The sequence below is a fragment of the Nocardia anaemiae NBRC 100462 genome (assembly GCF_001612725.1).
Taxonomy (GTDB): domain Bacteria; phylum Actinomycetota; class Actinomycetes; order Mycobacteriales; family Mycobacteriaceae; genus Nocardia; species Nocardia anaemiae.
The window spans coordinates 1-54,066 of the sequence record NZ_BDAZ01000074.1; the positions used below are offsets into that span (position 1 = coordinate 1).

Sequence of the window (54,066 nt, forward strand, 5' to 3'; positions counted from 1 at the left end):
AAACGCGGCGGCAAACACTTGGACACGTGGATCGCCGCCGCCCAGGACAGCGGCATCAAACAACTCGCGAGTTTCGCCGATGGCCTGCTCAAAGACTATGATGCAGTTCGCAACGGCCTCACGCTGGAGTGGAGTAGCGGTGCTGTCGAAGGCAACGTGAACCGCGTGAAATGCTGAAGCGGCAAATGTTCGGCAGAGCCAACTTCGATCTTCTGCGCCGCCGCGTCCTCCTGGTCGAGTAGCACGCCACCATCGAAAGTGCGCCAGAGCCGAGAAAGTCCCCACTGGTGGCCATCTGTAGGTCCCCGCTGGCTGACAATCGTTTTCGGCCAAGTGCTGCGTAAGCAGACCCTAGTGATGTGACCCGTGGTACTCCTTTATCGGCATGGAGCGATAGCCGTCGAGCGGAATGAGTCGACACCTCAGCGTGGCAATGTGATGGTCTGCGGACCAGAAGTGTTGCTGTCGGACACTTTGTCGTTGACGGCTGCGAATATTCCGGCGAATACGACGAGGCCGAACGCGATCAATAGTGCCGCGACGCTGGCGCGCAGCTTACTGAGTGCATCACCCAAGTCGGCGAGTGCTTTGATCACGTTGTCAGCTCCCAGCAGACTTTGCGGACGCGTCGCTTCGGCGAGACCGCCCTCAGCTGGCGTCGCGGGTGGCACTACCTTGTCCGCAACCTTCTCAACCACGTTCTTCGCGGCTTCCTGGGCATCCATCTCGCGTCGCAATGCGTACGCCGAATAGCCGAACAGCGGATCCTGCTGCGCCAAGCCCCCAAGCCATCGACGAGGTCGCCACCGCGTTCCGGCTCTCCGAGGGCGAACAACAATTCCTGCTCTCCGCCGCACGCGGCAGCGGCCTACTCGCAGTCGGCGCCGACCGGGCCGTCTTCGCATCCCTGGCCTCACCCACCGAGAATGCTTTGATCACCACAAGTCCAATGTTCGACGAATCTTTCGACAATCCCGACGGGAACTTCGACGTGGTCGAGGTGGCGTGATGGTCACCGAACCTTGGATTTCCCGATACTCGGGGAGATGTGGTGGTATGTCTCACTGCTGCTTGATGCCGGGCGGCTGGGGTAGAGAGGTATGTCTGTCACCTCGGCCATGTCCGCCGGAGTCGATCAATCAGTTTCGCAGGGTTGAGTTCCTGGTCGATGCGGAACAGGTAGCCGACCGGGGATTCCTGGATGGTTGTGCGGCGGTGTCCGCGCCATTGGGCTGGTGCCGTGACCACACAGGCGGCCAGTGCGGCCGGTCCGGTGATCGCTGGAGACAGCCCGATGGTTTCGGCTGCCATCCCGACCAGCGGGGGCAGGGCGACCGATTTGACGTTGACCATGGCACGCGCCGATTCAAGACCGATGCTGCGCAGCTGTTCGCGCAGTTGCGCCAGTTGTGTGCTGACGGCGTGTTGAACCTCCGTGCGCAGGTATTCCTGGAAGACGGGCAGGTCGCGTATGTCGTGGAGTTCGCTGAGTCGTTGCGCCTGTTCGGTCACGTAGTTGCGGAAGGCGTCCAGTTCGGTGCCGAACCGCGATCGGACCTCAACGATCTTCTCGATCGGCACCGTGTCGAGGTGGGCGGGTACCACGGTCTCGAATGCCAAGAGCGCGAACGCGTCCGCCAGATCCTGCTGTGCGTGAGATTCGTCGGTGCTGTCGAGAGGCTCGTTCACCAGTGCCTGGGCCAAGCGGTCCATGGTCCATCCCGACAGCGCGGAATGCGGCAGCATCTGATCGGTTACCGGGTGCAGACGATCCCCAGCGGCAATCTGCTCGGTCAGCGCGCACGTATAGACGGACGCCAGTTCGGGGTGCATCCCCACCCAGGTGCCGTGGTCCAGAGTGGTCACCAGTCCGGCCTCGACTGCCGCTCGTACGAGGTTGTAGTCGACTTTGCTGATGTGGACATAGCTCAAGCGTTCGTCAAACGCCTGTCGAAGTTCCGACGGGCGGGGCGACCTGTAGTAGCGGTCCAGATCCTGGTAGATGCCGGGCGCCAACGGCTTCCAATCGTCGATCCGGTTGAGCCCGAACCGGTTCCGCAGTTCAGAGGCGTGGGTGAGGATCAGATCCAGAAACGGCCCTCCGACGACGCGCCCGGCCCAGGGCGGCGGCGGAACGTCGATCAACCAGCCGATCTCGTCGTGGAGCACGCGGGCTGTCCGCGAATCCCTGACTGGGAACCCCGGGGGGCACAGCCTGCCCATCTTCGGCCAGTACAACGCGGAATACTTCAGCCACGCATCGTCGCGGATGTGGATGTACGGGTAGTACAAGGCAATCGGGTCCACCAGGTGCCCCTCCTCGACGTGGTGTTCGGCCACTATAGCGGCGTCGGTCGGCGGTCGAGGTCACTCGGTATGGCTGCCGGTCGGGACTTACGTGTCGGTGGTGGCCGGGAGGTCGCCGATGGCGGGGTGGTCGACCATGGTGGTGTAGCGGTAGGCCCGGCGATCGACAGGCCGAACAGGTCGCAGAGTCGTCGCAGGTCGCCGCTGGTGGCGTGGGCTTCGTCGAGGATGCGGTCCATGCGGATCGACTGGGCGGTCATGCCGAGGCGGCGGCTGATCCACCATGGGGTGACGGGGGTGGTGGTTGTCGCGTTGCGGTAGTGGATGAACAGGTGCGGGTTGGCAGTGTCCGGCCACTGGCTGTTGCGGTAGTCGAGGTAGGCGCTGACGCGTTGGCGGACCGGTTCGGCGAGCGGGACAGCCCGATCGGGCAGATGTACTCGTCCGTCGTGAATGTCGGTGATACGCAATGTGATCAGCTGACGTACGCGCACGGCGTGGAAGGCCAGCAGTCCCGCGAGCGCTGCGCAGGTGGGGTCAGGCGAGGTCAGTGCTGCCCGCAGCCGGTCGAGATCGATCGGTGCGGGCGCGACCGGATGTGGTTTAGCGACACTGATGCGGGCGGTCGGGTTGACGAAAGCGAGCTTGCGCGCCTTAAGGATTCGGAATATCGATCGCAGGCCCTGCAGCGTGGTCGAACGAGCGCTGCCCTGCGCGGGCAGGGCAGCGAGGACGTCGTCGCGGCCGATCTCTCGCAGCGACGAGTGATCGACGGCCCAGCGACGCAGGGTCGGCAGGGCGAAGCTGAGTTGGTTTTTCACGGTGACCTCGGCGCGGGGAAGGAACCGGGGTGGAACGGTGCTGCCGTGGCGGGCGATGTCGAACCAGACGTTCAACTCGCTGCGCATCTGTTCGGGCAGCAGGCTGATCTGGGTATCGAACCAGCGCACGATCGGTGCGATGCGGTCATCGGCGAGCATGTCGGCGGCGGTGATCACGTCCAGTACCGGCCGCACCGGCAGCCCGATGCTGGACATCGCCAGCACGTCCGAGGCGCGGATCGCCGCGCCGGGGGTGTCCTGGGTGCCCAGCAGGATCCGCACGACGCGCTGAACTTGCTCGGTGACCGAGACGCTCCAGCCGTGGCGAGTGGCGTGGGAGCGGACGAACTCGTGCCAGGCCGCTTCCTGTGCTGGGTCCGGTGGTGGCACGAATCCCCGTGTGCGGCCTGTGGCGAGGTCGCGGGGCGGCTCGAACATTGTCAGCTGCTGATATGGCACCGGCCTCAGTAGCGACAGATCCGCCGCTACCGTGGTGCGGATATAGGTGCCGCGCCCGGAGCCTTTGCGTTGCCACAGCCCGGCGATAAACAGTTGCTGCCCAATTCGATTCGCTTCTACGAGGGTGAATTTACTTGCGCGGCAGTCGAGTTGGCGTGCGATCAGTCCGCGTTGCTTGTGACACAACCGGCACGACCCGTTCTCGGCGACGGCGACTCGTCGACCGCAGGACAGGCAGTCCGCGACCCGGGGGTGGTTCTCCCGCCAGGATCGGCATCCCGCACAGATCCAGCCGTTGGTGCGCAGCACGCCCCACGCGCAGCAGTCGGGACACGAATCCACCACCGGCGCAATCGGATACGGCAACAGTCGGGCCGGGGTGCGTTCTCCGGGGGCGTCGGGGTGGCAGCGGGCACACAGTCCACTGGTGTAGTAATCGCTGATCGAGCCGCATCGCCGACACGGCGGCGGGGTGACCGGCCCGCCGGGCCAGCAGTCGAAGCAGAACGGAACTTCCCGCATCGCCGGTGGGCGTACACCGCATCGGGTGCAGCGGTGCCGCTGTCTGCTCATGCCGGTGGCAGTGACCGATGCCGACCCAGCCGAGGCGTGACCAGCGGCTTCGCCTCGCCAGTGCCAGTGCCGGCGTGGCCGGGTTTGCGGGCGGCGACCTTGCCCGGTTCACAGATCAGCAGATCCGACGGTGTGCAGTCGAGCACCGCGCAGATCACGTCCAGATCGTCGAGACGGATCGTGGTCGGATCACCGATCCACAACGCCGACATCTTCCCGGCGCTGATCTCCAGTCCCGCCTCGGCCAGACGCCGCCGCATCTCGGTCGACTTCCAGATCCCCGCTTCGGCGGCCTTCATCCGCAGATTCCACCGCATCGGTTCACCTCGTCTCCGTCCGCGTCAGTCCCAACCGCGCCGATACCCGCTGGTTGGAGCGTTCCCATGCGCGTTCGACATGGTCGGCCTGGACATGGATATAGCGGGTCGTGGTCGAGAGCCATTCGTGTCCGAGGACCTCCTGGATCGCCTTCAAATCCAGCCCCCGCGCATACAGCGACGACGCACAGTAATGACGCAGCGTGTGCGGCGTCTGCCGGTCCTGCCATGTCGGCAGCCAGCGGCCCGTCGCCTAAGCCAGCCCACGCCGCAGGCAGTGATCACCGGCCCGGCCGCAGAAGCCGGTATGTGGATCGGGGCGTTCGCTGGGCAGCAACGGCGCGTCCGGATGCTGCCAGTCGTCGCCGAACTGGTGCCGCACCTCGCCCAGCCACCAATCCAGCAGCTCGCCGACCTGGTTGATCGCTGGCACCAGCCGAGTCTTCGGGCCGCGCCCGCGGCTGCCTTTGCCGTACCGCACATGCAGTTTGCCGTACGCGCCCAGGTCGCGTCGCTAATCGCGGATGTCGAGCATGTAGGTCTCCCGGATCCGCAACCCGCCCCGCCGCCACAGCGACGCAGTACCGACCCCAGCGAACTCGCCACCAGCGACAGCGTCGACACCGACATCGATCTCGACCGGGTCCGGCCACTGGCACCGCTCACCGAACCCGACCCCGGCGACACCGCCACGGCAACCGCAGACCTCGCTGACGACGACATCGATGACGACAGCGGACAAGAGGTATTCCTCGATGGGCGGGCAACATGAGCCCGGATTCGCCACATGCGCGGTGCTGTCGCCGATCGCGGGGACCGGATTCACGCACCCCGATGGAGGGGGCGACACCCACACCCGACGCCAAGACCAGATCAGCTGTCGCGCCGCCCGAATGCGCGGCTGTCGCCAGTTCGCGGCGCGGCCGGATTCCCATGTGCCCGACCCGGAATCAGCGGCACCACGTCCCGCACGAGTCGCGGCCGAACATCGCGCAGGAACCCGCACAGGTGGCGCGAGCAATCCGGGTTCGCTTGACACAGCCGGTTGTAGGGAGCGTTCATGGACCCGCATTCGGGGCACGAAGGAAACAACATCGACACAGGAAAGGAGATGAAATGACCCACACACCAAAAGAACTCGACTTCTCCAAGCTTTCACAGAAGTCGCCGTCGTCGCGCCGTAATGCGAGCGACATTTGTCCCTTGCTCGCGCGGGAACTGCCGAACGAAGCATGACAACCAAGAGTCCGTCCCGAAGGGCCAGCATGGATATTCCACCCGCACAAACAGATCCGACCGATGGTAAAGATGCAAGTGAGGAAATCCCAGCGGAATCGCCTGTGGAAAGGGAACTTACAGTCGCGGTACCAACCGACGCACCGGTACTGTCGCCGTTCGCCGCAGCCCGGCTACTACATCTCGTTCGAAATGTTGCGATCACCTCCGACTACTTCGCCGGTCTGGAAGCCGGAGGAGACGACTATGGGAGCCGAGCAGCCTGATGAAGCTTTTCGCATTTCTGGGCCGAGTGTCCACCGAAGATCAACAGGATCCGGAAACCTCACGCAACTGGCAGCTCGCCAGAGCCCGGGCGTTGACCGAGCGGCACGGCGATATAGTCGCCGAATTCTTCGACGTGGGGCAGTCGCGCTCAATTCCGTGGAAACGTCGCCCGAAAGCCTCCAAGCTGCTCGAGTTACTCAAGCAGCCTGACCGAGGATTCGACGCCGTCGTCATCGGAGAACCGCAACGTGCCTTCTACGGCAACCAGTTCGGATTGACCTTCCCGGTGTTCACCCACTACGGCGTCGAGCTGTGGGTGCCCGAAGTCGGCGGTCCGATCGATCCGGAGTCCGAGGCGCACGATCTGATCATGTCGGTCTTCGGCGGTATGTCGAAGGGGGAGCGCAGTCGGATCAAGATCCGAGTCCGAGCGGCGATGGCGGCCCAGGCTCAGGTTGAAGGACGTTATCTCGGCGGACGACCGCCCTACGGTTATCGTCTCGCTGACGCCGGTCCTCATCCCAACCCCGGCAAGGCCGCCGAGGGAAGACGACTGCGTCGCCTCGAAGCCGACCCGCAAACGGCTCCGGTCGTGCGACGCATCTACAGTGAGTTCCTTTCGGGGATAGGCATCTTCGCTATCGCGCAGCGCCTGACAGCCGACGAGATCTTGTGCCCCTCGGCTCACGACCGCAAGCGCAATTCGCATCGCTCCGGTGCTGCCTGGTCCAAGAGCGCTGTCCGGGCGATCCTCGCCAATCCCCGCTACACCGGTCACGAGGTGTGGAACAAGCAGCGCAAGCAGGAGTCGCTCATCGACGTGGACGACGTCGCCCTCGGCCACGACACCCGGCTGGCATGGAACCGGAAAACCGACTGGGTCTATTCCGATCACCCGGTGCACGACGTGATCATCACGAAAGACACCTTCGAGCAGGTACAAGCTCGATTCGCATCGCGAAGCCCACGATCACCCCGAGCAACCGTTCGCCGCACCCACCCCTATGCCTTCAAGGGCCTCGTGACACACCACGCCTGCGGACGCAAGATGCAGGGCAACTGGTTCCACGGCGCGGCCTTCTACCGATGCCGCTATCCACAGGAATACGCCATCGCCAACAGCCTCGAACACCCCACCAACGTCTTCTTGAAAGAAGACATGCTCATCGACCCCATCGACAACTGGCTCGCCGAGGTGTTCGAACCCGAAAGAGTCGAATACACACTGACTCAGATGGAGTCCGCTCAACCCGATACGACGGCGACATCGGACCCACTGCGCCGAGCGATCGCCGAATGCGACCGCAAACTCGCCCGACACCGCGCCGCTCTAGAAGCCGGTGCAGACCCCGCGATGGTCGCCGCGTGGAGCAGCGACATACACCGCGAACGGACGGTCCTGGCCGCTCAACTCACGGCAGCGACGAATCACGCCGTCCATTCTCAACGAATGAGCCGCGACGAAATCCGTCAACTGGTAGATGCACTAGGTGGAATCCTGGTGATACTGCGGGCCGCCGACCCCGGCGACAAGCTGGAGGTATACCGGGAACTAGGGCTGAAACTCACCTACAACCACGACCACGTGGTTACGGCCGAGACGAACCCACGGCCACGGGTTGGCGTACTGTCTGTGTCCGGAGGGGGACTTGAACCCCCACGCCCGATAAAGGGCACTAGCACCTCAAGCTAGCGCGTCTGCCATTCCGCCACCCGGACCGGTGTGCTCAGCAAGGTTATCGGATGTGGCGGCGTTGACCAAATCGCGGGTTTAGCTGGTAATTGTCCGTGTCGCGCGGCTGTCTTGCCGGAGCGGGCGACGAGTACCTACTATTCAGGACAGTACTTACCGATACGCATGTGGACGGGTAGCGATGGGCGCCAAAAGATCCGGACCGTACTTCTGCGGTATCGACGCGGCGATGGATGTGGTGGGCGGGAAGTGGAAGGCGCTGATCCTGTGGGAGTTGGCGAATCATGGCGTGCGTCGCTTCGGCGAATTGCGCCGCGGCCTGCCAGGTGTATCGGAAAAGATGCTGATCCAGCAGCTGCGGGAGCTCGAGGAGGACGGCATCGTGGATCGCGAGATCTACCGCGAGGTGCCGCCGAGGGTGGAGTACCGGCTGACCGAATTGGGCACCGCCTTGAACGCGGCGCTGGAACCGCTGGGTGCGTGGGGTCGCGATCGCATCGACCGGATCGGCGCCGAGCGCGTCCACCTCTCTACGTGAGGCTCAGCCCAGGATCGGCAGGGTGCGTTCCTCGGCCAGTTTCGACAAGGCCTCCTGCATGATCCCGGTGACGTACTCGTAGCCGCGGTCCACATCCAGTTCCGATCCCAACATCTCGTGCAGGTCGATCGGCGCCAGGAATTCGACGGTCACTTTCGTGGGCAGCGGAATGTGCCCGGCGAGGTCGCTGATGTTCAGTCCCCACGGCAGCGCCAGCGAAATCGGGAACACCTTCAATCGCAGTGTCCGATCGAGTCGCAGTAGCCGGGCAATCCGGTCACCGCGGGTGAGCATCAGGGCGTTCTGCTGGGCGCCGTAGTTCACGAACGGCACGATCGGTACGTGTTCCTCCCAGGCCAGTCGCAGGAATCCGGTGCGTCCTGCGAAATCGAGCCGGTCCTCCTCCCAGGTCGGGCGGTGCACCTCCCAGTCGCCGCCGGGGTACACCAGCACTGCCGCGCCACTGCGCAGCGCCGCCTTGGCGCTGTCGGGATCGGCCGCCACGGTACCGAAGCGCGACAGGAATGTGCCGAGCAGCGGTACGGCCATCACCAGATTGTGGGCGAGTTGATAGAAGGGGCGTTCGGGTCCGAAATAGTGCGCGAACGCGAGGGTGGTCACGAGCGCCTCGGGCGAGACATTGCCGCCGGAGTGGTTGCCGACCAACAGTATCGGCCCGTCCTCGGGGATCTGTTCGATCCCGCGCACCTCGGCGCGGAAGTACGCGCGAGCCAGCTGCCAGGACGGTCCGATGGTGTGGGCGATGAATCCGGGATCCCGATCGTTCATATCCGCCTTGGGAACCCTTGCTCGCACCTGCCGGGCGACCCAGTCGGTCGCGCTGTCGATGGGCGGCAAGGGCAGGTTCGGCAACTTCATGGGTTCGGCTTTCCGGTCAAGGCGTCGACCGAGACATACCCCGCAATGTCACGACCACACCGCGTTCGCGATTGCGATCAGCGTGAATCGACCCGAACCCGTGGGCGATCGCGCACCTCGTGACGGCGGCGGTGGCCGTGCCCGTACCGCTATGGCGTCATGCGGGCGGTGTCAGGTGGTAGGAAAGGGTACGTGTCTGCAACTGGCGAAGTATCCGGTCCGAACACCACATCTCGTGCCGTGTCCGAGGTCGTCGAATTGGTCAGTACGCTGATCCGGTTCGACACTTCCAACACCGGGGATCTGGCCACCACCAAGGGTGAGCGCGAATGTGCGCAGTGGGTGGCCGATCAGCTGCATCAGGCGGGGTACACCACCGAGTACGTGGAGTCGGGCGCACCGGGTCGCGGGAATGTGTTCGCGCGGTTGAAGGGGGCCGATTCGAGCCGCGGCGCACTGCTGATCCATGGGCATCTGGATGTGGTGCCCGCCGAGGCGGCGGACTGGAGTGTGCACCCGTTCTCGGGGGCGGTGCGCGACGGTTATGTGTGGGGGCGTGGCGCGATCGATATGAAAGATATGGTCGGCATGATGCTGGCCATCGCGCGCCAGTTCAAGATCGAGGGCACGGTGCCCCCGCGCGATATCGTCTTCGCCTTCCTCGCCGATGAGGAGAACGGCGGCAAGTGGGGTTCGCAGTGGCTGGTGCAGAATCGGCCCGACCTGTTCGACGGGGTCACCGAGGCGGTGGGAGAGGTCGGCGGTTTCTCGCTGACCGTACCGCGCCCGGACGGCACCGACCGCAGGTTGTATCTGGTGGAGACCGCCGAGAAGGGCCTGGGCTGGATGCGGTTGCGCGCCAAGGCCCGTGCCGGTCACGGCTCGTTCCTGCACGAGGACAATGCCGTCACGATTCTGGCCGCGGCGGTGGCGCGGCTGGGCAAACACACCTTCCCCCTGGTGCTTTCGGATTCGGTTGCCGAATTCCTGGCCGCGGTCGCCGAGGAGACCGGCCTGGAGTTCGATCCGTCGAGTCCCGATATCGAGGGTCAGCTCGCGAAGTTGGGCACGATCTCGCGCATCATCGGTGCGACGCTGCGCGATACCGCGAATCCGACCATGCTGCAGGCGGGTTACAAGGCCAATGTGATCCCACAGACCGCCGAGGCGGTCGTGGACTGTCGCGTGGTGCCGGGACGACAGGCCGCGTTCGAGCGTGAGGTGGACGAGCTGATCGGCCCGGATGTCGAGCGGGAATGGATCACCAAACTCGATTCCTACGAAACGACCTTCGACGGACATCTCGTCGACGCGATGAACGACGCCATCCTCGCCCACGACCCGCAGGGCCGCACCGTGCCCTATATGCTCTCCGGCGGTACCGACGCAAAGGCCTTCGCCCGCTTGGGTATTCGCTGCTTCGGTTTCGCACCGCTGCAGCTGCCGCCGGAATTGGACTTCACCGCACTGTTCCACGGCGTCGATGAGCGGGTTCCGGTGCGGGCACTCGAATTCGGCACCCGGGTGCTGGAACACTTCCTGTTGAACAGCTGACGATCGAAAGGACCCATCGTGCCCGACTACTCCTACAATCCGTACGACGCGCTACCCGAGGTGCCCGGCTTCACGGTGACCTCGGAGGATGTCGCCGATGGCGAGAGCTTCGGCAACGACCAGGTCAGCGGCGTCTTCGGCGCGGGCGGCAAGGATGTCTCGCCGCAGCTGTCCTGGTCCGGATTCCCAGCGGGGACAAAGAGTTTTGCGGTCACGGTCTACGATCCGGACGCACCGACAGCCGCCGGTTTCTGGCACTGGGCGGTAGCCAATATTCCGCTGGGCACCACCTCGCTGCCGCGCGGGGCGGGCAGCGAGGGTGGCGTGCTGCCCGAGGGTGCGGTCACATTGCGCAATGACGGAGGGTTCCCGGGATTCGTCGGTGCGGCGCCACCGGCCGGACACGGGTACCACCGCTACTTCATCGTCGTGCATGCGGTGGATGTGGAGCGGTTGGAGATCGACGAGAACGTCACCCCCGCCTTCCTCGGTTTCAACCTGTTCTCCCACACCCTGGCGCGCGCCACCATCGTCGCCAAGTACGAGGTCGCCTAGCACCTGCCGACAATGACTGTGGCCCTGAGCTTTTGCTCAGGGCCACCGGTCGTCAGGAGACGTTCACCACCGATTCGGGCAGCGGGGTGGTGTACAGGGAGGCGATCTCCTCGGCGTATTTCGCCGCGATCGGATTGCGCTTAAGCTTCATGGTGGGGGTCAGCTCGTCACCGCCGGGCTCCCATGGTTGGCCCACCACGGTGAACCGCTTGATCTGCTCGACTCGCGACAGCTTGCGGTTGCCCGCGACGACCGCGGCAAGCACCTCGTCGAGGATCTCCTTGCGGGTAGCCAGTGCGGCCAGATCGTCGGCGGGGGCGTCGATTTCCTTGGCACGGATGGCGGCGGTGTCGGGATCGAGCACGATCAGCGCGGAGATGAACGGTTTGCCCTCACCGATCGCCACCACCTGACCGACTAGCGAGGAAGCCGCCTTGACCGCATTCTCGATATTGGTCGGGGAGATGTTCTTCCCCGACTCGTTGATGATCAGTTCCTTCTTGCGATCCACGATGCGCACGTAGCCGTCGGCATCGATGGTGGCTACGTCGCCGGTGGCCAGCCAGCCGTCGGCGTCGAGCGCCTCCTTGGTCTTATCGGGCTGCTTGCGGTAGCCCGGGGTGACGATCGCGCCGCGCACCAGCAGTTCGCCGTCCTCGCCGAGCCGTAGCTCGAGGCCTTCGACGGCCCGGCCGACCGAGCCCGGGCGCGGCTTGTCCAATTCGGTGTAGGTGGCCACACCGGTGGTCTCCGACATGCCCCATACTTCGCTGACGGTGAACCCGAGTCCGAGGAAGTATTCCAGGGTTTCGGCCGGGATCGCGGCGGCACCGGAGGCGGCGACCTTCAGGTTGTCCAGGCCGAGCGCGGCCCGCAGCTTCGACAGCACCAGCGCGTCGGCGACCTTGTACTGCGCGGCGAGCACCGGGCTGCGGCCCTTACCCGCTAGATCGGCGCGCGCGGCGGCGACGCCGGTATTGATGGCCCAGGTGGCCAGCGCCTTCTTCACCGGGCTCGCTTCGGTGGCGAGCTTGCCGTCGATACCGGCCTTGATCTTCTGCCACACCCGGGGCACACCGAAGAAGATGGTGGGGCGTGCGTCCGGCAGCGCGGCGGCGATTTCGCGCGGATCCGGCACACAGGTGATCAGGATGCCGGTGAGCAAACTGATGGCATGTCCGGAGATGCGGTCGGCGACGTGCGCGGCGGGCAGGTAGGAGATGGCGCGATCGTCGAAGCCGACCCGCAGCGGGCCGTTGACCAGCGCGATGATCTGGGCAAGCACATTGCGGTGGGTGATCTCCACGCCCTTGGACGGGCCGGTGGTGCCGGAGGTGTAGATCAGCGTGGCGAGGTCGTCCGGGGTGACCGCCTGCCAGGCGGCGTCGAAATCGAAATCGGCCGCCGGATTCGCCTCGAGATCGGCCAGGCTGACCGTATCGGCGGCCGGTCCGTCCACCAGCACGATGTGCTCGAGTTCGACCCCCGCGCCCTTGATCACGTCGAGGAAGGCGCGCTCGGTGATCACCACCTTGTTCTCCGCGTTGGTGAACAGATGCGTGATCTGTTCGGGGGAACTGGTGTTGTAGATCGAAAACGGGGTGGCGCCCAGATGCAGTGCGGCCGTGTCGATCAGATTGAATTCGGGCCGGTTGGTGAGCATGATGCCGACGGTGTCGCCGTGGCCGACGCCGAGTCCGGCGAGTCCGGCCGCCAGCGTGCGCACCCGCTCGCCGTATTCGCGCCAGCTGATCTCCGTGGTGCCGCCGACCGTGCGCAACGCGACCTGCTCCGGTCGCAGCTTCACGGTCTCCTGGAATGCCTCCGGCATCGTGTACACCGTCTTGCCGGACTCGTGCGCGAAACCGATTTCTGTTGTCGTCATCTTCCCGTTTCCCGATATCTCTGCGTGAACCGCGCCCGGCGCGACCGCATGGTTTTCCACACGGTTCGAGAACCGCTGCTCCTGATAAATTGCAAGCGACTCTATCTCATCGTGTCACACGGTGGGATGACACCATGTGGCGCGGCTCACTCATGGTAGCCAGCGCGGGGTAATCGTGTGCGTTACTTCGATACGGACGAATCGGACCCCTTTATCGCGCCTCTACGGCAGATTCGCGCCTCGCAGCCAGATCCGGCGAAGCGATCGGTCGACTTTCGCGGGATTGTTCGTGAGCAGTCGCACTGCGATGAGTCCGAGACTCTGCAGGCTTTCGGCCGCAGCGCTTCCCCACGCCGATTTCGCCGCGCCAGGTCGATCGAGCGACATCGGCGCGCTCGCGCTACCGATGTCCGTGCCGCCCGGAGGTCCGAATGTCTTGACTCGCAGACGGATTCACTGGCTGGTCGCGATGGGGAATTCGGCAGTTACGCACCGACGTGGTGCGCACCGGCGTTCGCCATTGTGCGAGCACGTCGGCGGCCGATCCGGCGAGGTGCCGCAGGATTGGATTCTGCTGGCGCGCCGATGTCACCCGATACCTCGCCCAGGTCCGGATACCGATAGCACGGCCGCTCGACATCGACCACCGATCGACGCGCCGCGGGGCGGATTCGTCGAGCGGGTCGGTACCCACGCCGGTCGGGCCACATGCAAAGACCCAGCACCACCAAGCCCGTGGCCGCCGAAATCGTGGCGACGCCCAGGTATCCGAGCAGCGCCGAGGGCAGCGCCATCACCGGAATCGCCACGGATGCCAGGTGAATACGGGTGCGTCGCTCCCGGCCGACGTGCTCGACCGGCGAAACAGCCGGCAGTCGCGGGATGTGGTGTCCGCGATGACGCCGTTTGGCCTGCAGATATTTTCGTGCCCGCTCGCTGCGCGGCCAGGTGTGCAGCGGCACCCTGGTCACCGTGAGTCCGGCCCGCTCCAGCGGTTCCACCTTGTCGGGATTGTTGGTCAGCAGCCGCACCGATGTGAGCCCGAGGTCACGCAGGCATCGGGCGGCCAACTCGTAGGACCGCGAGTCCGCGCTCAGCTCCAGTCGCGCATAACTGGCGAAGGTGTCGAGGTCGAAGCGTTCGCTGGTCTGTAGCCCACGGGCCTTGTTGATCAGCCCGGCGCCGCGGCCCTCCTGTTCCAGATAGATCAGCACGCCCGCGCCCTCGTGCTGGATCATGTCCATGGCCATATCGAGTTCGGGGCCGCAGTCGCAGTCGTCGGACCGCAGCGCGTCACCGTAGAGGCAGCGAGAGTGGATCCGGACCAGACAGCCATCGCTGATTGTGGGGGATCCGTGTGTCGCCTGACCGAAGACCAGTGCGTGCCCGCCATCGACGCTGTGCGGTATCGGCACGACCCCGACCTGTAGTTCGCGACCCCGGCGGGTCAAGCGGTGCCCGGTCTCATCGAGGCTAGACGCCGCTTCGGTCACGCTGGTCCTCCGATACATGGGATGAACTTGCAGGTGATGTGGCCTCGCCGTCGATCGCCGTAACGTCCGCCCGTGACGGGTGCGAGCCAATTTACACACCAACCGAGAGGGCCCACTTCAGCGGGGCCTGGGAGGCATATTAGGCGCTCAGCCCGTGGTCGGCTCGTCGGCGGCGATGTGGAGGATCCGATCTATATCGCGCTCGCGCGGCATCGCGTCCGGCACGTCGCCGAACGACTGGGTGGCGACCATTGCCGCAGTGGCCCAACGGAATACCCGTTGATCGACCGGTCCGGCCGTACCGACGAGTTTGCGCGCAAGGGCGGCCGAGAATGCGGCCGCCGCGCCCGGTGAGTCGGCAAGCGCGACAGGGAAGTCGGCAATGCGGGTGTTGACGACATCGGATCGCACCGTGCAGTGGAAGCCGTCGATCACACACACCGCCCGCACCCCCAGCATGCGCAGCCGTTGGGCGATGTTCTCGGCCGAGCCGACATCTTCCCCGGGCAGCATTTTGGCGAGTTCTCCCGTGGTGCCGACCAGGTAGTCCACGGTGTCGAGGTAGCCGTACAGGTACTGCGGGCTTTCGATGGCCGGGGTGGCATTCACCAGCAGCAGCGGACGCGGATTCAGGGCGCGGATGGCGGCGATGATCCGCTCGACGACATCGATCGGCTGCTCGAAGGTCAGCAGCACTGCGTCCGAGGCGGCCAAGGCGGCGCGCACCTGCGGATCGCGGGGGTCGTGGGTGCCCAATCGGATCCGCTCATCCTTACAGCTGATATAGCTCGAGGTCCCGGTGCTGGTGATCATCACCGCCGTCACTTGGGTCTGCGCGCCGGGAACCTCCTTGACCAAGCGGGTGTCGACGTTCTCGGTTTCCAGATAGTTGCGGATGTATCGGCCCGCATCGTCGGCGCCGACCGCGGAGATCAACCGCACCTGAAGTCCCAGCCGTGCCGCTGCCACCGCACGATTGAGCCCCTTGCCGCCCGCGTGCATCTCGAATCCGCCCGGCGTCGACTTGCCCGCCACCGGAATCTGCCCGATGCGGTATATGTGATCGATCACCGAGTCACCGACGACTGTGACGATGCCACGTTGTGGCTGCGAATCCGGCAGCGTCACAAGAACTTTCGGCTCGGGGGTGAAACGGTATCCGGATCTTCCCGCGTAGGTCGACGCGGCCACGAGCTGTCCGGCCAACGCGGTGAACGCCCGGCGCTCGGGCGTCGCCCGCAGCGAGCGCACACTCGGCGGGGAGGTGATCTCGTCCGCTCCGACCGTGCGATGCAACAGATCCCACGCCACGGTGAGATACTCCCGCCGCTCACCGAGATCGGCCGCGTAAAGGCGCGCCAGATCGATTCCGTGCGACGGCTTTTCGCGCAGAAGTCCCAGCGACAGTTCGGCGTCGGCGATCAGCCGGTGCGTCGGCGCCAATTGCCGGGCGAGATCACGAATTACCGGCAGGACCGCCTGCTCCACCGAGATGCCCTCGCGGCCCGCCCGCTCCTTGACAACAGGTAGATCCAGCAGGGGAGCGACGTCGATTTCCGTGGTGCGCAACCGATCCGCACTCAGACCCGAGCGTTTGCTGAGCCTGGTGAGAATGTTGCGGATGGCAACCGTGCGTGAGTCCTGCTGGACCATAGGCGGGCCTGTCCTCCATGACGCTGCGATCGTTCCGTCTGCCACTCTCACGATATGCCAATCGTCCGGGGTTTAGCCGTCGAGTGAACCGGCAATTACCAACTTACAACGGCAATTGACCGTAGTGAATGGCAAATGCCACACTGAGTTACGGCGACCAAGCGTCGTCCGCCAGATGACTCGGGAGGGCCCTGGTGATGAGAGTGATTCTGCTGATACGGCACGCACGGCGGCGCGGGGAGCCGAGGGCCGGTGGTACCGAAACCGAGTTCGTCGCGAATCTCGTCACGGCGTAGGCGAACGAATCACGTTCGCCGGGACCACATTTCACCCCTCGAGCCGACTTCGTCGCCTGCTCCATCCGACAGCGACGAGCCCCGGCCGACCACCACGCAGTGGTCGACCGGGGCTCAGTGCACCCGAAATGCGGTCGGCGACAGTTCGGGCACCCCTGGAGACAGCCGTGACGATCTATGAATGCAGCCGGTCGATGACCAGCAGCGTCACTCCCGACGAATGGGCGTGGCGGGCGGGCCGCGCGGAACCGGCATGGCGATTGAGCTGGCTACCCGACCAGCTGACCCGCGAACAGGCCTGGGCCGGAATGCGATTGCAGGAGATTCTGAGCCACCCGGACCCGGCATCCGATCACGACGCGCACGCGCCGGCATTGGCCGATCAACTCGGTATCACCGTGCAGCAGGCACTGCACATCCTGCACCAGCGGATGCTCGACAGGCGGCATACGTGACCAGCTACCCACCCCGCGAGCCCACCGGGCTCGAATTGCTACACCGGAGGCACCCATGACCGTCGACACCACCGACTGGACCATGATCAGCGATATCACCCCCGAGTCGGCATACCGCCAGATCGGGTCGGGGGCCGCGGTCTGGCGACTGAGCTGGCTACCCGATCGGCCGCTGACCCGCGAACAGGCACTCGCGGGCATGGAACTCGACGAGATCCTCAGCGATCCGGATATCGTGCACGATCGCCACGCCCACGCCGATGCGGCCATTCTGGCCGGACGTGTCGGCATCATCTGGGAGCAGGCGGTGATCCTGCTGTCGAAGCGGGTGTTGGCCCGACTACGTCAGCGTTCCAACGGGATTCAGGACGACCCGGTGGACGGTGAATCCACCGAACGCTCCCCGATGTCGCCGCACGGGACACCATGGGTGTTCCGATAGCGTGCGGCATCGGGCGCCGGGAGGGGAGGCGGTCGATGTCATCGCGGCGCGGGATGCCGGGCCACGATCTGATCGATCGCGGCGGCGCTCGGCATACCGTCCGGTACCGGCCCGTCCACCGAGGTGGATGCCATCGCGGCGGTTGCCCAGTAGTAGGCCCGGGGCGGTGGCGTGACGCTTGGTCGCCAACAGCCGATACGCCAGCGCGACACCGAACGCGGCGCCACCACCAGGTGAATCCCCTTGTCGCGCTGCTGGATTCGCGGGCAGGTCGAGGTCGACCAGGTCGGATCGGCCGCGCGAAACGACCGGTCGGAATCAGGTATGTGCCACGTGCTCCGCGCCGACCGCCTCGGCAATCGAGTGGTAACCGGCCTCGCGCAGCCGCTGGGCGATCCCGCGGTGGATCTCGCGCATCCAGAACGGGCCGCCATAGATGAAACCGGTGTAGCCCTGCAGCAGGGTCGCCCCGGCCAGGATGCGCTCCCATGCCTGGTCGGCGGTTTCGATGCCACCGACCGAGATCAGCACCAGGCGGTCGCCGACGCGGCGGTAGAGCCGACGCAGCACTTCCAGGGAACGCTCGGCGACTGGGGGCCCGGACAGCCCGCCCGCGCCCATGGCCGCGACCTCGGCGGCGTCGGTGCGCAGGCCGTCGCGGCGGATGGTGGTGTTGGTGGCGACGATCCCGGCCAGGCCGAGTTCGACCGCGAGGTCGGCGACGGCGTCGACATCGTCGTCGGACAGGTCGGGGGCGATTTTCACCAGCACCGGGGCCTCGACGCTGTCCAGCACGGCCTGCAGGACCGGGCGCAGCGATTCGACGGCCTGCAGATCCCGCAGGCCAGGGGTGTTGGGGGAGCTGACATTGACGACGACGAAGTCGGCCAGCGGCCCGAGCAGCGATGCGCTCACCGCGTAATCGGCCGCGGCGTCGGCAGGTTCGACGATTTTCGTTTTACCGATGTTCGCGCCGATCGGGACCCCGCCGCGGCGGTTGCGCAGATGCTCGGCCGCTGCGGCGGCGCCGTGGTTGTTGAACCCCATCCGGTTGATCAGGCCGTGGTCGGCGGGAAGCCGGAACAGCCGCGGCGCGGGATTGCCTGGTTGGGCCTGCGCGGTAACGGTGCCGATCTCGGCGAATCCGAATCCCAGTGGCGCCCAAGCGTTCACACCGTCGGCGTTCTTGTCGAAACCGGCGGCCAGCCCGAGCGGTGCGGGAAAGTCGATGCCGAAGGCGTGGTTGCGCAGGATCGGATCGTCGGTGGTCAGCACCTTGGTCATCGCCCAGCGCGACGGCGCGAACCGGGCGGCCAGCCGCATGAGCGTGAACGCCAGATGGTGGATGCGTTCGGGCGGCAGCAGGAACATCAGGCGCAGCAGCAGTGAATACATGGCCTCACATTCCCGGTTCGGGCTGGGGTAGTAGTGCGGTTTTTCGGCGCCGCAGCAGCACCCGCCTGCTGCCGTCGGTGTAGGCGCGGACCCGCGACAGTTCCCAGCCGCCGAATTCGGCTTGGATGGCCAGCCGCATCGACGCCGTCACCCGGGTCACCTCCGGTGGCAGCCGCAGCGGCACGTATTCATAGTCGTCACTGGTGGTTTCCCAGCTCGCCGGTAGCGCTGCGCGTGATTGTGGCGCCATCACTGCCCTTTCTTCCGCTGGTCCGCGCGGATCCGTTGCAGACCGTCTCCGGTCGCGGAACCGACGAACAGGTCACCGGTGCGCTCGTCGATGGTCACCGAGTTCGGCTGGCGAACCGTCGGATAACGACCCACCTCTTTCGGTATACCCGTCGACAGGTCGAATCCGACGACTTCGTTGCTCTGCGTACACGTCACCCACACGGTGTCGGACCGCTGGTCGTAGGCAAGCGCGTAAGGCGACGATCCTACCGGGAATCGCTGCCGCAGTACGAGCGGTCCGGCGGTGTAGACCAGCAGTTCGTCACCGGCGGTATCGGTGACGGTGATGCGGCCGAACGGGTCGGTGATCAGGTTGGTCGCGCCGTCACCCGCGCGCAGTGCCAGCCCGAGGCGGTCTTTGCCGAGGTCGAGCTGGGTGAGCGAGGTCTGGCGGCGGTCCAGGACCGAGACATGGTCGCCGGTGAGGGCGAGTGCGTCGGCGGAGGCGAGCCCGGAAATGGTGTCGGTGACCTTGCCCTCGGGCGACATCTCGCGCACCTTGCCGTCGGCGGTGCCGACGAACAAGGTGCCGTCGTCTCGGTAGCGCACAGATCTGGCATCGCCGTCGACCGGCAGCTCGGTGGTGACGCCGGAGGTGATGTCGACGCGCATGATCCGGTGGTCGCCGGGAATCAGCACTTCCCCCGGCTTGCCCTGCGCCAAGCCGACACCGTGGGCGGGCAGCATCAGGGTGCGCATCTGCGGGTCCGGTACGCCGTTGGGACCGACGCGGGTGAGCGTGGCGGGGTCGATGACGAACACCATGGTGCTCGTGTCGCGGCTCGCTTCCAGCGCGACCAACTGTCCCGTGCTCGCCTCGGCGAACAGTGCGCTGACCGGGTTGTCGAGCCCCAAGACATCCCCGGCCGGTTGCACACTCCGCTCGGGTGCGAGCGCGGCGGTGGCGGCGGGTCGCGTCTGCAGCTTGTCGCTATCGGAGTCGGAGGAGCATCCGGCCAGCAGCGCCAGCACCGCCACACCCGCGAGCGCCGCGGGCAGCGAACCATAGGGGCGCATCCACCGAACTCCTTACTACGACAAATCATCGGCTACCGCACCATCTGACCATGATGGCGCACCTGACCGGCGTACCGGGGTGGTCGCTGGCGGAGAATGTCGGTGATGGGGGTTACGGTTGAGTTGAATCAATGTCCAATTCAGGGAGATCCGGGTGAAAGCCGACCATCCATCGGGATTTGCCATCGATGACATAACCGTTGGTCCGTTTGCTCACGGATTCGGCACCACGGCCGATGGCAGGCCCTACGCCTTCCGCACGGTGCGCTCCACGGTGGAGTTGGAGATCTATCGCGCCGATCTCGACAGCGATGTGCCGGGACCGGAGGACGTGGTCGCCGTCGCGCAGGCCCGCGCCACCGATATCGACCTCGACGACGAACGCAGCGTCGTGGCGCTGGTGCGCGACATGATCCCGGATGCGATACCGGTCGAGCGGGCCCCGGATCGGGACATGACCACCGTGCGGGCCCTGCTCGGCCGCATCAGTTCGGTTATTGATGGTATGTAGATGGTGATGCCAACCACACGATTCGTCCGTTCCGCGCTGACCGCGGCCACCCTCGTCGCGGTGGCCGCGGCGTGCAGCACCGGACCGGACGAGGCCTCGGTCGACGCCGCGCGTTCCTCGGCCAATGCCTCGCTGTCGTCCTCGATCGCGACCTCATCGAGCGCCGCGCACCGTCCGCTGCCAACCGCCGCCGAATTGGACGCGCAGATCAAACGCGCCCTGGATCCGGCGCTGCCCGACTCCGAACGCACCGACCTCATCGAGGACGGCGAGGCCTTCCGCGATGCCATCCCGGATATGTACAAGGCGCTGCAGGACAATCCGCGCGCCATCTACGGCGTCACCGATCCGGTCTTCGACAACCGTGACGGCACGCTGACCGCGACCATGCGGCTGGACAAGGACGGCACCGGCACCGCGGTCCGCACCACTGTCGTGCATTTCGTGCTGCTCGACGGCAAGTGGAAGATCTCGCGCACCGACCTGTGTGGGATTCTGCGCTCGGCCGATTACCGCACCGCGGCCTGCGGCTAGATGATCGAATCCGGTTCGCTGCGGTGGGGTCGTCTCATCCACCGCCACCGCTATCTGGTGCTGGGAATCGCGATTGTCGCGGTGCTGCTCTCGGGCTGGTACGGCCGAGATCTGGCGGGCCGGTTGACTCAGGAGGGCTGGTTCGACGAGAGCAGTGAATCGGTGGCCGCCGCCAAGATCGCCGATGCCACCTTCGGCCGCGACACCGACAGCGACATCATCCTGCTCTACACCGCCCCCGATGGGATGACCGTCGACGATCCGAGCGTGCGTGCGGCAGTGACGAGTTCGCTGAAGCAACTGCTGGCTCGACACCCCGACCGGGTCCTGAAGATCGACAGCTACTGGGACAGCCCCTTTGCCGCGCAGGCCACCGATGCCTCGCACACCCATGCCTTCGCCAGCGTCGGATTGCGCGGGGAGGGCACCGCGACGGTCGAGAACTACACCGCGATCAAGGGTGAGCTGGGTGCCGGGCGCGCGGGCGCTGGACCCGGCGGCACCACGGTGCAGTTGGCCGGGCTGCAGCCGATTGTCGAGGGCATCAATCAGGGCATGCAGGACGATATTCGCCGGGCCGAGATCATCGCGCTGCCGATCGTGGCGATCCTGCTGTATTTCGTTTTCGGCGGGGTGATCGGGGCGTTGCTGCCGGTGCTGATCGGTGGGATGACGGTGCTCGGCACCCAGGGCACCATCCGGATGCTCACCGATCACATCCAGGTGAACGTCTTCGCCAGTGCGGTGGTCACTTTGGTGAGTCTGGGGTTGGCGATCGACTACGGACTGTTCACCGTGACCCGGTTCCGCGAGGAGTTGGCCGCCGGGCACAGTGTGGAGGATGCGACGGCACGCACCGTCGCCACCGCCGGGCGCACCGTGTTGTTCTCGGCGGCGATCATCGCGATCAGTCTGGCGGCGTTGTTCATCTTCCCGAACGGGGTGCTGCGGTCGGTGCCCTATGGCGGCATCAGTTCGGTGCTGCTCGCCGCGTTGCTGTCGGTGACGGCGCTGCCCGCGGTGCTCAGCATTGTCGGGCGGCGAATCGACCTGTGGGGGTGGCATCGGTTCTCGCGCAGCAAAACCGAGGCGCAGATCGACGCCGGATTCTTCTCACGGCTGGCGAGGCGGGCGATGCGGCGACCGTGGGCAGTGGTGGTGCCGATCGTGCTCGGGCTGCTCGCATTGATCATCCCGATTCGCAATATCGAATTCGGCGGGATCAGCGAGCGGTATCTGTCCGAGGACAATCCGGCACGGGTCGCGCAAGAGCGGTTCGACGCGTTGTTCCCGAGTTTCCGTACCGAGCCGATCAAACTGGTCGTGGTGGGCGCGAATCCGCAGCAGCTCAGCGATATTCGCTATGAGGCGAGCCGGGTTCCCGGTCTGACCGGGCGTTTCGAACCCGGTGCGCCGACCAAGGACGGGATCAATGTGCTCAACGCCGGTCTCACCGACAAGAGCAATGCGGACGCGGTGATCGATGCGCTGCGGGCGATTCCGGAACCCCCCGGGGTCGACATCATGGTGACCGGGGTGCCCGCGCTCGAGCGCGACAGCATCAACGGGTTGCTCGTGCGACTGCCATTGCTGGTCGGTCTCCTGGCGGCCGCGGCATTGGTGATGCTGTATCTGGCATTTCGTTCGATCGTATTGGCGCTCAAGGCCGTTTTGATGAGCGCGCTGAGTCTGGCGTCCACACTGGGTGTGCTCACCTGGGTGTTCGTCGAGGGCCACGGGGCCGGGATCTTCAGCTTCACGCCGGGGCCGCTGATGTTCGCGGTGCTGGCGCTCATCGTGACGGTGGTATTCGGGCTGTCCACCGACTATGAGGTGTTCCTGCTGTCACGGATGGCCGAGGCGCGCGCCGACGGCGCGTCGCCGCCGGAAGCGATCCGATACGGCATCGCCCACACCGGCGGCGTAATCACTTCTGCCGCAGCCATTCTCATCGTGGTGACCGGCGCGTTCGGGTTCTCCGATCTGGTGTTGATGAAGTACATCGCCTACGGCATGATCGCGGCGCTGGTCCTGGACGCGTCGGTGGTCCGCATGCTGTTGACGCCCGCGGTGTTGAAGCTGATCTGGCGTTGAGTGGGCCGCGCTGGGAGCCGGTGAGAGGATCGACAATGACTGTGCTCAGGGGCGCGAACCTGGCGTTGATGTTTGTGCTGGAACTGGGTGTGCTTGCCGCAGTGGCGTTTTGGGGTTTCAGCTTGGATGCGAATCTCATCGTGCGCGTCATTGCCGGAATCGGCGCACCCGCGGCGTTCATCGTGGTGTGGGCACTGTTCGCCGCAGGCGGCGGCAAGAACGCGCGATACCCACTTACCGGACCGTGGCGGGCTCTGTTGGAAATCGCCTGGTTCGGCGGCGCTGCGGTGCTGATCGGACTTGCCTGCACGGCGGTGGCCGGGATCGTGTTCTTCCGGCTGTGGGCGGTCAACGCCGCGCTGCGGTTGCTGTGGCATCAGGGCTGAGAGGTGTCGAATCATTCCGTGCCCTGGCTCCGACCTAACGCGAGATCGGGTTCGTGGACACCGACTAGTTCAGGCGGGCAACACCTTACGTCCCGGACTCCGGCGTCGATGGCGGTCAGTTTCGAGCAGCGGAGTTCAGCGACGAACGGGCAGGCACCTTTGGGCCCGGTCACAGGTCATCGGAAACTTCGTCCCGTGTTGGTGGACCGGGCATTGAACGGCTACTCGCGGACTTCGACCCGGTGGCAGTGATGCGGCTGCACTATCAATCGTTCGCGTACGGCAGCCCCGTTCCTGATCTGGTACGGCGACGGGTCAGCGGCGGACGGGCAGGACCAGCTGGGCGCCGGTTATCGGGTGGTCGAGGACTTCGACGGGATGTTGGTAGACGCGGGTGAGCAGTTCGGTGGTGAGGACTTCGCGGGGTGGGCCGTCGGCGGCGATGCGGCCTGATTCCAGGACGGCGACCCGGTCGGCGTAGGCGGCGGCTATGCCGAGGTCGTGCAGGACCACGACAACGGCGGCGCCCGCGGCGGCTCGGGCGGTGGCCAGGCGCAGCACCGCTTCTTGGTGGCCGAGGTCCAGGGCGGCGGTGGGTTCGTCCAGCAGCAGGGTTGCGGTGTCCTGGGCGAGCACGCGGGCCAGCGCGACGCGGGCGCGTTCACCGCCGGAGAGCGTCGGAAATGGGCGGGCGGCAAGGTGTTCCACGTCGGCGGCGGTCATGGCGGCGGCGATCCGCTCGTCATCGAGGTCGCGCCGCTCGGTCCGCATCCACGGGGCGCGCCCCATGGCGACCACCTCGCGAGCGGTGAACGGGAATCCGACCGTGTGGCTCTGCGGCAAGACCGCCCGGCGTCGCGCCATATCCAAATGCGACCAATGGCCCAGCGTCCGACCGTCGAGTTCGATCGTGCCCTCGCTCGGCTCCAACTCACCCGCCAGCGCCGCCAACAGTGTCGACTTGCCCGCCCCGTTCGGCCCCACCAACGCCACGATCTCGCCCGCGACCACCTCGAAGTCGACGGCTTCCAGGACCCGGCGCGTATGTGCGCCCGAAGCGCCACGCCGGTCGATGCTCACCCCGCTGGCTCGAAGCGTCACCGCACCCCGTCTCGGCGGCACCGGCAATTCGTGCGTCCGTGCGAACACCGAACTCAATCCCTCCAGCACTCCGCTCACACCTCCGCCCCGCACAGATCGGTTGTGCCCCAGGCGATTTCGCCACTCATGCCCAACCTCCCGCGCGAGCACGCGTGCGGCGCAGCAGCCAGAAGAAGAACGGGCCGCCGATGAGGGAGGTGAGCATGCCGAGGGGCAGGTCGGCATTGTGGACCAGGGAGCGGGCGGCCACATCGGCGGCGAGGAGCACGACCGCGCCGACGATGGCGCTCAACGGGATCAGGATGCGGTGGGCGGGGCCGACGAGCATGCGAACCACATGCGGCACGATCAACCCGACGAACAGCACGATGCCGGTGAACGCGACACCCGCGGTGGCGAGCACGGCGACCACCACGATGACGTTGCGGCGCAAGCGCTCCACGTCGACACCCAGGTGCCGCGCGGCGGATTCACCGAGGGCGAGCAGGTCCAAGCGGGGCGCGATGAGCACGGCGGCGAGAATGCCGACAGCGGCCAGCGGTGCGACGACGTGCACCGCATCCCAGGTGGCTCCGTTGAGACTGCCCAACTGCCAGAACACGATCTGATCGCGCGCGGCGGGGGTCGCGATGAACAGCAGGAACGCGATCAAACCACCCGCGAAGGCATTGATCGCGACCCCGGTGAGTACCAGCGTGACCACCTCGGTGCGTCCATTCGATCGCGACAGCAGATACACCAGCAATGTGGTCAGCAGACCCGCCACGAATGCGGCCGCCGCCACCGACCATGCCGCCACGAACGCACCACCCACCACGATCACCGTGCCCGCACCGACCGCCGCCCCCGCCGACACGCCGATCACACCGGGTTCGGCGAGCGGATTGGCGAATACTCCCTGCAACAATGCACCGGCTGTCGCCAATGCCGCGCCGACCAGGATCGCGAGCACCACCCGCGGGAACCGTACCTCCCACAGCGTCACCTCACCCGCCGGATGCGCGGGCATCGGCCCCCAATCCAATCCGATCCGATGCAACACACTGCCCGCCACTTCGGCAGGCGTCGTCGGCACCTGCCCGATCGCGGCCGACGCCAACGCCAATACCACCAGCACCGCCACCGCCACGGCGACTACGATCGTGGTCCGCGACCGCTTCCGCGACTTCGGCACCACCGGATGCGGACTGTGCGGCATCGCCGAGTCGGTAGCGGTCGTTCCAGTAGCGTTTTCGTTCGGGCACCGCGACGCGCCGCTCATGCGGGCTCGGTGCCGTACACGGCCGCGCTGAGCGCGGCGATCACCCGGCCGGTGTTCGGGCCGAAGCTCAACACCACCGAGTCGGCCATATCGACCACGCGCTTGTTGCGCCCGGCGGGTGTCTGCGCGATGCCGGGCACCTTTTCCAGCCCGTCGACACCACCGACCGACTTCAGCCCGTCCGACATCACCAGCAGCACATCCGGTGCGGCCGAGATCATGGCCTCACTGGTGATCGCGACGAACGGCTCGGTCAATCCGGCCGCGCTGCCCGCGTCGCGCGCGCCGAGGGCGGCGATGAGGGCGTCGGCGCCGGAGCCGGGTCCGGCGAGCATGGTGATGGCGGTGCTGCGCAGGTAGAGGAAGGCGATGGTGAGGGCTTTGTCTTGTTTGGGCACCGCGGCGCTGGCGGCGGCGATTTCGTCGCGGGTGCGCTGGGCCAGGGCCTGGCCGCGATCGGGTACGCCGAGCGCGGCGGCGACCGCCTGGATCTGCGGTACCACGCCGTCCATGGTGCGCTGCGGATCGAAGTAGACGACCGTCACCCCGGCCGCGCGCAACTGCTCACGCACCTGAGGGGCGGCGCTGGTGCTGTCGGTGAGGAATACCGAAGGACGCAGCGCCAGAACGGATTCCACGTTCAACGAACCGCTGCCACCGGTCACGATCGGCAGATTCGCCACCGCGGGAAACCCGGCCGCGGTGCTGCGTCCGACCAGTTTGGCGCCCATGCCCAACGCCCAGACCGTCTGCGCGAGGGTGCCGAACCGGTCGGCGGCGATGATGCGGCTGGCATCGGTGACGGTAACTTCGGCGCCGTCGAACGATCGGACGGTCGCGGGCAGCGTGGGTGTGGGTTCGGGCCCGATCGGCACCGGATCGAGGTTTTCCAGTTTCGCGGTGACCGGCCCGCGCCCGCCGCCGCTCGTGGCATCACTGCCGGTGCCGCAGGCCGAACCGACCAGCAGGGTCAGTGCGAGCAGGGCCAGGAGGGAACGCACCCCGCCGGATCGGACACGGTCGAGAAACCTCATGCAGGTAAGGCTAGCCTCCCTCACCGGGTCACCCTGCCGCGCGTGCGCTGACATCGTCGAGCGCGGCCGCGATGGCGCGCGGCAGTTCCAATGTCTCGGCGGCCAGCACGCCGGTGAGCTGGCCGATATCGCGTGCGCCCACGATCATGCTCGCGATGCCGGGCCGGTCCCGGACCCAGGCCAGGGCGACGGCCAACGGTGAGGTGGCCAATCCGTCGGCGGCGGTTACCAGCGCCTCGACCACCCGGGTCGCGTGGTCGTCGAGCCGATGCCGGATCTCGGCGGCGGTCGCCTCATCCGCACCGCGTGAATCGGCGGGCACCCCATCGCGATACTTGCCGGTGAGAATGCCTCCGGCCAGCGGCGCGGTGGCGATCAACCCCACACCGTGATGCTGGGCGGCCGGAATGAAATCGGTTTCGGTGTCACGGGTCAGCAGCGAGTACGGGGTCTGCGCGACGGTGACGGGCGCGACCGCGGCGAGGCTGGCGACCTGCCAGGCGTTGAACCCGCGCGCACCCGCATAGCGGACCCGCCCGGAGCGCACCGCGAAGTCGAGGGTGGCGGCGACCTCGTCGAGCGGGGTCGCCGGATCCCATGCCGCGACATGCCAGATATCGAGATAGTCGGTGCCCAGTTCGAGCAGGGTCCGATCGAGCTGGCGCAGCAGCGCGCGCCGGGAGGTGTCCACGGCCGGACGCACCGGCTCCGGCTCGGGCACATTCGGTCCGGCGGGGGCGGGCGCGATCCGCGGTGCGACACCCGCGCAGCCGCTGAGCACCAGATCGTCGCGGGAGACCAGATCGCCGAGCAGTTCGGCCAGGATCCGTTGTGCCGCACCACCGGAGTAGGCCGGGGAGGTATCGACCAGTGTGCCGCCCGCCTCGGCGAAGGCCACCAGCTGCACCGCCGCGTCATCGGTATCGGTATGCGCACCCCAGGTGTGGGTCGCAAGTCCTATCCGGGACACCCGTAGGCCGCTGCGGCCGACCGTCCGCTGTTCCATCACCGTGCCCGCGCAATCGTCACGGCGCCAAGCCTAGAGTGTGGATACGCAACTCGACGCCCACCAGCACCGTGGGTCGCACGGTCGAGCCGGGCATGCCGCCGCCGTCTCGACACTGTACTGTCGCTGCGTGATTGCGGCGGTGGTCACAGTGATGGGATCGATCGCCGGACCAATTGCCCAGTAGGAACGCATAATTCGGGCGGAAGTGGAGGCTGGTTCGTGGTCGGCGAGTCGATGACCTGGGTACAGGCCTTGGTTCTTGGTCTGGTGCAGGGTCTCACGGAGTTTCTGCCGATCTCCTCTTCGGCGCATCTGCGCATCGTGTCCTCGGTGTTCTTCGGCGATGACGCGGGCGCCTCGTTCACCGCGGTCACCCAGTTGGGCACCGAGGCGGCGGTGCTGGTGTTCTTCGCCAAGGACATCTGGCGCATCATCGTCGCGTGGTTCGCGGGCCTGCGTGATCGGCTGACCGAACGTGGCCGGCCGCAGCTGCCGCTGCACGACCAGCCCACCACGCGACTTCCGGTCATCACCGCCGACACCAAGCGCGTGCTGGACGAGCGGGCGCAGCGTGACCTCGACTACCGCATCGGCTGGTATGTGATCATCGCGACCGTCCCGATCGGTGTGCTCGGGTTCCTGTTCAAGGATCAGATCCGCACCGGTGCCCGCAATCTGTGGCTGGTGTCGTTCATGCTGATCGCGTTCGCGCTGGTCATCGCGGCCGGTGAGTACTACGGGCGCAAGATCCGCCCGATCGAACAGCTGAGCACCCGCGACGGTTTGATCATGGGCTTCGCCCAATGTCTGGCCCTGGTCCCGGGTGTGTCGCGTTCCGGCGCGACCGCGACGGCGGGTCTGTTCCTCGGGCTCGAGCGCGAAGCGGCCGTGCGGTTCTCGTTCCTGCTCGCCATTCCCGCGGTGACCGCGTCGGGCCTGTTCAGCCTGCCCGACGCGTTCGAACCGGCGGGTGAGGGTCTCAATGCCAGCGGTCCGCAACTGCTGGTCGCGACGATTCTGGCGTTCGTGGTCGGGTATGCCTCGGTGGCGTGGCTGTTGAAGTTCGTCGGTAAACATTCGCTGGACTGGTTCGTCGGCTACCGCATCGTGCTCGGGCTGACGGTCATGGGCCTGCTCGCGAGCGGAGTGGTGTCGGCGACATGATCGTTAGGCTGGTGCCATGACGGTGATCCTGCTGCGGCACGGTGTTTCGACCTCCAACACCGCCCGCACCCTCGCCGGGCGCAGTGCGGGCGTCGATCTGACCGAGTACGGCGATACCCAGGCCCGCTCGGTCGCCGAACGGCTCGCCGCGCTGCCGATCGAGCACATCGTGCATTCGCCGCTGCTGCGCTGTCAGCGCACGGTCGCCCCGCTTGCGGAAAAGCTCGGTCTGGAACCGGAATACGACGATCGGTTGATCGAAGTCGACTATGGCGACTGGACCGGCAAGGCGATCGCGGATCTGCTGGCCGAACCGCTGTGGAAGGTGGTGCAGCGGCACGCGTCGGGCGCGGTGTTCCCCAGCGGGGAGGGTCTGGCGCAGGTACAGATCCGCGCGGTGGCCGCGGTGCGCGAGCACGACAGAAGCTTCGCCGAAAAGGCCGGTCACGATGTGTTGTGGGTGGCGTGCACGCACGGTGACGTGATCAAATCCGTGCTCGCCGACGCGCTCGGGCTGCACCTCGACGGTTTCCAGCGCATCGTGGTGGAACCCGCCTCGATCAGCATCGTGCGCTACACCCCTACCGCGCCATATGTGGTCCGGCTCAATGACACGGGCTCGGATCTGTCCGGTCTGGCAAGCAAACCGCAACGGCCCGCCTCCGATTCCGGGACGGTCGCCGAGCCCGAAGCCGGTCCGGTTCCCGGTGGCGAGCTTGGTGGTACCCCGAGTGCGGATAATGGGAATGCGGAGCTTTGAGATTCCTTGTAAACGAGTAGATGGCGTGTTGTGGAGTTCGGCGCCGCGGGTAGTCGATCAGGGTCACGTATCAGGAGGTGCAGATGTCTCGCGCAATCCACGTATTTCGCACCCCCGATCGTTTTGTCGCCGGGACCGTCGGTGAGCCGGGCGATCGCGCGTTCTACCTGCAGGCGGTGCAGGAACCACGGGTGGTCAGCGTGTTGCTGGAGAAGCAGCAGGTGAAGGTGCTCGCCGACCGGATGGGCCTGCTGCTGGACGAGGTCGCGCGTCGCTTCGGCGCCGAGGTGCCGCCGCAGGCCGAGGACATCTCCGACAGCGACCCGCTGGTGACCCCGATCGATGCCGAGTTCCGGGTCGGCACCATGGGCCTGGGCTGGGACGCCGACGCCGGTGCGGTGGTGGTGGAGTTGCTGGCGATCACCGAAACCGAGGTCGACGAGTCGGTGGTCCTCGATGACACCGAGGAGGGTCCCGATGCGGTGCGGGTGTTCTTGACCCCGATCCAGGCGCGGGAGTTCGCGTTGCGCTCCACCCGGGTGATCGCGGCGGGTCGGCCGCCGTGTCCGCTGTGCGGGGAACCGCTCTCGGCGCGCGGACATATGTGTGTGCGAACCAACGGATACAAGCGCGGGGATATCTTCGGCGCGGCCGAGCTAGAGGAGTAGTCCGTGGCCGAGCCTGGGTGGCACACCGCGGAATTGACGGTGATCGGGCGGGTGACGACCGCGAGCAATGTGACCCTCGTCTGCGATGTGGACGGCTCCGACAGTATTCGCGTGGTCTACAAACCGGTGCGCGGCGAGCGGCCGCTGTGGGATTTCCCGGACGGCACCCTCGCCGGGCGTGAGGTGGCCTCGTATCGGGTGTCGGATGCGCTGGGCTGGGGTGTGATTCCGGAGACGATTCTGCGCGATGGCCCCTATGGGCCGGGCATGGTGCAGCGGTGGGTGGAGTCGGTGGACAACCACACCGATCAGGGCGACCGGCTGGATCTGGTGGATCTGGTGCCGTTGGGTGCGGTGCCGGACGGGTTCTGCGAGGTGCTGCGCGCCCAGGATCCGGCGGGCAACGAGGTGTCGCTGATCCATGCCGACGATCCGCGGCTGCAGCGGATGGCGGTGCTCGATGTGCTGCTCAACAATGCCGACCGCAAAGGCGGGCACGCGTTGGAGGGCGTCGACGGGCAGGTCTATGGCGTCGACCACGGCATCTGCCTGCACAGTGAGCACAAGTTGCGCACGGTGCTGTGGGGGTGGGCGGGCAAACCCATTTGCGACGGGTTGATGGCCGATATCGCCGCCTTCGCCAAGGAGCTGCCCGGCGCGATCGCCGATGATCTCGCACCGCATCTCACCGATGCCGAGATCGAGGCGCTCGCCGCCCGTGCGCAGGAGTTGCTGGACAATCCGGTGATGCCGCTGCCGCGGACCTCGCGGCCGATTCCGTGGCCCGCGTTCTGAGTCGGACGGTGCCGCGATAGCGGACGGTGCGGTATTGCATCGAATGCCGGGATGCGCGGGCTGCCGCAGGAAGTAAAGCCCCATCGCCGGTGACCGCCTCGAACTTACTGCCGTCGCGGACCCTGGCGTCGCCTATCACCGACTCGAGTTCGATATGTGCCGTGGCGAATTCACGAAGCTCGCATTCTCGGCAACAGACGCCGACGGCACCATCGCCGTGACCGCTGCAAACCCCCTGCCGCGGCCGACGGGGCGAGTCCGTCGCCTATCACCGACTCTCGATACATGCCGTGGCCAATTCACGGACTTCGGCAACAGACGCCGACAGCACTTCGTCCCCGAATCGAACGCTATCGTCGCCCGGTCGACCACGGACCCGCTCAGCTCAGTAGCGGGCGGACCTCGGTCCCGGCGAAGCGGACGAATTCGATCAGGTCGGGATCGTCGTCGGTGGGTTCGAGAATTACGGTGTCGGCACCTGCGTCGGTGTAGCGGCGGACGGCTGCCGCGATGGCGTGCGCGTCGCCCGCGACACCTGCCTCGGGCGGGTGCTCGCCGGAGTTGCGTTGCTGGGCCGCCGTCAGGCGTTCGGCCGCGTCCGGGCCGGTGGCCGTGAGCAGGTTGACGATGACCCGATGTGATTCGGTGCGTGCGGCTTTCGCGCGGCCTTCCTCGATGCGGGCACGGGCCGCACGGACGCCGTCGGGGGTGGTTCGCGAGGTGAGGATGGTGGCGTCGGCGAGTTCACCGGACAGCCGTAGTGTCTGCGGGCCGGTCGCGGCTGCAGTGATCAACGGGGGCGTGCTCGGCGGCCAGTCCAGGGCGACATTGTCCAGGCGCACGTATCGTCCTGTGGCACTGACCTTCTCACCGTTGAGCAGTGCGCGCAGCGCGGCCAGCTGTTCACGCAGCAGCGTCATCGGCGATTCGGCGCGCGCACCGATCTGTCCCATCCAGTCCTGCACACCGTGTCCGAAACCCGGAATCACCCGGCCCGGGTGCAGCCGCAACAGCGCCGCCACCTCCATCGCCGTGAGCGCCACGTTCCGCAGCGGCACCGGCATCACCCCGATCCCGACGCGCACCCGCTCGGTCCGCGCCAATACCGTTGCGGCGGTGGCGATCCCACCGCCCCAGAAGCAGTCCTCCCATAACCACAGTTCTTCCAGGCCGCTGTCCTCGGCCGCGGCCGCCACCGCGAGCAAGCGTTCGGGGGAAACCTGGGGCATCGACACAGCACCGAGAACAGTCACCCGTCCAACCTAGCGCGATCGCACTCAGGCACGGTCGGATTCGCCGCGCACGGTGCTCACAGCAAACTCAGCGGCAGTGACCTGCGCCACTCGCGGCAATTCGATCCGCCGGACGGCAAACGTTGACATCCGACTTTTACGACATCGGGGCAGGTCAGATCCGGGGTGGTCGCCGTCCAACCTACCGTTGGGAGCGGGGTGCGAGGCAATGGCCGCCGCCACACCTTTACCCTCGAATCATGCAGTCCTGGTCCGATACCGCCCTACCGACAATTCCCGGAGCAGGGCCACCGTTGCGGTTGTACGACACCGCCGACCGGCAGGTTCGCCCGGTGACCCCGGGCCCTACGGCCACCATGTACGTGTGCGGGATCACCCCCTATGACGCCACCCACCTCGGGCATGCCGCCACTTACCTGACCTTCGACCTGGTCAACCGGTTGTGGCGCGATGCGGGCCACGCGGTGCACTACGTGCAGAACGTCACCGATGTCGATGACCCGTTGTTCGAGCGCGCCGCCCGCGACGGTGTGGACTGGCGCGATCTCGGCACCCGCGAGATCAATCTGTTCCGCGAGGACATGTCGGCCCTGCGCATCGTGCCGCCGCGCGACTATATCGGCGCCGTGGAGTCGGTCGACGAGGTCGTCGAATTGGTGCAGAAGCTGCTGGCCTCCGGCGCGGCATACACGGTCGATGATGCCGAGTATCCCGACATCTACTTCCGCGCCGATGCCACCGAACAGTTCGGTTACGAATCCGGCTACGACCGCGCAACCATGGAGCGCTTGTTCGCCGAGCGCGGCGGTGACCCGGACCGGCGCGGTAAGCGCGACACCATCGACGCACTGCTGTGGCGCGCCGCGCGTCCCGACGAGCCGTCGTGGGCGGCGCCGTTCGGCGCTGGGCGACCCGGCTGGCATATCGAGTGCGCGGCGATCGCGCTCAACCGGGTCGGCCCCGAATTCGATATCCAGGGCGGCGGCAGCGACCTGATCTACCCGCACCACGAATATTCCGCCGCGCACGCCGAGGCGCTGATCGCGGGCCGCCGATTCGCACGGCATTACGTGCACGCCGGTCTCATCGGCTTGGACGGGGAGAAGATGTCCAAATCGCGCGGCAACTTGGTGCTCGTGTCCAAGCTGCGCGCGGCGGGCGTCGACCCTTCAGCCATCCGCCTCGGTCTGCTGGCCGGTCACTACCGTCAGGACCGCATGTGGACCGACGCCGTCCTCGCCGACGCCACCGCCCGCCTCGACCTGTGGCGCCGAGCTAGCGCGCTCGCCTCCGGGCCCGCCGCCGAGGACACCGTCGCGCGCCTGCGTCAACACCTCGCCGACGACCTCGACACCCCGAAAGCCCTTGCCGCCGTAGATAATTGGGCTGATCGGGCCGTGAACTACGGCGGCCAGAACCGCGAGGCCCCGGCGTTGATCGCAACCGCCGTGGACGGTCTGCTGGGCGTACAGCTGTAATTCACCCGAACGTGCTGTCGGCGCGCTGCTGGGTGTGGTTGCATCCCCCGCATCATCTGCGCGCCACAGCGCTGCCACCTCGTCATCTGGGTGCCCTGGATTCGGACTGCTGTGGGATGTGAAGTCCAATTCCGGCGGCAGCCGCAGCGGTGCGAAATCGAAGCAGCGAATACGCCTACGGCCACGGCTGGGCCCGCTCACCCGTCGCGCCCCCGCGTCGGGCAACGGCTCCGCCGCCGCAGACGCACTCTGGACCAGTCTTGTCGTCACTGCGGAAGCGCCTGTTCGTCACGGTCGCTGGCCCCATGAAGCCCCGTAGCGTCGCTCCTTTCGGCACCGCACATCTGCGATCGGATGGGGTGGTGGCGAAAGTGCTTGCGTGGTGGGAATATCGCCGCCCTCGAAACTTTCGCGGCGACACCCGCTCGCGGCATCGCGGTCGGTGACTCTATCGGGTCGATAGCAGTGGCGGGACGTGTTGGGTTCGGGGTGTGGGTTGTTCGGGGAGTTGATCCGTGGTGTTGTACACGGGTGTGCGGTGTTCATCCTCGGGGGTTGGTGGGGCGGTGGTCCGCGTTCAGCGGTGTGATCGGCGCGGGGGCGGCGGGGCGGTTGCAGGCTTCGGCAGCGCAGGCGGATCCGCGGACGGTGGCGGCGCGGGTGCGCTTCTTCGGTGCCGATGTGGTGGACCCGGATACGGGTGCGGTGCGTGCGGATCGGGTGGTGTTGTCGTGGGTGGGGTGCACGACCTATGCGTCCGCCATGGCTGGGTCGGTGTTTCTGCTGGATGCGTGGGTGCCGCGGCTGACGAGTACCGGTTATGTGCCCGCGACAGCACAGGATCTGGCGGATCTGGCGCCGGAGGCGATCTTCATCGGGCACGGGCATTTCGATCATGCCGCCGATGCTGGCCGGATCGCTGAGGCGTCGGGGGCGGTCGTGTACGGAACCGCCGATCACGGCGTGAATATCCGTGCGCAAGTGGCGGATTCGACTTTCCGGACGGTCGCGCTCGGGGACGCGGCGTCGCTGCCGGGTGAGCGCCACGAGTTCACCGTGGGAGCGGTGCAGGTCACCGCGGTCCGTCACGTGCACTCCGCGCCCACCGCTCCCGAGCGGCCCGGCGGGTCCGCCCCGTTCTTTCCGCTACCGCAATTGCGCGCTCTGCTGCGGTATCCGCCCACGCTGGCCGGTGTCCTGCAGAGTGCGCCGCGGCTGCGCGATCCGGAGGGCGGCAGCCTGCTCTACCAATTCCGTGTTCCCGGATTCGCGTTGGTCTGGCACGATTCCTCCGGTCCGCTCACCGAGAAGGCCCCGCAGGTCTTCGACGTCTTGGCCGATCTGGCACCCACCGACCTGCAGATCGGCGCGGTCCAGGGCTTCAACCAGATCAGCAACGGTCTGCGCGATCCCCGCCGCTACATCGAGGCCATCCGCCCCGAACTGTTCGTCCCGACCCATCACGACAACTGGCTGCCCGGCCTGACTGCCTCGGCCGCCGCCTACGACGTCCCGCTGCGCGGCGAACTGGCCCGCATCCCCGCCGACCAACGGCCGAACCTGCGCCCCCTCCACGACCCCCTCGACTACGTCAACCCCCACCGCCTGACTTTCCCGCTGTAACCCCCACTGCCACAACGTCATTCGCGTCTGGTTCAGGGGGTCGGTCCGGGTGGGAGGCGGGCGGCCATGGTGGCGAGGTTGTCGGCGAAGGTGAGCACGAATTCGACGCAGAGGTCGATGAGTTCGTCGCGGGTGACGTCGATGCCGCCGTCGAGCCAGGCCAGGATCAGTTCGGCGGCGCCGCCGGTGATCATCAGCGAGACCGCGCGCACCAGGGTGTCGCTACCCGGCGGTGGGTCGAGCAGGGCGCGTTCCTGATCGGCGACGACGTCGGCGATGGTGCGCATAGCTGCGGCGCGGCGGCGCATCAGGGTTTCGCTGCCGTGGGCTTCGGCGAAGGCGATGCGGGCCCGGCGCGGGTCGTCGATGACGGAGGTGACGATGGCGGTAACCGCGGCGCGTGTTTTGGCCGGAATCCCTTCCGGCGCTGCGGCGAGCGCGTCGAGGGAGCTGCGGATGGCGGTGTCGATGATCTCGTCGTGCACGGCGGCGGCCAGGGCGTCGAGGTCGGGGAAGCTCTCGTAGAAGAAACGCGGTCCGACCTTGGCTTGTTCGCAGACTCCGCGCACCGTGGTGGTCGCCCAGCCCTGGGTGCCGATGATGTCCAGGGCTGCATCCATCAGCCGACGGCGGCGTTCCTCGCGCCGCTGCTCGGCCGAGGCGCCGCGGTAGATCCCGGTCACTGCCCGTGTCACAGGCTCAGTATGCCGCAGGCAAATCAGGAAACAACCGTTTACGGAAACCATTGATTCCGGTATGGTGTGGATCACACGATTTTCGCAAGGATGCGAGAGGACCACCATGATGTCGACCATGGGCCGACGGGCAAAGTACGCCGCATCCGCGCTGGCCGAGCGCTACCCGTCGCGGACCCGAGCCCTCGCCGAACCACCCGCGGGAAGCGAATTGCGGCCGATACTAGGCGATTACGGGCTACCGGTGATCGGGCACGCCCTCCCAGCCATGACGGACAATCTCGATTTCGCCCGGCGGCGTATCGAGAAGTACGGTCCCGTGCAGTGGTCCGGTCTGCTCGGACGGCAGGTCGTGATGGTGGTGAGCCCGGAGGCGATCGAGGAGGTGCTCGCGGACCGGGACAAGGTGTACTCCGCCAAGGGCGGCTACGACTTCTTCATCGGACCGTTCTTCCGTGGCGGCATCCTGCTGCGCGATTTCGACGAGCACCGCTATCACCGGCGCATCCTGCAGCAGGCCTTCACCCGAGCACGGCTGGTCGGCTATCTCGACATCACCACACCGGCGATCGCGCGCGGCATGGACGACTGGTTGCCCGCCGACGACTTTCAGCTTTTCCCGGCAACCAAACATCTGCTGCTGCGCATGGCATCGGAGGTGTTCATGGGCGCACGCCTCGGCTCCGAGGCCGCCCGGCTCGAGCGCGCATTCATCGATGCGGTGCGCGGCGGGCAGGCATTCGTACGGACCAATCTGCCCGGCGGTGTGTGGGCCAAGGGCCTACGCGGGCGCAAAGTGCTCGAGGACTACTGCCGCCGGGAAATGCCCACCCGACGCGCTGGCACCGGCGACGACCTGTTCAGTGTGCTGTGCCACACCGCAAGCGATGAGGGCCATACCTTCACCGATCAGGACATCGTCGACCATCTGATCTTCGTGCTGATGGCCGCGCACGACACCAGCACTATCGCATTGGCGATGATGGGCTATCAACTCGGTCTGCATCCGCAGTGGCAGGACCGGCTGCGCGCGGAATCGCAAGCGCTGGGAAAGGATTGGCTCGATTACGACGATCTGGACCGGCTGCCCGCCCTGGATCTGGTGTTCAAGGAGATCCTGCGAATGTATTCCCCGGTCGGTCAGCAGATCCGGGAGACGGTGCGCGACACCGCGATTCAGGGCCACTTCCTGCCCGCGGGCACCATCGTCGTCATCGGCTCGCATTCGGCGATGCGTACCGACCGCTGGTGGCAGGACCCGGATGTCTTCGATCCGGAGCGCTTCACCGCCGAACGCCGAGAGGACAAATCCCACCGTTACGTGTGGGCACCTTTCGGCGGCGGAGCCCACAAATGCATCGGTCTGTACTTCGGCGGCATGACCGTCAAGGCGATCATGCATCGCATGCTGTTGCGCTACCGGTGGTCGGTGCCCGCCGGATATGTCCCGCCGATGGGCTGGGCGACCGGCCCGATTCCACTCGACGGGCTCCCGATCAAGCTGCAAGCCGCCCGCGTCGAAACCGGGCGGCCCGCATGAAGATCACCGCCGACCGAACCCGCTGCCAAGGCCACGCCATGTGCGAGGCCCTACTCCCGCACATCTTCCAGGTCGACAACACCGGCAAAGTCCGCATCCTGACCGATCCCATCCCCACCTCCGACCACCCCGATGCCCAACTCGCCATCGACACCTGCCCCGTCGAAGCCCTGCGCGCAGAGGCGTGAGGCGCTTTCGATGTTTGTCGCCACCGCTACATGGTGATCGCTTGTTCAGGCGTGGGATCCTCGGCGGGGATTCGGGGGGCTGGTTCGTGGGTGGTGGTGGACAGGGTTGGGGCGTACAGGGTTTCGATTTCGGTGGCGTATTTGGTCGCAATGGGCTTGCGTCGCAGCTTCATGGTGAGGGTGATTTCGTCGCCGCCGGGTTCCCAGAAGGTGGGCAGGATGGTGAAGCGTTTGATCTGTTCGACTCGGGACAGTTTCGCGTTGCCCGCGGCGATGCCCTCGGCGATTTCGGCGATGACGCCCGGGTCGGCGGCCAGTGCGGCGGCGGAGGCGTCGGGCAGACCGCGTCGGGCCGCATACGGTGACGCGGATTCGGCGTCGAGCACGATCAGGGCGGTGTTGTAGGGGCGGGCGTCGCCGATGGTGACGATCGAGCCGATCAGTGGGGTCGCGGCCTTGATGGTGTTCTCGATATTGGCCGGGGACATATTCTTTCCCGCCGCGTTGATGATCAGTTCCTTCTTGCGGTCGACCACCCGTAGGTAGCCGTCGGGGTCGCGGGTGAGGATGTCGCCGGTGTGCAGCCAGCCGTCGGCGTCGATCGCTTCGGCGGTCTTGCCCGGTTCCTTGCGGTAGCGCTTCATGACCAGCGGTCCGCGGACCAGGAATTCGCCGTCGTCGGCGATTTTGGCTTCCGAGCCGGGCAGCATCCGTCCGACGGTGCCCAACCGCGCCTCGGCCGGTGGGCTGGCGCTGGCCACACAGGTCAGTTCGGACATCCCCCAGATCTCGGAGATGGGAATGCCCAATCCGCAGAAGAAGCCGAGGGTCTCCGGTGGGATCGGCGCGGCACCCGACATCGCCCACTTCACCTGGTCCAGGCCGAGTTTGGCGCGCAGCTTCGACAGCACCGACTCGTCGGCCTTCGCCCATTCGGCGGACAACTGCGCATCGACGGTTGCGCCCTCGAGCAGCACCGCCGCCTTGCGCGCGGCCACGCCGAGGGCCCATTGCAGTGCGGCCCTTGTGGTTTCGTCGGGCTCATTGGCGACCGAGAATTCGACCGCGGCCTTGAACTTCTCCCACACCCGCGGCACCGCACCCCAAATCGTCGGGCGCGCATCCAACAGCGCCGCGGGCAATTGGTTGCGGTCGGGCACGACGGTGATCTGGGTGCCGTAATACTCCTGCAGGTACAGCGCGGTGAACCGGTCGGCCATATGCGCGGTCGGCAGGTAGGAGGTCTGGCGGTCGCCGAATTCCACGGGGAGCACGGCGTTGAAGGCGTGCGCCTCGGCGGTCAGGTTGGCGTGGGTGATCTCGACGCCTTTCGGATTCCCGGTGGTGCCGGAGGTGTAGACCAGCGTCGCGATATCGTCGGGCCGCACCGAACGCCATGTCGCCTCGAAGTCGAAGTCGTTGCGGCCCTTGGCTTTCAGCTCGGCGAGACTGATCGTTCCCGCGTGCTCGGCGTCCATGCACACGATGGTCTCGATCTGCGCGCCGCAGGTGCGTACCCGCTCAACGTACTGTTCCTCGCAGATCACCACCCGGTTGCCCGCATTGCCGAACACATAGTTCAGCTGCTCGGGCGCGAGAGTGTTGTACACCGAGAACGAGGTCGCTCCGGTGTGCTGCGCGCCCACCTCGATCGGATAGAACTCGACCCGATTGGCCATCATCAACGCGACGGTATCCCCGCGCCCGATCCCCAGCGCATGCAATCCCGCCGCGATATGCCGAACCTGCTCGGCGTACTCCCGCCAGGTCAACGTGTGCCCGCCACCGATGGAGCGCACCGCGATCGCATCGGGATCGATCGCCGCTACCCGCTGGAAGGCGGCACAGGAGGTATTCGGTTCGGTCATCGCACACCACAATCACTACAGCCACATTCTCTTCCCGACCGTAAGTTGCCACCCGATCCCCGCGTGCGGTTTTCCCCCGATTCCACCGATGTCGGGGCGGATCGGCGGCCGCGATCAGGTTGTGCGACACCGTTGCTGCGCATGGAGTTTCGGCTCTGTGGTGGCGGAGCCCGGATGCTTCGTCGCGGAAGTTCCTGCGCGATGAATGGACCCACCACCGCGGGGTCAGCCGGTGGCCTCGACGAATCCCGGGTATTGGCACGGTATCTGGGTGGCCAGCCGCCACAGGGAGGTCACCTCCGCGGCTCGGGCAGCGTGGAGCGGATCTGTGGTGTCACGGGGTCGGGAGTGCCGGGGTCGGGTATCGATCCGGTCGATGACCCGCAAGCCTGCCGAGTCGATGGCGGCGAGGAGTTCTGATCGGGTGCGCAGGCCGAGGCGTTCGGCCAGATCGGACAGGACCAGCCAGGCCTCGCCGCCGGGTTCGAGGTGAGCGGGCAGGTCGGTCAAGAAGGTCCGGAGCATGGTGCTGTTCGGGTCGTAGACACCTTGTTCGACGGTCGAGGTCGGACGGACCGGAAGCCACGGTGGGTTGCAGACGATCAGGTCCGCTCGGCCGTCGGGGTACAGCGCGGGGCCACGCACATCGATGCGGTCGGTGAGATCGAGGCGGTCGATATTGTCGCGGGCGCAGTCGAGTGCGCGCGAATTGATATCGGTGGCGACGATGTGGTCGATGCCGCGGCGGGCCAGCACCGCCGCGAGCACACCGGTTCCGGTTCCGAGGTCGAATGCGGTGCGGTGCTGGACCGGCAGCGGCGCCTGGGCGACCAGATCGACGTATTCGCCGCGCACGGGGGAGAACACCCCGTAGTGCGGATGGATCCGCGCGCCGAGAGCTGGTACCAGGACACCGTTTTCGCGCCATTCGTGCGCCCCGATCGCACCGAGTAATTCGGTCAATGCGATCACCATCGGTTCGCGCGTCGGACCGTACGCCTCGGTGCACGCCTGCCGAACATCGGGCGCGCGCCGCAATGCCAGCGTATGGTCCGGCTCCAATTGCACGATCAGTCTGCCCAACACCCGAGCCCGCTGCCCACGCGCTCGCCGATACAGGTGAAAGGATTCGGCCGGTCCCGAGCCCGCCGGAACGGGTTTGCGGTCGATGCGGCGGCTCAATGCCCGCAACAGCTGACGCGCGTTGTGGAAATCGCCGCGCCACAGCAGTGCCGTCCCCTGGCAGGCCAGGCGGTAGGCGGTATTCGCGGGCATACGGTCATCGGCGATGGTGACGTGCGTTGGCACCGTCGTCGCGCTTTCGGAATGCCACTGTGCGCTGTGGTCGGTGTCTGCTTCGGTCCAGTGGATGGTCGACATGGGGTGCTCCTCGTGATCGGACGTGCGATGGCACGGCGAGCGCTTCGACGAGGAGCGGAAGAACGGCCTGAGTCAGCCGCAGCTGTGCGGACGGACTAGCGGTCCCGCGTCGAAGCGCGAGCACCGAAGTCGCCGAGGACCATACCGAGCGTCATGAGCAGCCCCTTCCCTGAGTCGACACCTCAAGACTCGCACACGAGACACCGCCACCACACGCCGGGCCACCACACGCGACGAAATGAGTTGCTGTCGCATACCCAGTGCCAACCTCGCACACCCCATAGCGTGTGCGAAGTAATGACTGGATATGCGACAGCAACTGCGAGACCGTTGACGCGGTCAGGCGACGCCCATCCACGTGTCGATCCGGTCGATCGCGCCGGGGGTGAAGGCGCAGGTGACGTGGTCGCACGGCAACAGGGTCAAAGACACATCCACTCCGGCGCTCTTCCATTGTTGCTGTAGTGCTTGCGCGCCCGCCGCTGGAATCCATTCGTCGAACAGGCCGTGCCACAGGTAGATCGGCATGGTCGGGGTCAGGCCACCGGCTTTGGTTTCGCGGTATATGCGTTGGACGATGTCGGTGGGGTATGGGTCGACCTTGGTCAGTGTGCGCAGCGCGACGGGCGCGGCACCGAGCAGGGCGGCGCTGGAGCACAGGTTCTTGTTTTCCTGCGCGGTCCGCACTCCGAGGTCGTTGAGCAGATCGAAGGCCTCGGGTGTGGCTCGGGCGACCCCGAGCGCCGCCATCAGATACAGCGCTCCGGCGGGCGGTTTGCCGTCCATCGTCTTGCGCAGCAGGCTCAGATCGGCGGGTGTGCCACCGGCGGCGGCGCCGAGGATGCGCAGTTCGGGGGCGTAGGTGGGCTGTAGCTGTGCGGCCCATACGGTGGCGATGGCGCCGCCGCTGTAGCCGATCATCGTGGCGGGGCTGCCGGTCAGTCCGGCCGCCGGAAACCGCAGTGCGGCCCGGATTCCGTCGAGCACTTCGCGTGCCTGGGTGGGCCCGTGCGCGTAGGCCATTTTCGGGCCCTGGTAGTCGGTCATCACCACCGCGTAACCGTGGCCGAGCAGTTGGCGGGTGATATCGGGCGCTTCGATGGAGACCGAATGGGTCAGTTGGTAGGACGGATTGCATTGCAGCCCAACGCTGTCGATCGCGTAGTTGTTGCTGACGACGCGGCCGTTCCAGGTCTTCGGTTTCATGATGGTGGTGATCGCGGCGATCGAGGTGCCGTCCGCGGCGGTGGATTTGAACCACACCTGCCAGGCGGCGAAGTCGTTGGTGGCGGCCAGCGGCGGCAGGATCTGCACCGATCGCGAGGACAGGATCGCGCCGTTGGGCAGAGTGTCGGTATCGAAATGCTGATCGAGGTAGGTGTCGCCGGTCGGGTCGGGATCGTATTTCGCGTAGTCACCGCTGTCGGCCGCCGCGAGTGCCGAGGCGGCGAACATGGTGAGCGCCAGGGTGGTCGCGACGCAGAGGGCGCGCCGCGGCAGCCGAAACATGAACATCTCACTCTTTCGCTCGAACAACGCGCTGACCGGGACACCGCGTCGGCAGAGGTTAAACCAACCGACGCCGCCACACCGCGGATTTCACGATCAACTTCGAAATCCAGTCCCGTCGCATCCGACCCGCTCGGCGTGTCAACGGTCGAGGGTGTTGCCGGTGCGGCGGCCGACTGCGTGGACCTGCTCACCCGCCACGCACTTTTGGCACCGAGTCGCTCCACGCGCGACCGGGCTGGCCACGCGATCGCTGTACACGTCTGGGACAGTGGCCTACATTGCTGGCATGGACACCATCGAGCTCGACGCACCGGACGGCGCTCTCGAGGCGGTTCTGGCCCGCCCGACCGGCGACGGCCCGTGGCCCGGTGTCGTGGTGCTCCACGATGGTGCCGGGTTCGGCCCGGATATCCGCGGCAATGTCGAAATGCTGGCCGACTACGGCTATCTCACGATTGCCCCGAACCTGTTCGCCCATGGGCGGGTGCGTTGTATCCGCGCGGTGATGCGGTCGTTGATCTTCACCGGCGATAGTCCGACGATCCGGGAGATCCTCGCCGCCCGCGACCGGCTCCTCGCCGATCCCGACTGCACCGGCAAGACCGCCGTCATCGGCTTCTGCATGGGTGGCGGCTTCGCATTGCTCACCGCCCCAATGGGTTTCGACGCGGCGGCGCCGTTCTATCCGGGCCTCTACGGTGACTACCGCGCCCAGCTCGATGGCGCATGCCCGGTGGTGGCCAGCTACGCCCAGCGCGACCCGTCGCTTCTCGGCGCGGGCCGCAAGCTCGATCGCGCGCTGACCGATCTCGGCGTCGAGCACGACATCAAGACCTATCCGGGCACCATGCACGGCTTCGCGAACGTCTTCACTATCGACCCGGTCCTGCGGGTCGCCGGTCTCGGTTACGACGCCGAGGCCACCCGAGACGCCTGGCACCGCATCTTCGCGTTCTTCGACAAGCACCTGACGAGCGCCGCGGACGACGGGTCCGGGTAGCGCGCTGGCCTCGGTGCATGCCGCAACCCGATGACCATTCGGCGGCCCGGCCACCGATCCGATCCGCCGACACTGCCAGCCACCCTGCGCAGCGGGAACGGCCAGAACAGGCGGCACCCCTTATCGGTGGATCCCAGCGCGCTTGCCCACACCCGGCGCCATCATTCTCCGCGCCACTGCGGCGCACGCTTCTCGGCGAACGCGCGCGGTCCTTCCAGCGCGTCTGTGCTGGCGAAGACCGGTCGCGCCTCCTGCCAGCTCATCTCCCACATCGGCGCATCCCAGTCGGAGCCGAATTCGTTGCCGCGGTGCATGATTCGCTTGGACGCGCGCACCGACAGCGGCGCGTTGGCGGCGATCGTCTCGGCGAGCGCTATCGCGGTGGGCAGCACCTGGTCGGCCGGGACGACCCGGTTGACCAGCCCCCAGTGCGCTGCCGCCGCGGCATCGATCGGCGCTCCGGTCAGCACCATCTCGTGGGCGATCTTGGGTGGGATCTGGCGCGGCAGGCGCAGTACGCCACCCGCGGCGGCGAACAATCCTCTGGTCACCTCGGGCAGTCCGAGTTCGGTTTCGGCGCTCATCACCGCGAGATCGCAGGCCAACACGATCTCGGTGCCACCGCCGAGGGCGAATCCGTTGACCGCGGCGATGAGCGGTTTGTCGATGAAATGCTGGACCAGCCCGGCGAATCCGTATTCCGGGTGCCGCGGGTCGTGGATTCCGTTGCCGCGCGCCAGTTCTTTGAGGTCCGCACCCGCGCAGAACGCGCGACCGGCTCCGGTGATCACCCCGACCCGCAGTTGCGGATCGGTCGCCAACTGTTCGAGTGCCGCGCCGACGGCGCTCGAGAGCGCGGAGTTCACCGCGTTCATCGCCTCGGGCCGGTTCAGTGTGATGATCGCGATGTGGCCCTGGCGTCGCAGGGTGGCGGCCTCGGTCATGTCGGGCTCCTCTGTTGATTTGTTGCGAACCTACCGGTTTACGACCCGGATTCGGTCAGCTCGGCCACGACCGGACCGAACATGGTGTTCTTGATCGCGCCCAGTGTCGCGGGATCCTTGCCGCCGAGCGGTGCGAGCATCGCGAGGGCTGCGGTGGCGACCGCACCTTCGCCCGCGGTGGCGTCGACGATATCCAGGTCCGAGGCATCGATGCCGCCGAAGCGGCGGCCGGTGGTCATCGCGGCCACCGAGGCCTTGGGTGTCAGCTTGGACTGGATCAGCGCGGCCATGCCCGGGGTGAACGGGATGCGGATATCGACCTCGGGCAGGCAGAAGAAGCCGCGGTCGGCGCGCATCACCCGATAGTCGTGAGCCAGAGCGAGCATGGCCCCGGCGCCGAAGGCGTGTCCGGGCAGTGCGGCGGCGGTGGGGATGGGCAGGGTGAGCACGCGGGCGAACAGGGCCTGCACCCGGCCGATGTACCACTGGGTGCGCTCACCGTTGGCGAGCAGCCAGTCCAGGTCCAGGCCGTTGGAGTAGAACTTGCCGCTGGCGGTGGTCACCAGAGCGTGTGCGTCCTCGGCGAGTGCGGTATCCAGGTGGGCCTCGACCGCGTCGAGAAACTCCGGGCTGAAACGGTTTTCGTCGTCGCCGAGGTCGAGGACGGCGATCTTTTCGTGGTAGGTCAGTGTGGTCATGGTGTTCCTTGCTCCTGGGGTTGTTCGGGTGGGCCGACCGCGAGCACCGCGCGCACGGCGGCGCGAAGGTGTTCGCGGGCAATGGGTTTGGTGATGCGGTCGCGGCGCAGCAGGATGCCGGTCGGCAGATCGACGACGCAGGTGGTGATCACATCGACGGCGGCGGCATCACCGCGACCCCACAGGGCGCGCGAGAGCCGGATGAGCAGCGCCACCAGCGCGTCATCGGTTCCGGCGAGTTCGGCTTCGACCTGTTCGGGCAGTTCGTCGCCGAGTAGTTCCTCGCGCGAGACGGTCAGCAGCAGTTTCGAGGAGTCCGGGTATCGCCGCGCGAACTCCACCGGTGTCTCGGCCGCGGCCACCACCGCCTCGAGCGCGGGTGCGGTGTCCTCGCTCGCGGACAGATGCGCCTCGACCGATTCGGTCTGCATCTGCAGAAACCGCCGCGCCGCCCGTAACCAGCTGCGCCCGAGCAGTTCCGCGCGCGAGCCGAAGGTGTGATAGATCGCGCCGTTGGATACGCCGGTCGCCGCCGCGACAGCCCTGATGGTGACCGCCGCGGGACCCGAGCGCACCGCCAGCGACTGCGCGGCATCGAGCACGGTGTCGGGGTCATGGGTCCGCGGGCGGGGCATGCCACGACTATAACAGAGCAATTGCTCTGTTATAAATCGGCATCGCACCGGCAAACCCGCTTCCGCTATGGCACTGCATGTTTCGCCCGGTCACGGGTACTTTCGCGGTGCGGCGACGCCCGGGCGTGGACTTCGTGACGTTGCAGCGCGACGGCAATACGATGAGGTACTGTCTGGTCCTCCGCCTTGCCCGCACGAACAGAAACGGCGCCTGCGTATGTCACGAGTGGTCACCAAGGAGCAGTACTTCGACACCGCTCTGGAGGTCTTGGCCGAACTCGGCTTCAAAGGCCTCAATATCGGCGTGCTGTGCCGCCGACTCGGGGTGACCAGCGGTTCGTTCTACCACCATTTCGGCAGCTGGCAGGGGTTCGTGGACGCGCTGCTCGAGCATTGGGAGAACCGCCAGGTCATCATCCTGCGCACGCTGAACTTCAACCAGGGCAATCCCGACGACGACATCCGCGCCATGTCCGACCTCGCCGCGGGCCTGCACCACGCCGCCGAGGCCGCGATCCGCGCCTGGGCGGCCAATGACGAATCGGTGAATCTGGCGCTCAAGCGTGTCGACGAATCGCGCCGCCGCACCGTGCACAAGGCGATCAAAGGTGTTGTGGGCGATGAGGAAACCACCGCGGTGGTCACCGCACTCGGTATGTCGATGCTGATCGGCTACCAGCAGATCGCCGCGAGGGAGGACATTTCACTGGATCAGCTGTTGGCCCAGTACGCGCGGTTGATCTACTCCCACGCCCGCCGCTCAGCCGAGTAGCTCGTCGACATAGCACCACCGCCACGCCTCGCCCGGCTCCACACTGCGCATCACCGGATGTCCGGTGCTGCCGTAGTGTTTGGTCGCGTGATTGCCCACCGAGGAGTCACAGCAGGCAATGTGCCCGCACGACAGGCACATTCGCAGATGCACCCAGGTATACCCCTCAGCGATGCATTCCTTGCACTCGTCGGGTTCGGTGGGCTCACGCACCAAAGGCGCGGACTCCAGATGCGCGCAGCTGTCGACCGCCGCTGGGGCGGCGAGCGGTTCGACGCGTTCCTCTTCGGTTTCGTCGAAGCGGTCGATCATCGATTCCTCGAGATCGAGCCGCGACAGCACATACTGCAGGATCTCGTAGTCCGCGCCGCCCGAATCCCGCACGCGCAGTACCGTTTCCCGTTCCGCGCGCAGCATCTCCAGCCGCAGTCGCCGATATTCGGCGGTCGGTGTCGCCAGTTCCGATTCCGAGCGGCCCAGGCGTTCCCAGGCCGCGTTGGTCTTCCAGGTGACCCGATCGCGCAGCTGTTCGACGACACCCGGCGGCGTATCAGCGGTGATGTGCTTGTCCAGTTCGGCCAGTCCGGCCGCGGTCGCCTGCTGCAGCAGATTCGCCTTCTGCAGTGCGTTTTCCGCGCGACTCGGGCCACGCACATGTAGCCGCCGCACCAACCACGGCAGCGAAGTCCCTTGCAGCAGTAGCGTTCCCGCGACCACGACGAGCGCGAGCAATTTGAGCACCGGCAGTTGCGGGTCGGCGGGCAGCAGCAGTACCGCCGCCAGGGTGACCACACCGCGCATGCCCGCCCACGACACCACCACCGGATGACTCAGCGGCACATCGGCATTCGACAATCCGAGCTTGCGCGAGAGCAACGCCACCGGGAACACCCACAGCGGCCGCGACAGCATCGCCGCCAACATGACCGCCACCGCCGCCACTATCAGGGTGCGGTGATCGAGGCCGCTGTTCCACGCGCCCTCGATGATGGCGCGCATCTGCAGCCCGATCATCAGGAAGACGACGCTCTCGAGAATGAATTGGATGGTGCGCCAATTGGTGCGTTCGGCGATCCGGGAGGCGGCGCTCTGCCACACCGGCGCCCCGTGCCCCAGGACCATGCCGCAGGTCACCACGGCGATCACACCGGAGGCTTCGATCCCCTCGGCGGGCAGATAGGCGACGAACGGCGCCAGGAACGACAGCGTGGTGTCCAGCACCGGATCGGTGATCCGCCAGCGCAGCATCGCCAGCAGATAGGCGACCACGATGCCGACCGCCGCACCACCGCCCGCGGCGAGCAGGAAGTCACCACCGGCCTTCCACACCGACACCGTGCCCGCGGCCGCCGCGATGGCGGTGCGCACCGTCACCAGTGCGGTCGCGTCGTTGAACATCGACTCGTCTTCGAGGATGGTGACGATCCGGCGCGGCATGCCGATGCGCCGCGCGATCCCGGTCGCGGCCACCGCATCGGTCGGTGCGACCACTGCGCCCAGTGCCACCGCCAGCGCGAACGGTACCGGCAGCAGCCACCACACCACCGCCGCGACCGCGAACGTACTGAACAGCACCAGACCCACCGACAGCAGCGCGATGGTGCGCGCATTGGCCCGGAAATCGACCAGGGAGGTGCGGATCGCCGAGGTGTAGAGCAGCGGCGGCAGGAAACCCAGCAGGATGACTTCGGGATCCGGGTGCACCTGGGGAACGTGCGGCAAATACGACGCGACCACCCCGGCCAGGGTCAACACCAGCGGTTCGGATATCCCGAACCGTCGCGCGAGCGCCGCGAGCGACGCCGCCGACGCGACTAGAACAACGAGGCCGATCGCGACATGCACGATGGCATTCTCGCAGAGCAAACACCCGGCTCGAAAAGACCATGCGGTACGTGACACGGTCAGGGTGGTTGGGTTCCCCGGAATGCCAGTGGCGGTAGCGTTCGCGCGCGATAGTTGTCGGCACGAAGGAGGTAGGCATGGAAGAGTTTGCGTCCTGGCGGGCGAGCGGTCGGCGCCACACCCACCGCGGCCATCAGATCTTCTGGCAGGACAGCACCGGTGCCGGTGCGGGAAATCTGCTCTGCATCCACGGTTTCCCGACCGCATCCTGGGACTGGCATGCGATATGGCCGGGTCTGCGCGAGCGGTTCGCGCGGCTCATCGCCCCGGATATGATCGGCTTCGGCTGGTCGGCCAAACCCCGCAACTACGACTACCGGATCGCCGATCAGGCCGATCTCCACGAGAACCTGCTCCGTGAGCAGGGGATTTCCCGAACGCACATCCTGGCCCACGATTACGGCGACACCGTCGCCCAGGAGTTGCTGGCACGCGACGCGCAGCGCCGCGCCGACGGCGACGATTCGCTGGTGATCGAATCGGTATGCCTGCTCAACGGCGGACTGTTCCCCGAGGCGCACCACGCGCGTCCGGCGCAGAAGCTGCTGGCGAGTCCGCTGGGACCGCTGGTCGGGGTGCTGGGTACCGAGCGAGTCTTCCGCCGCGGCCTGGCCGGAGTGTTCGGTCCCGATACCCGTCCCAGTGTCCACGAGCTCGATCAATACTGGATCCTGTGGTGCAGCAGGCACGGTAAGAGCAACGGGCACAAGCTGATTCGCTATATGGGTGAGCGCAGGGCGAACCGGGCGCGCTGGGTGGGCGCGCTGGTCGAGGCGACGGTTCCGGTGCGGCTGATCGACGGTCTGCTCGACCCGGCATCGGGTGCCCATATGGTGCGCCGCTATCGCGAACTGATTCCGGATCCGGATGTGGTCGAGTTGCCGAAGGTCGGCCACTACCCCCAGCTCGAAGCCCCCAGGGAGACCTTGGCCGCGGTACTGGATTTCCACATCAGCCGCGTGCGATAAACGGACACCCCCGCGTTATGGGGTGTCCCATACCATGGCTACATGGCAGCGACACGCCGATCGAACAAGGAGGCTCCCGCGCGCCCGCGTGACGCGCGGCGGCGGATGATCGAGGGCACGATCGAATCCCTGCGCGTGCACGGCGCGAGCGCCACCAGCGTGGACCGGGTGCTGGCCGATACCGGCGCGCCCCGCGGGTCGGTCTACCACCACTTTCCCGGCGGTCGCACCCAGCTGATCGCCGACGCGGTGACCGCGGCCGGTAATTCGATGTCGGAATTCATCGAAACGATCACCCGCGACAACGATCCGAGCACCGCGCTGGATATGTTCGTCGCGCTGTGGCGCCGGACCCTTGTCGAGAGCCAGTACCGTGCGGGCTGCCCGATCTTCGCCGTGGCCGTCGAAACCAATGACGACGCACCGGAATTCGCCGCCTCCGCCGCGGCGATCTTCGCCCGCTGGAATACCGCGCTCACCGATCTGCTCATCGGTCACGGTCTCGACGCGGGGCGATCGCGGCGCCTGGCCACGCTCACCGTCGCTGCCGTCGAGGGGGCGATCGCGTTGTGTCGCGTCGAGCGTGCCACCACACCGCTCGAGGACACCGTCCACGAATTGCAAGCCCATCTCACGAGCGTCATCAACGCGTCCGAGCAGTAGCGCGCCCCGACATCGATCCACGATGCGGGTTTGTTCGTGCGAACAATGCACGCTCAGAGCCATTTTTCTGGCCGCGCGAGGCAACGTTTCGACGGAGCGTGGCCTTGACATCCCGATTATGGTGGGGACCATAATCAGCGTGCAGGTCCCACCGCACCCACGACGGACCCGAGGAGACGCCGATGTCGCGAGCAGCCGAACTCGACCTGGAGACGATCGAGCTGGCCCGCAACGGGAGAGTGCTCACCGCGACCATCGTCGCGCCGCCACTGAACTTCGTGACCCCCGCCGTGGTACGGGATCTGGACCGGCTCACCACGGTGGCCGACACCGATGACACCGTGGGCGCGATCGTGCTCACCGGCGGTCTGCCCGGACGCTTCCTCACCCACGCCGATCCCCGCGCGCTCACCGGCATGCTCGCGCTGCCGCATCCGTTCATCCCGGCCCGCGCGGGGGCGCCGCTGATCCCGGTGCTCAACACGAGCCTGCGGCTACCTGGTGCGGCGCGGATGCTGGAGCGTTTCGGCGGCGGCCTGGGCACCGGCATGGTGTGGGGTTACCGCTGGAAGCGAACGACCATGCGGATGAACCGATCGCGCGTGGTGTATTTGGCCGCCATCAACGGTCCCGCCCTCGGCGGCGGCCATGAGATCGCCCTCGCCTGCGATATCCGGTACGCCGCCGACGCCGAGCACGTCAAACTGGGCCAGATCGAATCCATCGCCGATCTCATTCCCGGCGGCGGCGCGACCCAACGCCTGCCGCGGTTGATCGGCGCGGCCAAGGCGATCGAACTGACTCTCGAGGGTGGACCGCTCAGCGCACAGGAGGGCCTGCGCTTGGGCTTGGTACACCGACTGACCGCCGAGGACGAGCTGCTCGCCGAAACCCAGGCCACCGCGGCACGTCTGGGCGCACGCAATCCGGTCGTCATCAAGGAACTCAAGCGCGCCATCTACTTCGGCACGGACCGGTCGTTGTCGCGCAGCCTGAATCGCGAACTCGCCGCATTCCTGTCCACCGGCAGCAGCAAGGCCGCGACCCGCACCCAGCACGCCTTCTTCGACGATCTCGACCGACTCGGCGACACACCGTTCCTCGCCGAGCCGAAGGCGTGGATCGACGGCACTCGCGTCGACCAGACCAGCTGATCCCGCGCATCCATATTTTCGACCGGCGGTTTCACTTCCGCTCTCGATCAACGACAACTCAGAGGAGCATCGATGAGTACCGCCGCACCGAAAGACAGCAGGGTCGAGCGCCCCAGACGCAATGAAGCCGCGCAACAGCAATGGCACAGGACCGCCTGCATCCTGTGTGAGAACAACTGCGGACTGCTGATCCAACTCGACGGCCGCAGCTTCGCCAAGATCCGCGGCGACAAGGACCACGTCGCCTCGGCCGGATACACCTGCAACAAGGCGCTGCGCCTGGACCACTACCAGAACGGCGGCACCCGCCTGAGCACCCCGCTGCGCCGCGAAGCCGACGGCAGTTTCACCGAAATCGACTGGGACACCGCCATTTCCGAGGTCGCCGCCCGACTCACCGAGGTCCAGAAGAGATACGGCGGCGACAAGATCTTCTTCTACGGCGGCGGGGGACAGGGCAACCACCTCGGCGGCGCCTACAGCGGTGCACTGCGTCGCGCGCTGGGCAGTCGCTACCGCTCCACCGCGCTGGCCCAGGAGAAGACCGGCGAGGGCTGGGTCGACGCGCATCTGACCGGCGGACACACCACCGGCGACTTCGAACATGCCGAGGTTTCGGTATTCCTCGGCAAGAATCCATGGCAATCCCACGGTGTGCCGCGCGCCCGCACCGTCCTGCAGCAGATCGCCAAGGATCCCGCCCGCACCATGATCGTGCTCGACCCGGTGCGCACCGAAACCGCCGACCTCGCCGATATCCACCTCCAGGTCCGTCCCGGCACCGACGCGTGGTGTCTGGCCGCGATACTCGCGCTGCTGGTGCGCGAGGATCTGCTCGATCACCCATTCCTCACCGAACACGCCGACCAGCTCGACGCCGTCACCGCGGTGCTGCGCGATATCGATATCGCCTCCTGTGCCGAAATCTGCGGTGTGCCAATGGAATTGCTGCGCACCGCCGCCCATCGGATCGGCACCGCCCGCAGTGTCGCCACCTACGAGGACCTGGGCGTCCAACAAAGCCCCAACAGCACCCTGATCTCCTACCTGAACAAGCTGCTCTGGCTGCTCACCGGAAACTTCGCCAAACCCGGTGCCATGCAACCACATTCGTGGATGGCCCCGTTGGCGGGCTACAGCCGTGACATCAAACGCAGCCCGGTGACCGCCGCACCGATCCTCGGCGGCATGGTGCCGTGCAATGTGATCGCCGAGGAGATTCTCACCGATCACCCCGACCGGTTCCGTGCCATGATCATCGAATCCGCGAATCCCGCACACTCACTCGCCGATTCGGCCGCCTTCCATGCCGCACTGGACGCACTCGATCTGGTGGTGGTCATCGATGTCGCGCTCACCGAAACCGCACGCCGGGCCGACTATGTGCTGCCCGCGGCCAGCCAGTTCGAGAAGTGGGAGGCCACCTTCTTCAATCTCGAGTTCCCGCACAACACCTTTCACCTGCGCGCACCGGTCCTCGACCCGTTACCCGGCACACTGCCCGAACCCGAGATCTACGCGCGGCTGATCCGCGAACTCGGTGTCGTCGGTGGTACCGAGCTGGCGGTACTGCGGACGGCCGCGAAGCTGGGCCACCGACCCTACGCATTGGCCTTCGCCGCATTGTTGGCCGTGAACAAGAAGATCGGCGGCCTCGCCCCCTACCTGCTCTATGAAACCCTGGGCCCGACGCTGCCCGATGGCGCCCGCGCGGCCGCCGTGCTGTGGGCGCTGGCACAGCGCGTCGCGAAGGTGCATCCGGCGGCTATGCGTCGCGCGGGTCATCGCGATGCCGACGCGCTGTTCGACGCCATCCTCGCGGGGCGCTCCGGGGTCACCTTCACCGTCGACGACTATCCGGATGCCTGGGACTATGTACCGCACCCGCGCATACCGTTGGCCATCCCGGAATTGCTGCACGCGCTGCGTGAACTCCCGACCACGCCCGCCACCCACACCAGCCCCGAATTCCCCTTCGTCCTCTCGGCGGGGGAGCGGCGTTCCTTCACCGCCAACACCATCTTCCGCGACAACAGCTGGCGCCGCCGCGATCCGGAGGGAGCATTGCGCCTCAGCCCTGACGATGCCACCGCGCTCGGTCTGACCGCGGGGGAACGCGCCCGCATCACCACCCGGCGTGGCAGCGCCATCGCCGCGGTCGAGATCAACGACCGCATGCGGCCCGGACATGCCTCTCTGCCCAACGGGTTGGGCCTGGACCTGCCCGACGGCACCCGCACCGGTGTGGCCGCCAATGAGCTCACCGACGCGAGCTGGCGTGACGCGATTGCCGCAACGCCGTGGCACAAGCATGTTCCCGCCCGTATCGAACCGGTGCGCGAGGTGT

51 protein-coding genes, 1 tRNA gene and 2 pseudogenes are annotated in these 54,066 nt (G+C 66.6%); 27 read left to right on the plus strand and 27 right to left on the minus strand.

The window, feature by feature from the left end:
• Positions 1–18: 18 nt before the first annotated feature.
• Positions 19–111, plus strand: a pseudogene (locus NA5_RS43370) (hypothetical protein); the annotation flags it as partial.
• 311 nt (positions 112–422) lie between these two features.
• Here the strand turns inward: NA5_RS43370 and NA5_RS33855 are convergent.
• The gene (locus NA5_RS33855; protein ID WP_062993108.1) at positions 423–725 is read right to left on the minus strand and encodes a hypothetical protein; all 303 of its coding nucleotides are present in this window, start codon (positions 723–725) and stop codon (positions 423–425) included.
• A gap of 11 nt (positions 726–736) precedes the next feature.
• Here NA5_RS33855 and NA5_RS33860 point away from each other — a divergent pair, with 11 nt between their 5' ends.
• Positions 737–1,009, plus strand: coding sequence for a hypothetical protein (locus NA5_RS33860; RefSeq protein ID WP_062993109.1), 273 nt, complete (start codon positions 737–739; stop codon positions 1,007–1,009).
• Positions 1,010–1,107: 98 nt separating this feature from the next.
• On the opposite strand, the gene NA5_RS33865 is transcribed toward NA5_RS33860, so the two are convergent.
• Genes NA5_RS33865 through NA5_RS41950 form a run of 5 tightly spaced genes read right to left on the minus strand, consistent with a single transcriptional unit; the run spans position 1,108 to position 4,910 of the window.
• Positions 1,108–2,307 carry a DUF6236 family protein gene (locus tag NA5_RS33865; RefSeq protein ID WP_157110792.1) on the minus strand — a complete coding sequence of 400 codons (1,200 nt, stop codon included), beginning with the start codon at positions 2,305–2,307 and terminating at the stop codon, positions 1,108–1,110.
• 32 nt (positions 2,308–2,339) lie between these two features.
• Complete coding sequence (locus NA5_RS33870; RefSeq protein ID WP_174555303.1) at positions 2,340–4,109, minus strand: site-specific integrase; 1,770 nt, start codon at positions 4,107–4,109, stop codon at positions 2,340–2,342.
• A 47-nt stretch (positions 4,110–4,156) separates the two neighbouring features.
• Positions 4,157–4,477, minus strand: coding sequence for a helix-turn-helix domain-containing protein (locus NA5_RS33875; protein ID WP_062993111.1), 321 nt, complete (start codon positions 4,475–4,477; stop codon positions 4,157–4,159).
• A gap of 4 nt (positions 4,478–4,481) precedes the next feature.
• Complete coding sequence (locus NA5_RS43375; RefSeq protein WP_218020220.1) at positions 4,482–4,715, minus strand: tyrosine-type recombinase/integrase; 234 nt, start codon at positions 4,713–4,715, stop codon at positions 4,482–4,484.
• Between the two features lie 15 nt (positions 4,716–4,730).
• On the minus strand, positions 4,731–4,910 hold the full coding sequence (locus tag NA5_RS41950) for a hypothetical protein (RefSeq protein ID WP_218020219.1): 180 nt from the start codon (positions 4,908–4,910) through the stop codon (positions 4,731–4,733).
• Between the two features lie 48 nt (positions 4,911–4,958).
• On the opposite strand from NA5_RS41950, the gene NA5_RS41520 reads away from it, so the two are divergent.
• Complete coding sequence (locus NA5_RS41520) at positions 4,959–5,249, plus strand: hypothetical protein (RefSeq protein ID WP_169811403.1); 291 nt, start codon at positions 4,959–4,961, stop codon at positions 5,247–5,249.
• Between the two features lie 729 nt (positions 5,250–5,978).
• A pseudogene (locus NA5_RS42615) lies at positions 5,979–6,878 on the plus strand (recombinase family protein); the annotation flags it as partial.
• Between the two features lie 736 nt (positions 6,879–7,614).
• On the opposite strand, the gene NA5_RS33895 reads toward NA5_RS42615, so the two are convergent.
• Positions 7,615–7,699, minus strand: a tRNA-Leu gene (locus tag NA5_RS33895).
• A gap of 155 nt (positions 7,700–7,854) precedes the next feature.
• Here NA5_RS33895 and NA5_RS33900 point away from each other — a divergent pair.
• Positions 7,855–8,211, plus strand: coding sequence for a winged helix-turn-helix transcriptional regulator (locus NA5_RS33900; protein ID WP_062993114.1), 357 nt, complete (start codon positions 7,855–7,857; stop codon positions 8,209–8,211).
• A gap of 3 nt (positions 8,212–8,214) precedes the next feature.
• Here NA5_RS33900 and NA5_RS33905 read toward each other — a convergent pair whose 3' ends face one another.
• A complete protein-coding gene (locus NA5_RS33905; protein ID WP_062993115.1) occupies positions 8,215–9,090 on the minus strand; it encodes a lysophospholipid acyltransferase family protein in 876 nt (291 codons plus the stop codon).
• Between the two features lie 159 nt (positions 9,091–9,249).
• On the opposite strand from NA5_RS33905, the gene NA5_RS33910 reads away from it, so the two are divergent.
• Positions 9,250–10,644: a M20/M25/M40 family metallo-hydrolase gene (locus NA5_RS33910; RefSeq protein ID WP_281201773.1), complete on the plus strand. Its 1,395-nt coding sequence runs from the start codon at positions 9,250–9,252 to the stop codon at positions 10,642–10,644.
• A gap of 18 nt (positions 10,645–10,662) precedes the next feature.
• On the plus strand, positions 10,663–11,199 hold the full coding sequence (locus NA5_RS33915; protein WP_062993117.1) for a YbhB/YbcL family Raf kinase inhibitor-like protein: 537 nt from the start codon (positions 10,663–10,665) through the stop codon (positions 11,197–11,199).
• Positions 11,200–11,251: 52 nt separating this feature from the next.
• Here the strand turns inward: NA5_RS33915 and NA5_RS33920 are convergent, their stop codons facing one another.
• The 3 genes from NA5_RS33920 to NA5_RS33930 all read right to left on the minus strand — a co-directional run bounded on the left by NA5_RS33920 (position 11,252) and on the right by NA5_RS33930 (position 16,230).
• A complete protein-coding gene (locus NA5_RS33920; RefSeq protein ID WP_062993118.1) occupies positions 11,252–13,084 on the minus strand; it encodes an AMP-dependent synthetase/ligase in 1,833 nt (610 codons plus the stop codon).
• Positions 13,085–13,569: 485 nt separating this feature from the next.
• Positions 13,570–14,577, minus strand: coding sequence for a GTP cyclohydrolase II (locus NA5_RS38880; protein ID WP_245672536.1), 1,008 nt, complete (start codon positions 14,575–14,577; stop codon positions 13,570–13,572).
• A 147-nt stretch (positions 14,578–14,724) separates the two neighbouring features.
• The gene (locus tag NA5_RS33930; protein ID WP_062993119.1) at positions 14,725–16,230 is read right to left on the minus strand and encodes a PfkB family carbohydrate kinase; all 1,506 of its coding nucleotides are present in this window, start codon (positions 16,228–16,230) and stop codon (positions 14,725–14,727) included.
• Positions 16,231–16,720: 490 nt separating this feature from the next.
• Here NA5_RS33930 and NA5_RS33935 point away from each other — a divergent pair, with 490 nt between their 5' ends.
• A complete protein-coding gene (locus NA5_RS33935; protein ID WP_157110793.1) occupies positions 16,721–16,981 on the plus strand; it encodes a hypothetical protein in 261 nt (86 codons plus the stop codon).
• A gap of 55 nt (positions 16,982–17,036) precedes the next feature.
• Positions 17,037–17,423, plus strand: a complete 387-nt coding sequence (locus NA5_RS33940; RefSeq protein ID WP_063813761.1) for a hypothetical protein — start codon at positions 17,037–17,039, stop codon at positions 17,421–17,423.
• Positions 17,424–17,741: 318 nt separating this feature from the next.
• Here the strand turns inward: NA5_RS33940 and NA5_RS33950 are convergent, their stop codons facing one another.
• The 3 genes from NA5_RS33950 to NA5_RS33960 are packed head-to-tail and all read right to left on the minus strand — an operon-like array spanning position 17,742 to position 20,126.
• Positions 17,742–18,818: a quinone-dependent dihydroorotate dehydrogenase gene (locus tag NA5_RS33950; protein ID WP_062993122.1), complete on the minus strand. Its 1,077-nt coding sequence runs from the start codon at positions 18,816–18,818 to the stop codon at positions 17,742–17,744.
• A gap of 4 nt (positions 18,819–18,822) precedes the next feature.
• Positions 18,823–19,068, minus strand: a complete 246-nt coding sequence (locus NA5_RS33955; RefSeq protein WP_040691094.1) for a DUF5703 family protein — start codon at positions 19,066–19,068, stop codon at positions 18,823–18,825.
• Positions 19,068–20,126, minus strand: coding sequence for a YncE family protein (locus NA5_RS33960; RefSeq protein ID WP_062993123.1), 1,059 nt, complete (start codon positions 20,124–20,126; stop codon positions 19,068–19,070). The genes NA5_RS33955 and NA5_RS33960 overlap by 1 nt, the downstream gene beginning before the upstream one ends.
• A gap of 154 nt (positions 20,127–20,280) precedes the next feature.
• Here NA5_RS33960 and NA5_RS33965 point away from each other — a divergent pair, with 154 nt between their 5' ends.
• From NA5_RS33965 to NA5_RS33980, 4 genes are read left to right on the plus strand one after another with little or no spacing between them, the layout of a single operon-like run.
• A complete protein-coding gene (locus NA5_RS33965) occupies positions 20,281–20,637 on the plus strand; it encodes a hypothetical protein (RefSeq protein ID WP_062993124.1) in 357 nt (118 codons plus the stop codon).
• Positions 20,638–20,643: 6 nt separating this feature from the next.
• Positions 20,644–21,171 (plus strand): WKL family lipoprotein, encoded by a 528-nt coding sequence (locus NA5_RS33970; protein WP_245672538.1) that lies wholly within the window; start codon positions 20,644–20,646, stop codon positions 21,169–21,171.
• Positions 21,172–23,265, plus strand: a complete 2,094-nt coding sequence (locus NA5_RS33975) for an MMPL family transporter (protein ID WP_062993126.1) — start codon at positions 21,172–21,174, stop codon at positions 23,263–23,265.
• A 35-nt stretch (positions 23,266–23,300) separates the two neighbouring features.
• The gene (locus NA5_RS33980) at positions 23,301–23,651 is read left to right on the plus strand and encodes a YrdB family protein (RefSeq protein WP_062993127.1); all 351 of its coding nucleotides are present in this window, start codon (positions 23,301–23,303) and stop codon (positions 23,649–23,651) included.
• Between the two features lie 315 nt (positions 23,652–23,966).
• Here the strand turns inward: NA5_RS33980 and NA5_RS33985 are convergent, their stop codons facing one another.
• The 4 genes from NA5_RS33985 to NA5_RS34000 are packed head-to-tail and all read right to left on the minus strand — an operon-like array spanning position 23,967 to position 28,053.
• On the minus strand, positions 23,967–24,830 hold the full coding sequence (locus NA5_RS33985; protein WP_062993128.1) for a heme ABC transporter ATP-binding protein: 864 nt from the start codon (positions 24,828–24,830) through the stop codon (positions 23,967–23,969).
• A gap of 46 nt (positions 24,831–24,876) precedes the next feature.
• Complete coding sequence (locus NA5_RS33990) at positions 24,877–25,950, minus strand: FecCD family ABC transporter permease (protein ID WP_062993129.1); 1,074 nt, start codon at positions 25,948–25,950, stop codon at positions 24,877–24,879.
• Positions 25,951–26,009: 59 nt separating this feature from the next.
• Positions 26,010–27,047: a heme/hemin ABC transporter substrate-binding protein gene (locus NA5_RS33995; protein ID WP_062993130.1), complete on the minus strand. Its 1,038-nt coding sequence runs from the start codon at positions 27,045–27,047 to the stop codon at positions 26,010–26,012.
• Between the two features lie 28 nt (positions 27,048–27,075).
• A complete protein-coding gene (locus NA5_RS34000; protein WP_062993131.1) occupies positions 27,076–28,053 on the minus strand; it encodes an aldo/keto reductase in 978 nt (325 codons plus the stop codon).
• A gap of 237 nt (positions 28,054–28,290) precedes the next feature.
• Here NA5_RS34000 and NA5_RS34005 point away from each other — a divergent pair, with 237 nt between their 5' ends.
• The 4 genes from NA5_RS34005 to NA5_RS34020 all read left to right on the plus strand — a co-directional run bounded on the left by NA5_RS34005 (position 28,291) and on the right by NA5_RS34020 (position 31,443).
• A complete protein-coding gene (locus NA5_RS34005; protein ID WP_062993150.1) occupies positions 28,291–29,220 on the plus strand; it encodes an undecaprenyl-diphosphate phosphatase in 930 nt (309 codons plus the stop codon).
• A gap of 16 nt (positions 29,221–29,236) precedes the next feature.
• Positions 29,237–29,980 (plus strand): histidine phosphatase family protein, encoded by a 744-nt coding sequence (locus NA5_RS34010; RefSeq protein WP_062993132.1) that lies wholly within the window; start codon positions 29,237–29,239, stop codon positions 29,978–29,980.
• Between the two features lie 83 nt (positions 29,981–30,063).
• Positions 30,064–30,648 carry a DUF3090 domain-containing protein gene (locus tag NA5_RS34015; protein ID WP_062993133.1) on the plus strand — a complete coding sequence of 195 codons (585 nt, stop codon included), beginning with the start codon at positions 30,064–30,066 and terminating at the stop codon, positions 30,646–30,648.
• Positions 30,649–30,651: 3 nt separating this feature from the next.
• The gene (locus tag NA5_RS34020; RefSeq protein WP_062993134.1) at positions 30,652–31,443 is read left to right on the plus strand and encodes an SCO1664 family protein; all 792 of its coding nucleotides are present in this window, start codon (positions 30,652–30,654) and stop codon (positions 31,441–31,443) included.
• A 380-nt stretch (positions 31,444–31,823) separates the two neighbouring features.
• Here the strand turns inward: NA5_RS34020 and NA5_RS34025 are convergent, their stop codons facing one another.
• A complete protein-coding gene (locus NA5_RS34025; protein ID WP_062993135.1) occupies positions 31,824–32,696 on the minus strand; it encodes an LLM class flavin-dependent oxidoreductase in 873 nt (290 codons plus the stop codon).
• A gap of 239 nt (positions 32,697–32,935) precedes the next feature.
• Between NA5_RS34025 and mshC the strand changes: the two genes are divergently transcribed.
• Complete coding sequence (gene mshC, locus NA5_RS34030) at positions 32,936–34,174, plus strand: cysteine--1-D-myo-inosityl 2-amino-2-deoxy-alpha-D-glucopyranoside ligase (RefSeq protein ID WP_062993136.1); 1,239 nt, start codon at positions 32,936–32,938, stop codon at positions 34,172–34,174.
• A gap of 558 nt (positions 34,175–34,732) precedes the next feature.
• Positions 34,733–35,797, plus strand: a complete 1,065-nt coding sequence (locus tag NA5_RS34035) for an MBL fold metallo-hydrolase (RefSeq protein WP_245672540.1) — start codon at positions 34,733–34,735, stop codon at positions 35,795–35,797.
• 32 nt (positions 35,798–35,829) lie between these two features.
• Here the strand turns inward: NA5_RS34035 and NA5_RS34040 are convergent, their stop codons facing one another.
• Entirely contained in the window at positions 35,830–36,492 is a 663-nt protein-coding gene (locus tag NA5_RS34040; RefSeq protein WP_062993151.1) for a TetR/AcrR family transcriptional regulator, read from the minus strand.
• Between the two features lie 118 nt (positions 36,493–36,610).
• Here NA5_RS34040 and NA5_RS34045 point away from each other — a divergent pair, with 118 nt between their 5' ends.
• Together NA5_RS34045 and NA5_RS34050 are read left to right on the plus strand one after the other, a co-directional pair.
• Positions 36,611–38,032 (plus strand): cytochrome P450, encoded by a 1,422-nt coding sequence (locus NA5_RS34045; RefSeq protein ID WP_307188891.1) that lies wholly within the window; start codon positions 36,611–36,613, stop codon positions 38,030–38,032.
• Positions 38,029–38,220 carry a ferredoxin gene (locus NA5_RS34050; protein ID WP_062993139.1) on the plus strand — a complete coding sequence of 64 codons (192 nt, stop codon included), beginning with the start codon at positions 38,029–38,031 and terminating at the stop codon, positions 38,218–38,220. Before NA5_RS34045 ends, NA5_RS34050 begins: the two co-directional genes overlap by 4 nt.
• A 26-nt stretch (positions 38,221–38,246) precedes the next feature.
• On the opposite strand, the gene fadD11 is transcribed toward NA5_RS34050, so the two are convergent.
• The 3 genes from fadD11 to NA5_RS34065 form a co-directional block, all read right to left on the minus strand.
• The gene (fadD11, locus tag NA5_RS34055) at positions 38,247–40,088 is read right to left on the minus strand and encodes a fatty acid--CoA ligase FadD11 (RefSeq protein WP_062993140.1); all 1,842 of its coding nucleotides are present in this window, start codon (positions 40,086–40,088) and stop codon (positions 38,247–38,249) included.
• Positions 40,089–40,313: 225 nt separating this feature from the next.
• Positions 40,314–41,468 (minus strand): methyltransferase, encoded by a 1,155-nt coding sequence (locus tag NA5_RS34060; protein WP_062993141.1) that lies wholly within the window; start codon positions 41,466–41,468, stop codon positions 40,314–40,316.
• Positions 41,469–41,807: 339 nt separating this feature from the next.
• Positions 41,808–42,983, minus strand: a complete 1,176-nt coding sequence (locus NA5_RS34065) for a lipase family protein (protein WP_062993142.1) — start codon at positions 42,981–42,983, stop codon at positions 41,808–41,810.
• Positions 42,984–43,266: 283 nt separating this feature from the next.
• Between NA5_RS34065 and NA5_RS34070 the strand changes: the two genes are divergently transcribed.
• A complete protein-coding gene (locus NA5_RS34070) occupies positions 43,267–43,980 on the plus strand; it encodes a dienelactone hydrolase family protein (protein WP_062993152.1) in 714 nt (237 codons plus the stop codon).
• 161 nt (positions 43,981–44,141) lie between these two features.
• Here NA5_RS34070 and NA5_RS34075 read toward each other — a convergent pair whose 3' ends face one another.
• Genes NA5_RS34075 through NA5_RS34085 form a run of 3 tightly spaced genes read right to left on the minus strand, consistent with a single transcriptional unit; the run spans position 44,142 to position 46,257 of the window.
• Entirely contained in the window at positions 44,142–44,924 is a 783-nt protein-coding gene (locus NA5_RS34075; RefSeq protein ID WP_062993143.1) for a crotonase/enoyl-CoA hydratase family protein, read from the minus strand.
• Positions 44,925–44,962: 38 nt separating this feature from the next.
• Entirely contained in the window at positions 44,963–45,622 is a 660-nt protein-coding gene (locus NA5_RS34080; protein ID WP_062993144.1) for an enoyl-CoA hydratase-related protein, read from the minus strand.
• The gene (locus NA5_RS34085) at positions 45,619–46,257 is read right to left on the minus strand and encodes a TetR/AcrR family transcriptional regulator (protein ID WP_062993145.1); all 639 of its coding nucleotides are present in this window, start codon (positions 46,255–46,257) and stop codon (positions 45,619–45,621) included. Before NA5_RS34085 ends, NA5_RS34080 begins: the two co-directional genes overlap by 4 nt.
• A gap of 217 nt (positions 46,258–46,474) precedes the next feature.
• Here NA5_RS34085 and NA5_RS34090 point away from each other — a divergent pair, with 217 nt between their 5' ends.
• A complete protein-coding gene (locus NA5_RS34090; protein ID WP_062993146.1) occupies positions 46,475–47,029 on the plus strand; it encodes a TetR/AcrR family transcriptional regulator in 555 nt (184 codons plus the stop codon).
• On the opposite strand, the gene NA5_RS34095 is transcribed toward NA5_RS34090, so the two are convergent.
• Positions 47,018–48,874, minus strand: coding sequence for a Na+/H+ antiporter (locus NA5_RS34095; protein ID WP_062993153.1), 1,857 nt, complete (start codon positions 48,872–48,874; stop codon positions 47,018–47,020). The two genes, NA5_RS34090 and NA5_RS34095, sit on opposite strands and share 12 nt — an antisense overlap.
• A gap of 137 nt (positions 48,875–49,011) precedes the next feature.
• Here NA5_RS34095 and NA5_RS34100 point away from each other — a divergent pair, with 137 nt between their 5' ends.
• The 4 genes from NA5_RS34100 to NA5_RS34115 all read left to right on the plus strand — a co-directional run.
• Positions 49,012–49,902 carry an alpha/beta fold hydrolase gene (locus NA5_RS34100; RefSeq protein WP_062993147.1) on the plus strand — a complete coding sequence of 297 codons (891 nt, stop codon included), beginning with the start codon at positions 49,012–49,014 and terminating at the stop codon, positions 49,900–49,902.
• A gap of 42 nt (positions 49,903–49,944) precedes the next feature.
• The gene (locus NA5_RS34105) at positions 49,945–50,565 is read left to right on the plus strand and encodes a TetR/AcrR family transcriptional regulator (protein ID WP_245672542.1); all 621 of its coding nucleotides are present in this window, start codon (positions 49,945–49,947) and stop codon (positions 50,563–50,565) included.
• A gap of 182 nt (positions 50,566–50,747) precedes the next feature.
• Entirely contained in the window at positions 50,748–51,719 is a 972-nt protein-coding gene (locus tag NA5_RS34110) for an enoyl-CoA hydratase/isomerase family protein (protein WP_062993149.1), read from the plus strand.
• Positions 51,720–51,791: 72 nt separating this feature from the next.
• Positions 51,792–54,066, plus strand: a 2,275-nt coding sequence (locus tag NA5_RS34115) for a molybdopterin-dependent oxidoreductase (protein ID WP_063813763.1), incomplete at its 3' end; no start/stop codon positions are given.

Excerpts from the sequence above, each read along its gene's own strand:
- NA5_RS34085 (WP_062993145.1), bottom strand. The coding sequence starts at position 46,257 with ATGCCCCGCCCGCGGACCCATGACCCCGACACCGTGCTCGATGCCGCG.
- NA5_RS33960 (WP_062993123.1), bottom strand. The coding sequence starts at position 20,126 with ATGCGCCCCTATGGTTCGCTGCCCGCGGCGCTCGCGGGTGTGGCGGTG.
- NA5_RS34110 (WP_062993149.1), top strand. The coding sequence starts at position 50,748 with ATGTCGCGAGCAGCCGAACTCGACCTGGAGACGATCGAGCTGGCCCGC.
- NA5_RS33870 (WP_174555303.1), bottom strand. The coding sequence starts at position 4,109 with ATGCGGGAAGTTCCGTTCTGCTTCGACTGCTGGCCCGGCGGGCCGGTC.
- NA5_RS34090 (WP_062993146.1), top strand. The coding sequence starts at position 46,475 with ATGTCACGAGTGGTCACCAAGGAGCAGTACTTCGACACCGCTCTGGAG.
- NA5_RS33995 (WP_062993130.1), bottom strand. The coding sequence starts at position 27,047 with ATGAGGTTTCTCGACCGTGTCCGATCCGGCGGGGTGCGTTCCCTCCTG.
- NA5_RS34070 (WP_062993152.1), top strand. The coding sequence starts at position 43,267 with ATGGACACCATCGAGCTCGACGCACCGGACGGCGCTCTCGAGGCGGTT.
- NA5_RS33950 (WP_062993122.1), bottom strand. The coding sequence starts at position 18,818 with ATGTATTCACTGCTGCTGCGCCTGATGTTCCTGCTGCCGCCCGAACGC.
- NA5_RS34080 (WP_062993144.1), bottom strand. The coding sequence starts at position 45,622 with ATGACCACACTGACCTACCACGAAAAGATCGCCGTCCTCGACCTCGGC.
- NA5_RS33980 (WP_062993127.1), top strand. The coding sequence starts at position 23,301 with ATGACTGTGCTCAGGGGCGCGAACCTGGCGTTGATGTTTGTGCTGGAA.
- mshC (WP_062993136.1), top strand. The coding sequence starts at position 32,936 with ATGCAGTCCTGGTCCGATACCGCCCTACCGACAATTCCCGGAGCAGGG.
- NA5_RS33875 (WP_062993111.1), bottom strand. The coding sequence starts at position 4,477 with ATGCGGTGGAATCTGCGGATGAAGGCCGCCGAAGCGGGGATCTGGAAG.
- NA5_RS34010 (WP_062993132.1), top strand. The coding sequence starts at position 29,237 with ATGACGGTGATCCTGCTGCGGCACGGTGTTTCGACCTCCAACACCGCC.
- NA5_RS33855 (WP_062993108.1), bottom strand. The coding sequence starts at position 725 with ATGGATGCCCAGGAAGCCGCGAAGAACGTGGTTGAGAAGGTTGCGGAC.
- NA5_RS41520 (WP_169811403.1), top strand. The coding sequence starts at position 4,959 with ATGCAGTTTGCCGTACGCGCCCAGGTCGCGTCGCTAATCGCGGATGTC.
- NA5_RS33930 (WP_062993119.1), bottom strand. The coding sequence starts at position 16,230 with ATGGTCCAGCAGGACTCACGCACGGTTGCCATCCGCAACATTCTCACC.
- NA5_RS34045 (WP_307188891.1), top strand. The coding sequence starts at position 36,611 with ATGGGCCGACGGGCAAAGTACGCCGCATCCGCGCTGGCCGAGCGCTAC.
- NA5_RS34075 (WP_062993143.1), bottom strand. The coding sequence starts at position 44,924 with ATGACCGAGGCCGCCACCCTGCGACGCCAGGGCCACATCGCGATCATC.
- NA5_RS34065 (WP_062993142.1), bottom strand. The coding sequence starts at position 42,983 with ATGTTCATGTTTCGGCTGCCGCGGCGCGCCCTCTGCGTCGCGACCACC.
- NA5_RS33970 (WP_245672538.1), top strand. The coding sequence starts at position 20,644 with ATGCCAACCACACGATTCGTCCGTTCCGCGCTGACCGCGGCCACCCTC.
- NA5_RS34105 (WP_245672542.1), top strand. The coding sequence starts at position 49,945 with ATGGCAGCGACACGCCGATCGAACAAGGAGGCTCCCGCGCGCCCGCGT.
- NA5_RS34050 (WP_062993139.1), top strand. The coding sequence starts at position 38,029 with ATGAAGATCACCGCCGACCGAACCCGCTGCCAAGGCCACGCCATGTGC.
- NA5_RS34060 (WP_062993141.1), bottom strand. The coding sequence starts at position 41,468 with ATGTCGACCATCCACTGGACCGAAGCAGACACCGACCACAGCGCACAG.
- NA5_RS33940 (WP_063813761.1), top strand. The coding sequence starts at position 17,037 with ATGACCGTCGACACCACCGACTGGACCATGATCAGCGATATCACCCCC.
- NA5_RS33910 (WP_281201773.1), top strand. The coding sequence starts at position 9,250 with ATGCGGGCGGTGTCAGGTGGTAGGAAAGGGTACGTGTCTGCAACTGGC.
- fadD11 (WP_062993140.1), bottom strand. The coding sequence starts at position 40,088 with ATGACCGAACCGAATACCTCCTGTGCCGCCTTCCAGCGGGTAGCGGCG.
- NA5_RS33990 (WP_062993129.1), bottom strand. The coding sequence starts at position 25,950 with ATGCCGCACAGTCCGCATCCGGTGGTGCCGAAGTCGCGGAAGCGGTCG.
- NA5_RS34000 (WP_062993131.1), bottom strand. The coding sequence starts at position 28,053 with ATGGAACAGCGGACGGTCGGCCGCAGCGGCCTACGGGTGTCCCGGATA.
- NA5_RS34005 (WP_062993150.1), top strand. The coding sequence starts at position 28,291 with ATGACCTGGGTACAGGCCTTGGTTCTTGGTCTGGTGCAGGGTCTCACG.
- NA5_RS33900 (WP_062993114.1), top strand. The coding sequence starts at position 7,855 with ATGGGCGCCAAAAGATCCGGACCGTACTTCTGCGGTATCGACGCGGCG.
- NA5_RS33955 (WP_040691094.1), bottom strand. The coding sequence starts at position 19,068 with ATGGCGCCACAATCACGCGCAGCGCTACCGGCGAGCTGGGAAACCACC.
- NA5_RS33920 (WP_062993118.1), bottom strand. The coding sequence starts at position 13,084 with ATGACGACAACAGAAATCGGTTTCGCGCACGAGTCCGGCAAGACGGTG.
- NA5_RS34100 (WP_062993147.1), top strand. The coding sequence starts at position 49,012 with ATGGAAGAGTTTGCGTCCTGGCGGGCGAGCGGTCGGCGCCACACCCAC.
- NA5_RS34015 (WP_062993133.1), top strand. The coding sequence starts at position 30,064 with ATGTCTCGCGCAATCCACGTATTTCGCACCCCCGATCGTTTTGTCGCC.
- NA5_RS33935 (WP_157110793.1), top strand. The coding sequence starts at position 16,721 with ATGACCAGCAGCGTCACTCCCGACGAATGGGCGTGGCGGGCGGGCCGC.
- NA5_RS33905 (WP_062993115.1), bottom strand. The coding sequence starts at position 9,090 with ATGAAGTTGCCGAACCTGCCCTTGCCGCCCATCGACAGCGCGACCGAC.
- NA5_RS33975 (WP_062993126.1), top strand. The coding sequence starts at position 21,172 with ATGATCGAATCCGGTTCGCTGCGGTGGGGTCGTCTCATCCACCGCCAC.
- NA5_RS33860 (WP_062993109.1), top strand. The coding sequence starts at position 737 with ATGCGTACGCCGAATAGCCGAACAGCGGATCCTGCTGCGCCAAGCCCC.